The organism is Klebsiella sp. Sb-30, assembly GCF_057652795.1.
This window is the reverse complement of sequence record NZ_CM172749.1, coordinates 4,007,444-4,064,690: the sequence shown is the minus strand read 5'-3', so window position 1 is coordinate 4,064,690 and position 57,247 is coordinate 4,007,444. Positions and strand designations below refer to the sequence as shown.

54 protein-coding genes and 1 other annotated feature (1 of these 55 only partly in view) are annotated in these 57,247 nt (G+C 56.2%); of the genes, 25 read left to right on the top strand and 29 right to left on the bottom strand.

The genetic code is table 11. The annotated features are described in order from the left end of the window. On the top strand, nt 1–1,571 hold the 3' portion of the coding sequence (locus AC236I_RS19010; protein ID WP_015585017.1) for a beta-galactosidase. The gene continues 487 nt to the left of window position 1, outside the view; only the last 1,571 of its 2,058 coding nucleotides appear in the window; its start codon lies beyond the left edge, outside the window; it ends in the stop codon at nt 1,569–1,571. A 69-nt stretch (nt 1,572–1,640) separates the two neighbouring features. After that, nucleotides 1,641–1,955 (top strand): PTS sugar transporter subunit IIB, encoded by a 315-nt coding sequence (locus tag AC236I_RS19005; RefSeq protein WP_015585016.1) that lies wholly within the window; start codon nt 1,641–1,643, stop codon nt 1,953–1,955. Nucleotides 1,956–2,094: 139 nt separating this feature from the next. Here the strand turns inward: AC236I_RS19005 and AC236I_RS19000 are convergent, their stop codons facing one another. After that, on the bottom strand, nt 2,095–3,366 hold the full coding sequence (locus AC236I_RS19000; RefSeq protein ID WP_004858775.1) for a maltoporin: 1,272 nt from the start codon (nt 3,364–3,366) through the stop codon (nt 2,095–2,097). Nucleotides 3,367–3,634: 268 nt separating this feature from the next. Here AC236I_RS19000 and AC236I_RS18995 point away from each other — a divergent pair, with 268 nt between their 5' ends. The 3 genes from AC236I_RS18995 (at nt 3,635) to ykgO (ending at nt 5,229) form a co-directional block, all read left to right on the top strand. Then, the gene (locus tag AC236I_RS18995) at nt 3,635–4,708 is read left to right on the top strand and encodes a LacI family DNA-binding transcriptional regulator (protein WP_004858776.1); all 1,074 of its coding nucleotides are present in this window, start codon (nt 3,635–3,637) and stop codon (nt 4,706–4,708) included. 117 nt (nt 4,709–4,825) lie between these two features. Beyond that, entirely contained in the window at nt 4,826–5,086 is a 261-nt protein-coding gene (locus AC236I_RS18990; protein WP_004858777.1) for a type B 50S ribosomal protein L31, read from the top strand. Between the two features lie 2 nt (nt 5,087–5,088). Beyond that, complete coding sequence (ykgO, locus tag AC236I_RS18985; RefSeq protein ID WP_003859006.1) at nt 5,089–5,229, top strand: type B 50S ribosomal protein L36; 141 nt, start codon at nt 5,089–5,091, stop codon at nt 5,227–5,229. Here ykgO and AC236I_RS18980 read toward each other — a convergent pair. Continuing rightward, a complete protein-coding gene (locus tag AC236I_RS18980) occupies nt 5,226–5,936 on the bottom strand; it encodes a GNAT family N-acetyltransferase (RefSeq protein WP_104896508.1) in 711 nt (236 codons plus the stop codon). The two genes, ykgO and AC236I_RS18980, sit on opposite strands and share 4 nt — an antisense overlap. Before the next feature lie 102 nt (nt 5,937–6,038). Between AC236I_RS18980 and pdxR the strand changes: the two genes are divergently transcribed. Continuing rightward, nucleotides 6,039–7,490, top strand: coding sequence for a MocR-like pyridoxine biosynthesis transcription factor PdxR (gene pdxR / locus AC236I_RS18975; RefSeq protein ID WP_069476198.1), 1,452 nt, complete (start codon nt 6,039–6,041; stop codon nt 7,488–7,490). On the opposite strand, the gene AC236I_RS18970 is transcribed toward pdxR, so the two are convergent. Then, complete coding sequence (locus tag AC236I_RS18970) at nt 7,465–7,935, bottom strand: YlaC family protein (protein WP_004858780.1); 471 nt, start codon at nt 7,933–7,935, stop codon at nt 7,465–7,467. The two genes, pdxR and AC236I_RS18970, sit on opposite strands and share 26 nt — an antisense overlap. Between AC236I_RS18970 and AC236I_RS18965 the strand changes: the two genes are divergently transcribed. Next, complete coding sequence (locus tag AC236I_RS18965; RefSeq protein ID WP_223306663.1) at nt 7,929–8,063, top strand: hypothetical protein; 135 nt, start codon at nt 7,929–7,931, stop codon at nt 8,061–8,063. The two genes, AC236I_RS18970 and AC236I_RS18965, sit on opposite strands and share 7 nt — an antisense overlap. Here AC236I_RS18965 and maa read toward each other — a convergent pair. The 5 genes from maa to acrA all read right to left on the bottom strand — a co-directional run bounded on the left by maa (nt 8,035) and on the right by acrA (nt 14,262). Continuing rightward, complete coding sequence (maa, locus tag AC236I_RS18960; protein WP_004858781.1) at nt 8,035–8,601, bottom strand: maltose O-acetyltransferase; 567 nt, start codon at nt 8,599–8,601, stop codon at nt 8,035–8,037. The genes AC236I_RS18965 and maa overlap by 29 nt on opposite strands. Nucleotides 8,602–8,752: 151 nt before the next feature. Then, nucleotides 8,753–8,971 (bottom strand): HHA domain-containing protein, encoded by a 219-nt coding sequence (locus AC236I_RS18955; RefSeq protein WP_004858783.1) that lies wholly within the window; start codon nt 8,969–8,971, stop codon nt 8,753–8,755. A 26-nt stretch (nt 8,972–8,997) separates the two neighbouring features. Next, nucleotides 8,998–9,372, bottom strand: coding sequence for an Hha toxicity modulator TomB (gene tomB / locus AC236I_RS18950; protein ID WP_004858785.1), 375 nt, complete (start codon nt 9,370–9,372; stop codon nt 8,998–9,000). Between the two features lie 527 nt (nt 9,373–9,899). Next, nucleotides 9,900–13,046: a multidrug efflux RND transporter permease subunit AcrB gene (acrB, locus tag AC236I_RS18945; RefSeq protein WP_004858787.1), complete on the bottom strand. Its 3,147-nt coding sequence runs from the start codon at nt 13,044–13,046 to the stop codon at nt 9,900–9,902. Nucleotides 13,047–13,068: 22 nt separating this feature from the next. Then, the gene (gene acrA / locus AC236I_RS18940) at nt 13,069–14,262 is read right to left on the bottom strand and encodes a multidrug efflux RND transporter periplasmic adaptor subunit AcrA (protein ID WP_004858789.1); all 1,194 of its coding nucleotides are present in this window, start codon (nt 14,260–14,262) and stop codon (nt 13,069–13,071) included. A 142-nt stretch (nt 14,263–14,404) separates the two neighbouring features. On the opposite strand from acrA, the gene acrR reads away from it, so the two are divergent. Together acrR and mscK are read left to right on the top strand one after the other, a co-directional pair. Continuing rightward, nucleotides 14,405–15,055 (top strand): multidrug efflux transporter transcriptional repressor AcrR, encoded by a 651-nt coding sequence (gene acrR, locus AC236I_RS18935; RefSeq protein ID WP_004858790.1) that lies wholly within the window; start codon nt 14,405–14,407, stop codon nt 15,053–15,055. A 132-nt stretch (nt 15,056–15,187) separates the two neighbouring features. Beyond that, on the top strand, nt 15,188–18,535 hold the full coding sequence (gene mscK, locus AC236I_RS18930) for a mechanosensitive channel MscK (RefSeq protein ID WP_004858793.1): 3,348 nt from the start codon (nt 15,188–15,190) through the stop codon (nt 18,533–18,535). Nucleotides 18,536–18,585: 50 nt separating this feature from the next. Here the strand turns inward: mscK and rsmS are convergent, their stop codons facing one another. Together rsmS and priC are read right to left on the bottom strand one after the other, a co-directional pair. Beyond that, on the bottom strand, nt 18,586–18,762 hold the full coding sequence (gene rsmS / locus AC236I_RS18925) for a pleiotropic regulatory protein RsmS (protein ID WP_004858795.1): 177 nt from the start codon (nt 18,760–18,762) through the stop codon (nt 18,586–18,588). A 14-nt stretch (nt 18,763–18,776) separates the two neighbouring features. Then, nucleotides 18,777–19,304, bottom strand: coding sequence for a primosomal replication protein N'' (gene priC, locus AC236I_RS18920; RefSeq protein WP_015585012.1), 528 nt, complete (start codon nt 19,302–19,304; stop codon nt 18,777–18,779). 69 nt (nt 19,305–19,373) lie between these two features. Here priC and AC236I_RS18915 point away from each other — a divergent pair, with 69 nt between their 5' ends. From AC236I_RS18915 to AC236I_RS18875, 9 genes are all read left to right on the top strand, one after another. Next, nucleotides 19,374–19,751, top strand: a complete 378-nt coding sequence (locus tag AC236I_RS18915) for a DUF454 family protein (protein WP_004858799.1) — start codon at nt 19,374–19,376, stop codon at nt 19,749–19,751. 150 nt (nt 19,752–19,901) lie between these two features. Beyond that, complete coding sequence (gene apt / locus AC236I_RS18910) at nt 19,902–20,453, top strand: adenine phosphoribosyltransferase (protein WP_004858802.1); 552 nt, start codon at nt 19,902–19,904, stop codon at nt 20,451–20,453. Between the two features lie 92 nt (nt 20,454–20,545). Next, a complete protein-coding gene (gene dnaX, locus AC236I_RS18905) occupies nt 20,546–22,456 on the top strand; it encodes a DNA polymerase III subunit gamma/tau (protein WP_044346343.1) in 1,911 nt (636 codons plus the stop codon). Next, nucleotides 21,786–21,850: a sequence feature (DnaX frameshifting element), on the top strand. (Overlaps the previous gene by 65 nt.) Before the next feature lie 57 nt (nt 22,457–22,513). Further along, complete coding sequence (locus tag AC236I_RS18900) at nt 22,514–22,846, top strand: YbaB/EbfC family nucleoid-associated protein (protein WP_004858807.1); 333 nt, start codon at nt 22,514–22,516, stop codon at nt 22,844–22,846. Continuing rightward, nucleotides 22,846–23,451 carry a recombination mediator RecR gene (gene recR, locus AC236I_RS18895; RefSeq protein WP_004858810.1) on the top strand — a complete coding sequence of 202 codons (606 nt, stop codon included), beginning with the start codon at nt 22,846–22,848 and terminating at the stop codon, nt 23,449–23,451. Before AC236I_RS18900 ends, recR begins: the two co-directional genes overlap by 1 nt. Nucleotides 23,452–23,562: 111 nt before the next feature. After that, a complete protein-coding gene (gene htpG, locus AC236I_RS18890; protein WP_015585011.1) occupies nt 23,563–25,437 on the top strand; it encodes a molecular chaperone HtpG in 1,875 nt (624 codons plus the stop codon). Nucleotides 25,438–25,645: 208 nt separating this feature from the next. Next, nucleotides 25,646–26,290, top strand: coding sequence for an adenylate kinase (gene adk / locus AC236I_RS18885; RefSeq protein WP_004858815.1), 645 nt, complete (start codon nt 25,646–25,648; stop codon nt 26,288–26,290). A 127-nt stretch (nt 26,291–26,417) separates the two neighbouring features. Further along, complete coding sequence (gene hemH / locus AC236I_RS18880; protein WP_143722753.1) at nt 26,418–27,380, top strand: ferrochelatase; 963 nt, start codon at nt 26,418–26,420, stop codon at nt 27,378–27,380. A gap of 63 nt (nt 27,381–27,443) precedes the next feature. Beyond that, nucleotides 27,444–28,748, top strand: a complete 1,305-nt coding sequence (locus tag AC236I_RS18875) for an inosine/guanosine kinase (RefSeq protein WP_004858819.1) — start codon at nt 27,444–27,446, stop codon at nt 28,746–28,748. 95 nt (nt 28,749–28,843) lie between these two features. Here the strand turns inward: AC236I_RS18875 and ybaL are convergent, their stop codons facing one another. Continuing rightward, entirely contained in the window at nt 28,844–30,520 is a 1,677-nt protein-coding gene (ybaL, locus tag AC236I_RS18870) for a YbaL family putative K(+) efflux transporter (protein ID WP_004858820.1), read from the bottom strand. A 347-nt stretch (nt 30,521–30,867) separates the two neighbouring features. Further along, nucleotides 30,868–32,088: an MFS transporter gene (locus tag AC236I_RS18865; RefSeq protein ID WP_004858822.1), complete on the bottom strand. Its 1,221-nt coding sequence runs from the start codon at nt 32,086–32,088 to the stop codon at nt 30,868–30,870. Nucleotides 32,089–32,251: 163 nt separating this feature from the next. On the opposite strand from AC236I_RS18865, the gene ushA reads away from it, so the two are divergent. Further along, nucleotides 32,252–33,904: a bifunctional UDP-sugar hydrolase/5'-nucleotidase UshA gene (ushA, locus tag AC236I_RS18860; protein WP_004858825.1), complete on the top strand. Its 1,653-nt coding sequence runs from the start codon at nt 32,252–32,254 to the stop codon at nt 33,902–33,904. 140 nt (nt 33,905–34,044) lie between these two features. Here the strand turns inward: ushA and ybaK are convergent, their stop codons facing one another. From ybaK to AC236I_RS18825, 7 genes are all read right to left on the bottom strand, one after another. Further along, nucleotides 34,045–34,524, bottom strand: a complete 480-nt coding sequence (gene ybaK, locus AC236I_RS18855; protein WP_004858826.1) for a Cys-tRNA(Pro)/Cys-tRNA(Cys) deacylase YbaK — start codon at nt 34,522–34,524, stop codon at nt 34,045–34,047. Between the two features lie 201 nt (nt 34,525–34,725). Next, nucleotides 34,726–35,520, bottom strand: a complete 795-nt coding sequence (locus AC236I_RS18850) for a TraB/GumN family protein (RefSeq protein WP_004858828.1) — start codon at nt 35,518–35,520, stop codon at nt 34,726–34,728. 51 nt (nt 35,521–35,571) lie between these two features. Continuing rightward, nucleotides 35,572–38,073 carry a copper-exporting P-type ATPase CopA gene (gene copA, locus AC236I_RS18845; RefSeq protein WP_487608589.1) on the bottom strand — a complete coding sequence of 834 codons (2,502 nt, stop codon included), beginning with the start codon at nt 38,071–38,073 and terminating at the stop codon, nt 35,572–35,574. Nucleotides 38,074–38,166: 93 nt separating this feature from the next. Next, entirely contained in the window at nt 38,167–38,880 is a 714-nt protein-coding gene (locus tag AC236I_RS18840) for an MgtC/SapB family protein (protein ID WP_004858832.1), read from the bottom strand. A gap of 60 nt (nt 38,881–38,940) precedes the next feature. Then, nucleotides 38,941–39,960 (bottom strand): nucleoside hydrolase, encoded by a 1,020-nt coding sequence (locus tag AC236I_RS18835; RefSeq protein ID WP_032724204.1) that lies wholly within the window; start codon nt 39,958–39,960, stop codon nt 38,941–38,943. Then, nucleotides 39,935–40,966 carry a LacI family DNA-binding transcriptional regulator gene (locus tag AC236I_RS18830; RefSeq protein WP_004858836.1) on the bottom strand — a complete coding sequence of 344 codons (1,032 nt, stop codon included), beginning with the start codon at nt 40,964–40,966 and terminating at the stop codon, nt 39,935–39,937. Before AC236I_RS18830 ends, AC236I_RS18835 begins: the two co-directional genes overlap by 26 nt. A gap of 106 nt (nt 40,967–41,072) precedes the next feature. After that, entirely contained in the window at nt 41,073–42,467 is a 1,395-nt protein-coding gene (locus tag AC236I_RS18825) for an MFS transporter (protein ID WP_004858838.1), read from the bottom strand. A 292-nt stretch (nt 42,468–42,759) separates the two neighbouring features. Here AC236I_RS18825 and cueR point away from each other — a divergent pair, with 292 nt between their 5' ends. After that, nucleotides 42,760–43,170: a Cu(I)-responsive transcriptional regulator gene (cueR, locus tag AC236I_RS18820; RefSeq protein ID WP_004858840.1), complete on the top strand. Its 411-nt coding sequence runs from the start codon at nt 42,760–42,762 to the stop codon at nt 43,168–43,170. Here cueR and AC236I_RS18815 read toward each other — a convergent pair. Both AC236I_RS18815 and AC236I_RS18810 read right to left on the bottom strand, forming a co-directional pair. Next, entirely contained in the window at nt 43,167–43,631 is a 465-nt protein-coding gene (locus tag AC236I_RS18815) for an NfeD family protein (RefSeq protein ID WP_100663384.1), read from the bottom strand. The genes cueR and AC236I_RS18815 overlap by 4 nt on opposite strands. Continuing rightward, a complete protein-coding gene (locus AC236I_RS18810; RefSeq protein ID WP_004858844.1) occupies nt 43,628–44,545 on the bottom strand; it encodes an SPFH domain-containing protein in 918 nt (305 codons plus the stop codon). Before AC236I_RS18810 ends, AC236I_RS18815 begins: the two co-directional genes overlap by 4 nt. Before the next feature lie 139 nt (nt 44,546–44,684). On the opposite strand from AC236I_RS18810, the gene fetA reads away from it, so the two are divergent. Both fetA and fetB read left to right on the top strand, forming a co-directional pair. After that, entirely contained in the window at nt 44,685–45,362 is a 678-nt protein-coding gene (gene fetA, locus AC236I_RS18805) for an iron efflux ABC transporter ATP-binding subunit FetA (protein WP_487608588.1), read from the top strand. Further along, complete coding sequence (gene fetB, locus AC236I_RS18800) at nt 45,349–46,131, top strand: iron efflux ABC transporter permease subunit FetB (RefSeq protein WP_004858848.1); 783 nt, start codon at nt 45,349–45,351, stop codon at nt 46,129–46,131. The genes fetA and fetB overlap by 14 nt, the downstream gene beginning before the upstream one ends. Before the next feature lie 115 nt (nt 46,132–46,246). On the opposite strand, the gene AC236I_RS18795 is transcribed toward fetB, so the two are convergent. Genes AC236I_RS18795 through tesA form a run of 3 tightly spaced genes read right to left on the bottom strand, consistent with a single transcriptional unit; the run spans nt 46,247 to nt 48,582 of the window. After that, entirely contained in the window at nt 46,247–47,101 is an 855-nt protein-coding gene (locus AC236I_RS18795; RefSeq protein WP_054828910.1) for a thioredoxin family protein, read from the bottom strand. Nucleotides 47,102–47,159: 58 nt separating this feature from the next. Further along, a complete protein-coding gene (locus AC236I_RS18790) occupies nt 47,160–47,969 on the bottom strand; it encodes an SDR family oxidoreductase (RefSeq protein ID WP_160873212.1) in 810 nt (269 codons plus the stop codon). Beyond that, nucleotides 47,959–48,582, bottom strand: coding sequence for a multifunctional acyl-CoA thioesterase I/protease I/lysophospholipase L1 (tesA, locus tag AC236I_RS18785; RefSeq protein WP_032689237.1), 624 nt, complete (start codon nt 48,580–48,582; stop codon nt 47,959–47,961). Before tesA ends, AC236I_RS18790 begins: the two co-directional genes overlap by 11 nt. Here tesA and ybbA point away from each other — a divergent pair. Together ybbA and ybbP are read left to right on the top strand one after the other, a co-directional pair. Further along, complete coding sequence (gene ybbA, locus AC236I_RS18780) at nt 48,553–49,239, top strand: putative ABC transporter ATP-binding protein YbbA (protein WP_032716774.1); 687 nt, start codon at nt 48,553–48,555, stop codon at nt 49,237–49,239. The genes tesA and ybbA overlap by 30 nt on opposite strands. Beyond that, a complete protein-coding gene (gene ybbP, locus AC236I_RS18775) occupies nt 49,236–51,650 on the top strand; it encodes a putative ABC transporter permease subunit YbbP (RefSeq protein ID WP_044346320.1) in 2,415 nt (804 codons plus the stop codon). Before ybbA ends, ybbP begins: the two co-directional genes overlap by 4 nt. A 151-nt stretch (nt 51,651–51,801) precedes the next feature. Here ybbP and AC236I_RS18770 read toward each other — a convergent pair whose 3' ends face one another. Continuing rightward, nucleotides 51,802–52,110 carry a monooxygenase gene (locus AC236I_RS18770; RefSeq protein ID WP_487608587.1) on the bottom strand — a complete coding sequence of 103 codons (309 nt, stop codon included), beginning with the start codon at nt 52,108–52,110 and terminating at the stop codon, nt 51,802–51,804. Nucleotides 52,111–52,319: 209 nt separating this feature from the next. Here AC236I_RS18770 and AC236I_RS18765 point away from each other — a divergent pair, with 209 nt between their 5' ends. After that, nucleotides 52,320–53,465 carry a porin gene (locus AC236I_RS18765; RefSeq protein ID WP_044346317.1) on the top strand — a complete coding sequence of 382 codons (1,146 nt, stop codon included), beginning with the start codon at nt 52,320–52,322 and terminating at the stop codon, nt 53,463–53,465. Nucleotides 53,466–53,569: 104 nt separating this feature from the next. Here AC236I_RS18765 and mnmH read toward each other — a convergent pair whose 3' ends face one another. The 4 genes from mnmH to lpxH form a co-directional block, all read right to left on the bottom strand. Continuing rightward, a complete protein-coding gene (gene mnmH, locus AC236I_RS18760; RefSeq protein WP_004858865.1) occupies nt 53,570–54,646 on the bottom strand; it encodes a tRNA 2-selenouridine(34) synthase MnmH in 1,077 nt (358 codons plus the stop codon). 185 nt (nt 54,647–54,831) lie between these two features. Then, on the bottom strand, nt 54,832–55,899 hold the full coding sequence (gene purK, locus AC236I_RS18755) for a 5-(carboxyamino)imidazole ribonucleotide synthase (RefSeq protein WP_487608586.1): 1,068 nt from the start codon (nt 55,897–55,899) through the stop codon (nt 54,832–54,834). After that, a complete protein-coding gene (gene purE / locus AC236I_RS18750; RefSeq protein WP_004858870.1) occupies nt 55,896–56,405 on the bottom strand; it encodes a 5-(carboxyamino)imidazole ribonucleotide mutase in 510 nt (169 codons plus the stop codon). Before purE ends, purK begins: the two co-directional genes overlap by 4 nt. Nucleotides 56,406–56,524: 119 nt before the next feature. Next, entirely contained in the window at nt 56,525–57,247 is a 723-nt protein-coding gene (lpxH, locus tag AC236I_RS18745) for a UDP-2,3-diacylglucosamine diphosphatase (RefSeq protein ID WP_004858872.1), read from the bottom strand.

Sequence of the window (57,247 nt, the reverse complement as noted above, 5' to 3'; positions counted from 1 at the left end):
ATTGTGAACGCTGTCAGGCGCGGTTCCGCGACTGGCTGAAAGCGCGTTATCAAACGCTGGATAATCTCAATCACGCCTGGTGGAGCACTTTCTGGAGCCATACCTACAGCGACTGGTCGCAGATTGAGTCGCCGGCACCGCAGGGGGAAGTGTCCATTCACGGGCTGAACCTTGACTGGCGTCGCTTTAACACGGCGCAGGTCACGGACTTCTGCCGCCATGAGATTGCCCCGCTGAAGGCGGCGAATGCCGACCTGCCGGTGACCACCAACTTCATGGAGTACTTCTACGATTACGACTACTGGCAGCTGGCGCAGGCGCTGGATTTCATCTCCTGGGATAGCTATCCGATGTGGCATCGCGACAAAGATGAAACCACGCTGGCCTGCTATACCGCGATGTACCATGACATGATGCGCAGTCTGAAGGGCGGCAAGCCGTTCGTGCTGATGGAATCAACGCCGAGCGCCACCAACTGGCAGCCGACCAGTAAGTTGAAAAAACCGGGGATGCATATTCTCTCCTCCATGCAGGCTGTCGCCCACGGGGCAGACTCAGTTCAGTATTTCCAGTGGCGTAAGAGCCGTGGCTCGGTGGAGAAATTCCACGGCGCGGTCATTGACCACGTTGGTCATCTGGATACCCGCGTCGGCCGCGAAGTCAGCCGGCTGGGTGATATGCTCAGTCGTCTGCCTGGCGTGGTGGGCTGTCGCACCGATGCGAAAGTGGCGATTATCTTTGACCAGCAAAACCGCTGGGCGCTGGATGATGCGCAGGGCCCGCGTAATCTCGGGATGGAGTATGAAAATACCGTTAATGAACACTACCGGCCATTCTGGGAGCAGGGTATTGCGGTCGATATCATCGATGCCGATGGCGACCTGAGCGCCTACCAGCTGGTTATCGCCCCGATGCTGTATATGGTTCGCGATGGGTTTGCCGCGCGCGCCGAAGCGTTTGTCGCCGACGGAGGCCATCTGGTGACCACTTACTGGACGGGGATCGTTAATGAATCCGATCTTTGCCACCTTGGTGGTTTCCCGGGACCGCTGCGCAACCTGCTGGGGATTTGGGCGGAGGAGATTGATTGCCTGAATGACGGCGAGCGCAACCTGGTTCAGGGGCTGGCAGGCAACGAAGGCGGGTTACAGGGGCCGTATCAGGTGCGCCATCTGTGCGAGCTGATTCATGCCGAAAGCGCCCGGCCGCTGGCAACCTATCGTGATGATTTCTACGCCGGCCGCCCGGCGGTGACCGTGAATCATTTCGGCAAGGGGAAGGCCTGGCATGTCGCCTCACGCAACGACCTGGCTTTCCAGCGCGATTTCTTCGCGGTTATCAGCCGGGAGCTGGCCTTACCGCGGGCGATCGAGAGTGAGCTTCCGCCGGGCGTGGTCGCCACGGCCCGCACCGATGGCGAAACGACCTATGTTTTCTTGCAGAACTACAGCGCTCAGCAGCACAGCGTAAGCCTGCCGCAGGGCTATCAGGACAGTCTCTCCGGTGCGGCCATTAGCGCGCCGTTGACCTTAACCGCATGGGACTGCCGTATTCTCAGTCGTAAAGCGTAATCACTGCGTTATCCGAGCCTGCTCCTGCGAGCAGGCTTTTTTTTACCTTGATATTATCAGGAGTGCATGATGGTAAGTTTAAAATCCTTTCTGCATTATTTCGCCCAGCCTCGCCAACCGGTGCCGTTAAGTGATGTTGAAAAGCAACAGCTACAGGATTTAATTCAGGCGTTTGGTGGGGAGGGAAATATTGTTAATGTCGACGCCTGTATTACGCGTTTACGGGTCACGGTGAATAATCTGGCTATTGTCGATTCTCAGGCGCTACAGCAGCAAGGGGCGCTGGGTGTAATTATTATCGGGCAACAGGTGCACGCTATTTTTGGCAAGCAGTCTGATACCTTACGTCAACTATTAGATGAGCATTTTACCAGCCGTAAATAAAATTCATAAATAAAAAGGGATAACTCAATATAGAGTTATCCCCAAAACAAGACAAAGAAAACAATGGCAATAATCATTACCGGAGGGTAATTACGACCTTACAGCTGGAGATAAAAAGCTTCAGATAACAAAAATACGTTTACCACCAGGCTTCGACCTGGACGCCGAAGTTCCACGTATTGCTGGCGGTTTGATCTTCAAACGGTTTACCATTCTCGGAATCATTGAGATAGGAGGCAAAAATACGTAATTCAGGGCGTGACATAAAGTCCGGGCCATCGGCCAGACCCAGCGCAATGGTGTATTTCTCGCCGGCTTGTTTGTAGTCGGTATTGTTCTTATAGCTGTCTTTCTGGTAGAAACCGCCGACTTCGCCAATCAGACGGACATACTCGGTGAACTGATACTGTCCGCGTGCGACCAGAGAGAGTAAACGCGTTTTATTGGTGTAATCGGTGATGTCGTCGGCGGAGCCCCAGGTCAGCACATGGTTAATCGAGAATTTGTCGGTAATCGGAATCAGACCGGTGTTGATCACGCGATAGCCGGTGGCATCGTTGACATAGTTCCACATGTCGTACCAACCGCCGCCCTGGGAGACCATGTTCTGCGCCAGCCCTTTATTTGCATACTGCAGAACCAGCTTGTTGTAGCCGCCCAGCATATCCTGGCTGATTTCGCCGGTCAGCATCACGCCGTTATCGGCATCGTACAGCCCGCCGTAGCTATCCTGTTTTTTGGTGGTGTTGGGCATCGCGTAGTCGATACCAAATTCGGTCCAGGCGCCGGACCACGGTTTCCAGCCCGCATAGCGCAGATCGACATAGTTGATATTGACGTTGCTGTCGCCGTCGACGCGGTAATCGACGTCGTTTGCATCACCGCGGATCCAGGCAAGTGAAACGGCGCCTGGGCCTAAGGTATAGTTTTCGATCCCGGCACCGGAACCGGAGATGTTCCAGTATTTGGTATCGATGATGTGCAGATCGTGGCGCTGATAGTAGCGCTTGCCGCCCCAAATGACCGCGTTAGGATCGCCGGGGATCAGGCCTTTAATTTGCAGGTTCAGCTGACGCAGGCCAAACTGCGCATCGTCATTGAGGGTGGTTTCGTTATCGTTAGAACCGTCAGAGACCATGCTGACCATGCTATCGAGATAGAAGCTGACGTCATCCTTCTTATACACCTCAGAACCCAACTCCAACTCGCCATAGGTATCAGATTCGTTACCCAGACGACCAATTTTGTTTTTTTGCCATTCGGCCAGACTGCCATCCCCGGAGACCCCAACCCCGGCACGCATATAACCATGAAAATCAATTCCAGGAACAGAGGCGGAAGCCGCGAGCACGGATGGTGAAATCAGCGCGGCGGCCAACGCAACAGAGACTGTGCGCAGCGTAGTGTTCATGTCTATCCTCTTATTGTTTTGTATTACGTTCACATTACGGTGTCATGAAATGCCTAAACGTAACTTCAGGCAATTTAATGATCGTAATATTGTGATTAAGTGCAAATAAAATGGCGTAATTTGTTACGGTAAGTGAGTCCATTCACAATTTGATGTATTGTGAGCGTAATACTTTTATTGTCATTTTTTAGCATGAAAACGTTGCAGGGCGCGTTTTTTTAAATGGCCCCTGTTACAATCCAGGGATAACAACATAAGGAACCGGACCATGAAGTCGAAAAGCGCAACCTTAGAAGATGTCGCGCGTCATGCAGGCGTCTCCTATCAGACCGTGTCCAGGGTGCTCAATAAATCTGCTAATGTATCCGAGGCCACGCGTCGTAAGGTGGAGAAATCCATTGAGCTATTGCGGTATGTCCCTAACCGCCTGGCTCAACAGCTGGTGGGCAAGCAAAGTCGGACCGTCGGTCTGGTGACAATTTCACTGTCGTTGCACGCGCCTTCTCAGGTTGCCGCAGCGGTAAAACGCTATGCGAATGTGGAAGGTTATCAGGTGCTCATTTCTATGATTGATGAGAGCGTCAATCAAAGTATTCAGGAATCCATCAATGAGCTGAAGTCCCAGCTGGTTGATAAGGTGATCATCAACGTGCCTCTGGAGACCGAACAAGCCCAGAAAATCGCGGCTGACAATGATGATATCGTTTGTCTCTTCCTCGACGTCGATCCCTATAGCTCCGTGTTTAACGTTTCGTTTAACCCGGCTGACGGCACCCGCGCGAGCGTCAAATATCTGTATGAAATGGGTCATCGGGATATTGCGCTGCTGGCCGGGCCGGAAAGCTCCGTCTCGGCAAAATTGCGTCTGAAGAGCTGGATAGAGACGCTGGCTGGCTATGGGCTACAGCCGGTGACGGTGATTCGCGGGAACTGGGACGCGCAGAGCGGCTATGCGGGCGCGCTGCAGATGTTGCGTGAGACGCCGAAATTTACGGCGGTGCTGGTGGGGAATGACCAGATGGCGCTGGGGGTACTGAGCGCATTTCATCAGCATCAGGTGCCGATTCCCGGTGAGAAGTCGGTGATTGGCTATGATGATACGTATGAAAGCTCATTCTTCTATCCGGCGCTGACCACCGTGTCGCTGGATCTGGATTTGCAGGGTAAAGAGGCCGTACGCCGTATTCTTGCTAGCGGCGATGGCGAAACGTCGCATACCTCTTCAATCCTGCCTGCCCGGCTGGTCGTGCGTCATTCTACCGGGCCAAAAACGGAGCAGGGTAAAGACCTACAGGCCATTGCAGAACAGCTGCGTGCGCTTGCACATCAACTGAATCCTTAATCTCTCACGGGCGGTTCGCGCCGCTCGATTTTACATCCCTGAGCTTCTCATGGTTGATCTTTGTCTTTTTGCGGCGTAACCTTATTGTTATGTTATAACATATCTGTTGAGGTTATCATGAAAGACAATATCCATCCGCATTACCGTACCGTTGTGTTCCATGACACCAGCGTGAATGAATATTTTAAAGTGGGATCGACAATCAAGACCGAGCGCGTAATTGAACTGGATGGGGAGACCTATCCTTATGTCACCCTCGATGTGTCGTCCAAATCGCACCCGTATTACACCGGTAAGCAGAAAGCCCTCAACAGCGAAGGCAGCACTGCACGTTTCCGCCAGCGTTTCGGCGGCTTTATTGATGCTAAAAGGAACTAAGGATGCAGGTACTCAACTCGTTGCGCAGTGCGAAACAGCGCCACCCCGATTGTCAGATTGTGAAACGCAAAGGGCGGCTGTACGTTATTTGTAAAAGCAATCCTCGTTTTAAAGCCGTGCAGGGACGTAAGAAGAGACGCTAATCTCCTGATGTACGGAAGCTCTCCAGCGTGGCGCGCTGCTGACCATCGGGGCTAAAGTTTCCGCTGGCCAGCCATCGCTGCATCGCTTTATCTATCAGTGGCCACTCGCTGTCGATTATCGAAAACCAGTCGGTGTCGCGGTTGTGGCCCTTTATCACTAACGCCTGGCGAAAACGTCCCTCAAAGTGAAACCCCAATCGTTGCGCCGCCCGGCGCGAGGGTTCGTTCAGGCTATTACATTTCCACTCATAGCGGCGATAGCCGAGCGTATCGAAGACGTAGCACATCAGAAGCCACTGGGCTTCCGTCGCCATTGCGGTCCGACTGAGCAGCGGCGAGAAGTGCACGTGTCCGACTTCGATCACGCCATTTTGGGCATCAATACGCATCAGCGCCAGGGAGCCGACGGGCTGTCGGGTGCGTTCATCCACGACGGCGAAATGGAGAGGATCGCTGAGCTTTTCCACGCTGGTTATCCAGGCGCTGAACGTCTCTACGCAGTTGTCCGGTTCGCGCAATAACCACGTCCAGCTTCGGGTATCCGGGGCCAGCTGATGTGCGGCAAAGAGCGCGCTGGCGTGAGCGGCAGTCAGCGGCTCCAGGCGGCAATAACGTCCCTGTAGAATTTGACGTTGCGGAAACGGGCGCGGCTGCCAGTCGGGCAGGGCCTGGCCAACGGGTTGTCCGAACGAATTATGTTGCTGCATGGGGGCTCCTTATCTGCGGGGGAATAGCGTGAGACTAAAGTTTTACTGGTTCCATAAAAAGATCCATCAGAGTATGTTTTGATGGTGCCACGAGGAGCCGAGATGAATATTCCTGATGATGCCTTCTTCACCCTACTGGAACATACCTTGTCCCGGCGAGGTCATGAAACCCTTCAGCGCACGCTGTATCGTGCGCTGCGCGAGGCGATTTTACAGGGAGCGCTGGCAGGCGGTAGTCGGCTGCCGGGTTCACGTGCTATCGCGACGCGGCTCAATTTGTCGCGTAATACGATTAACGGGGCGCTGGAGCAGCTGACCATGGAAGGCTACCTGCAGCGCAGCCGCCAGGGGACGTATGTGGCGACGCTGACCGCCTCCGGTGAGCGGGAAGGGCTACCGCTGACCATTGCGTTGCCGGAGCGGCTGATCGCGCTACCTCCCGGCACCCGTCGCGATTCGCCGACGCTGACATTTACTCCCGGCACGCCGGCGATTAACTATTTTCCTTTACCGCTCTGGCGGCGGCTGCTCGACAAGGTGCTGCGTGATGAGGGCCGCGCGCTGCTGGGTTACGGAGAGGCGGCAGGGGAACCCGCGCTGCGGGAAGCGATTGTCCGTCATCTGGCGCTATCTCGCGGGATCCGCTGCGACGCCCGGCAAATCGTGATTACCGAAGGCGCGCTCGAAGGCGTCAACCTCTGTACCCATCTGCTGAGCGAAGCGGGCGACACCGCATGGGTTGAAGAGCCGGGATATCCCGGCGCGAAGAGCGTATTTATGAAGGCCGGGTTACAGGTAAAAGGGATGCCGGTAGACAGTGAAGGGATGTGTCCGGACATGGACGAGAACCTGCCGCCGCGGCTGATTTTTACCTCGCCTTCGCATCAATATCCCTGTGGCGCGGTGATGAGCGCAGGCAGGCGTCTGGCGCTGCTGGAATATGCCCGCCAGCATGATGCATGGATTGTTGAAGATGATTACGACAGCGAGTTTCGCTATAGCGGGGAACCTGTTCCGGCCATGTCAGGGATGATGAAACAGGCGCCGGTGGTCTATATCGGCACCTTCAGCAAGACGCTGTTTCCGGCGCTGCGCATTGGTTTCGTGGTGATGCCTCCCGCCCTGGCGCAAGCCGCTCAGGGATTCGTGGGATCGCTGCTGCGCGGTGGTCACCGGGCTGAGCAACGAGCGCTGGCGTTGTTTATCGAAGAGGGGCATTACGCGCGTCATCTGGCGGCGATGCGGCGCTTGTATCGCCGGCGACAGCTGCAGCTCCGTGAGGTGCTGGCAGCGGAGCTGACGCAACCTTTTGCTCTTCTCGGTGGCGAGGGCGGACTGCACCTGGCGGTAGCCATTGACGGGATAGACGATGGAGCGGTGGTGGAACAGGCGCGGCTGTATCAACAAGCACCGGCGGCATTAAGCCGGTTTTACCTTGATACACAACGCGCGCGAAGCGGGCTGGTGCTGGGATATGGCAATACGTCCGCCTCGCATTTTGGCCCTGCGGTGCGGACGTTGAATCGTCTTATTGAGCGGTATCGACGCGGGTGAGGCTGAAGATATCGTAGAACGAGAGTTCACCTTTCGTCGCCACCATTTTTTGTAGCTGGGTTTTCTGCTCGCCGGCCACCCGGGGTGACTGCATAATGCGTTCGATCAGCTGCTGAGGGACATATCGCGTGTTGTACCACTCCCCGTTGTAGCAAACGCGAAAATCCAGGACATCGATATCTTCGTAGCGGTAGCGCGGGTAGACGTCAAAAAAGAAGAAGCCGTTTAACAGGGCGAACAGAACCACCAGTAGCCAAACTGAATCGGCCAGCGTTTCCGATGTCAGCATGACCACGAACGTCGCGAGGAACGCGGCGTACATTGCGACGAACAGCCACGGATGATTGCGAATAAAACTGATACTAAAGCGCGGACGGTTGTCGCGCTTCTCTTTCACATTGAGCTCATCAATCGTGTTTGTCAGCAGTTGCTGTATTTCTGTCATCTTGGTCCCCGAATTCTGCTAAGGCTCAGCCTGAAGGCTATTTTATGTTGCGGGAATCTCTCGGGAAAGTAACAGATCAGTTGCAGAAAAGCATAACAGTTACGCTTTTTCCGCTGTCAGCATCTTAATGATTTGCGCCGGGTTGCCGCCGACCACGGCATTGGCCGGAACATCTTTCACGACCACGGCACCGGATGCAATAACGGCATTATCGCCGATAGTAATCCCGGGATTAATGACCGCCCGACCGCCAATCCACACATTATGGCCGATAGTAACGGGTTTACCGTACTCTTTACCGCTGTTGCGTTCGGCGGCATCTAAGGGATGCGTGGCGGTATAGATGTGGACGCCGGGCGCCAGCATGCAATTATCACCGATGTGAATCGGACAGACATCAAGCATCACGCAATCAAAGTTTGCGTAGAAATTGGTGCCGAGGAAAATATTGTAACCATAATCACAGCGGAAAGTGGGTTCAATATAAGCATCGCTTGCCCGGCCAAACAGTTCAGTCAGACATATTTTCCGCCATTCCCGCTCGTCCGGAGCCGAATGGTTGTAGCGATGCAGCAATTGCCTGGCGCGCAGGCGGTCTGCCCGTAGCGTGGCATCACCAGCCTGATACAGTTCACCGGCGATCATTTTACGTTTCTCTTCACTCATGATGCTTTCCTGATTAAGGTAGGTAGGCGTCACAGTATAAAAAAGAAACCGGTTTCATGAGCGCGCTTTAGTGACTTATGCGAGTAATATCACAATTATACCCAGAGTAGGGGAGGACCCGGTTAACCGTCTGACTGAGATGTGAAATGAATTAGCGAATGAACTTCCACACCGATGTCGGGATTTTGTCGTAGAGCTTATTCATGGTCAATTCAGCAAGACGGTGGTCGGCCGCTGAGTAAAATACAGCCAGTTCGTTATCTGAAAGTTCATATTTGTTTTTTTCAATTACGCGTTCCAGCGTATCAATTGTCTGACAGCGACGTAAGCGCATCAAATAGTCTGTTTTGGTTAATGGTTCACCAGACATAACTTCACCTTTTGATTGTAATAATACTAACAAGAAAGACTTGCCGGATTTTCCCGACTGGCGTTGACAAAACATCGGAATAACCGATTTCCCGATTTGCGCCATTTCTGTAGATCGGCCGTGTTAATGCCATAACTGCTGAACAACATAAAAGTGTCATCCAGGTATTCGTCCAGCTGAGCGATCAGTTTATTATCCTCAGCATACTTAATTTTATAATTAAGCGCGAACGTGGCTATGTGTTCGATCAATTCATTAAGTTGAAGATTGATAGCCGACGTTGGATCATTCACCCACCCGTGGTTACTCTCTTCCAGGTTTGCAAGGCAGTCATGATACAGGGTTTCGCAAAGAAATCGAAGCTGCGCGATATCATGTCTTTTTGGCGAGTATTCGTCCATAACGCATCCCCTTTTTAGTGGTTTAAACGACGACTAACAAGCACCGTTGTGGGATGAACACGACTAACAGACCTGACACATACATTGTAATCCTGTTGTTTTAACTATAATCCACTCTTAAAAAGATTTCACCGTGCTATTACGAAAAATTACAATTATCGCCGTTAATTTATCTTAAAAATATCTGAACTTATTATGCCACGGCAATCAATGTGGTGATTCTGCGAAAGCAAAGCTTATGGATCATTGATTTAGCAGGCACTTTTCTTTGGCACCAGTTCTCACCCCCCAGATAACACTGGGTTAAGAATATTCTTAGTTAAGATAAGGGTAAAGCGGCAAAAGAATAATCTGATAAAAACAAAGTAAAAGCTTATCGCCGGAAATTGTATATCAGGATACAAAGTAAACCGTAGCAATGCGTGCGTTTCAATATACGCTATCCGAAAAATTTCCTCAACGAATCCCGAAGCGAGCGGGGGCACAGGCGAAAAAAAGGGCCGCTGGTGCGGCCCTCAGTGGAGAGATTAATGATGCTCAGTCGGATGGCTGTGCTCAATGTCTTCCGATTTCTTGCTGAAGCGGCGGCGAACCACCACAAAGAAGACCGGAACAAAGAAGATAGCCAGAACCGTTGCCGTCACCATCCCGCCCATTACGCCGGTACCTACGGCGTTCTGTGCGCCGGAACCTGCGCCGGAGCTAATGACCAGCGGCATAACCCCGAGGATAAACGCCAGTGAGGTCATCAGGATTGGACGCAGACGCATACGTACCGCTTCCAGGGTCGCTTCAATCAGACCCTTGCCTTCTTTATCCATCAGATCTTTGGCGAATTCTACGATAAGTATCGCGTTCTTCGCCGACAGACCAATGGTGGTCAGCAGGCCTACCTGGAAGTAAACGTCGTTCGTCAGACCACGGAACGTTGCCGCCAGCAGTGCACCGATAACCCCCAGTGGGACAACCAGCATAACGGAGAACGGTATCGACCAGCTTTCATACAGCGCCGCCAGACACAGGAATACCACGATCAGCGAGATGGCATACAGCGCCGGCGCCTGGTTACCGGACAGACGTTCCTGATAGGACATACCGGTCCAGTCATAACCAATACCCGAAGGCAGTTTTTTGGCCAGCTCTTCCATCATCGTCATCGCTTCACCGGTACTTCTGCCCGGCGCCGCCTGACCGAGGATTTCCATCGACGGCAGACCGTTATAGCGTTCCAGACGCGGTGAACCATACTCCCAGTGTGAGGTGGAGAAGGCTGAGAACGGCACCATCTGTCCATCGCTACCGCGAACGTACCAGTTGCCAATATCTTCCGGCAGCATACGGTATTTCGCTTCGGACATGACGTACACTTTCTTCACGCGACCGCGGTCGATGAAGTCATTGACGTAGCTACCGCCCCAGGCTGCGCCCAGCGTGGTATTGATGTCGCTGATAGAAACGCCCAACGCCTGCGCTTTCTCCTGGTCAATATCCACCTTGAACTGCGGCGTATCTTCCAGGCCGTTAGGACGAACGCCGACCAGCAGGTCAGGGTGCTTCGCCACTTCACCAAACAGCTGGTTACGTGCCTGAGTCAGTTTTTCGTGACCTAAGCCGCCCTGGTCGATCAGCTGGAAGTCAAAGCCGGTTGCGGTACCCAGTTCGACGATAGCCGGCAGGTTAAAGGCGAAGACCATCGCGTCTTTAATCTGCGAGAAACGGGCCATCGCACGACCGGTAATCGCTTCAACCTTGTTCTCGCTGCCCGGACGTTCGCTCCAGTCTTTCAGTGAAACGAACGCAATACCGGTGTTCTGACCACGACCCGCGAAGCCAAAGCCGTTAACGGCGAACACAGATTCGACGTTGGCTTTCTCTTTCGTGAGGTAGTAGTCCGTCATCTCATCCAGCACTTTCTGCGTACGTTCCTGCGTAGCGCCGGCAGGAAGCTGCGCCATGCTCAGGAATACGCCCTGATCTTCATCTGGCAGGAACGAGCTCGGCAGACGGACGAACAGCCAGGCCATTCCGACGACGATAATCAGATACAGCACCAGGTAACGACCGGTACTGCGCAGAATGTTACCTACGCTATCGGTGTAATGGTGCGTGCTCTTATCGAACATGCGGTTAAACCAGCCAAAGAAGCCTTTGTGCTCGCCATGACCGCCTTTAGCGATAGGTTTCAGCATCGTGGCGCACAGCGCCGGGGTCAGGATTAATGCAACCAGCACCGACAGCGCCATCGCCGAAACGATGGTGATGGAGAACTGACGATAAATCGCACCCGTTGAACCACCGAAGAAGGCCATCGGGATAAATACCGCAGAAAGCACCATCGCGATACCGACCAGTGCGCCCTGAATCTGGCCCATGGATTTACGGGTTGCTTCCTTCGGCGGCAGGCCTTCTTCCGCCATGACACGCTCGACGTTTTCCACCACCACGATGGCGTCATCGACGAGCAGACCTATCGCAAGCACCATACCAAACATGGTCAGGGTGTTTATCGAGAAGCCAAAAATGGCCAGGATGGCGAAAGTACCCAGCAAGACGACCGGTACCGCGATGGTTGGAATCAACGTGGCGCGGAAGTTCTGCAGGAACAGATACATAACCAGGAAGACCAGGATGATCGCTTCGACCAGCGTTTTAACCACTTCATGAATCGAGATTTTCACGAACGGCGTGGTGTCATACGGGTAAACAATCTTCAGGCCTGACGGGAAGTAGGGCTCCATTTTCGCCAGTTCAGCGCGAATGGCGTTGGCGGTATCCAGGGCGTTGGCGCCGGTCGCCAGTTTGATACCCAGACCGGAAGCCGGCTGGTTATTAAACTTCGCGACGATGTCATAGTTTTCACCGCCAAGCTCAACTTTCGCTACGTCACGCAGACGAACCTGCGAACCGTCCTGGTTCACTTTCAGCAGAATATTGCTGAATTCGTCAGCGGATTTCAGACGGGTCTGCGCGATGATAGAGGCGTTCAGCTGCTGGCCTTTCACCGGCGGCGTACCGCCTAACTGACCGGCTGCTACCTGGGCGTTCTGGGCTTTAATCGCGCTGATCACATCGACCGGCGTCAGCTGGAAGTTGTTCAGTTTGTTCGGATCCATCCAGATACGCATCGCGTACTGGGAACCAAACAGCTGAACGTCACCCACGCCGGACGTACGGCTGATCGCATCTTTCATGTTGGCGCCAACGTAGTCGGAGATATCCTCCTGCGTCATGGTGCCGTTGGTGTTGATAACGCCGACAACCATCAGGAAGCTGCTGGAGGATTTCTCCACGCTCACGCCCTGTTGCTGTACTTCCTGCGGCAGCAGCGGCATGGCGAGCTGCAGTTTGTTCTGCACCTGTACCTGCGCGATGTCCGCATCCGTACCAGACTGGAAGGTCAGGGTGATCTGTACCGTACCGGTTGAGTCACTGTTGGAGGACATGTACATCAGGTTATCGATACCGTTCATGTTCTGTTCGATAACCTGCGTCACGGTATCCTGCACCGTTTTCGCATCAGCACCCGGGTAGGTTGCGGTGATCGAGACCGCCGGCGGCGCAATCGTTGGATATTGCGCAACAGGCAGCTTCAGGATCGCAAGTCCCCCGGCAAGCATGATGATTATGGCGATCACCCATGCGAATATGGGGCGATCGATAAAGAAATTAGGCATGTCTTAACGGCTCCTGTTTAAGTTAAGACTTGGTTTGTTCTGACTGAGCGTTGCTGGCAACTTGCTGTTGATCGTCAGAGGCTACTTCCTGCGCTTTAACCTGCACGCCTGGTTTGACTTTTTGCAGTCCGGTAACAATCACGCGATCGCCGGATTTCACTCCGCTGGTGACCAACCATTTATCGCCAATCGCCTGCGTTGCAGTAACCTGACGAACTTCGACCTTATCACCTTCACCGACAACCATAACGCTGGCATCACCACGCGGCGTGCGGGTTACGCCCTGCTGTGGAACCAGCAGTGCATCCGGGTTGGTCCCTTCCTGCAGACGAGCGCGGACGAACATCCCTGGTAACAGGGTGTGATCCGGGTTCGGGAAGATAGCGCGTAAAGTGATAGAACCGGTGGTCTGATCAACGGTGACATCAGAAAACTCCAGCGTACCGCCCTGCGGATACTTCAGCCCGTCGTTGGTAACCAGTTCGACTTTGGCTTTGCCGTTTTCTTGTTTCAGCGTTCCGTTTGCCAGCTCTTGTTTCAGACGCAGGAAATCGTTGCTCGACTGGGTCACATCAACATAGATAGGGTCCAGCTGCTGAACGGTGGCCAGCGCAGTAGCCTGACCATTCTGCACCAGTGCGCCTTCGGTCACGGCGGATTTACCAATTCGTCCGCTGATAGGCGAAGTCACTTTGGTATAAGCCAGGTTAATACGCGCCGTTTCCACAGCGGCTTTCGCGGCTACAACGGCGGCGTTGCTCTGCTGAGCGTCGGCGACGGCAGTATCATAATCCTGTTGACTGATGTATTTGGTGCCGAGCAGTTTCTGATAACGTTTAACCGTCAGCTGCGCGATATTGGCCGCGGCCTGTGCTTTGGCTAAATCGCCTTTTGCGCTTTCGTAGCTGGCCTGGTAAGTTGCCGGATCGATCTGATAAAGGGACACGCCAGCCTGGATGTCACTACCTTCCGTAAAGTTACGTTTCAGAATAATGCCACTTACCTGAGGACGGACTTCTGCAATACGGTAGGCGCTGGTGCGGCCCGGTAGCTCGGTGGTGATTTGCAGAGGAGCGGATTTGAGCGTCACAATACCGACTTCCGGCATATGCTGGGCTCCTTGCTGAGCCGGTTTGTCGTCACATCCTGTTAGCGCTAAGCTGCCTGAGAGCATCAGAACGACCGCCAGAGGCGTTAACCCTCTGTTTTTGTTCATATGTAAACCTCGAGTGTCCAATTTCAAATTGTTCAGTGGCTCAAACGACCACAAACCCACTACTGTGTTTCTATTATGGTCATGCTATGGTACATACATTCATAAATGTATGTAAACGTAACCTCTGTAAACTCATCGACCTATGGCACGAAAAACCAAACAACAGGCACTTGAAACCCGGCAACACATTCTGGATGTTGCTCTGCGTTTGTTTTCGCAGCAAGGCGTATCATCTACCTCGTTGGCAGCAATTGCAAAAGCTGCCGGGGTAACGAGGGGGGCTATCTACTGGCATTTCAAGAATAAATCAGATTTATTTAATGAAATATGGGTGTTGTCGGACGCAAGTATTAGCGATCTTGAAGTTGAGTATCGGGCAAAATTCCCCAACGATCCACTGTCAGTTGTCAGGGGGATCTTAGTCCATGTTCTTGAAGCCACCGTGACAGAAGAGCGGCGGCGGCTGATGATGGAAATTATCTTCCATAAATGTGAGTTTGTCGGTGAGATGGCGGTGGTGCAGAAAGCCCAGCGCAGCTTATGTCTTGAGAGCTATGAACGTATCGAACACACGCTAAAGGAGTGCATTGCGGCCAACATGCTGCCGGCCAATTTGTTAACCCGCCGGGCGGCGGTTTTAATGCGCAGCTACCTCTCCGGGCTGATGGAAAACTGGCTCTTTGCACCCGATTCCTTCGATCTTGAAAAAGAAGCGCGCGACTATGTTGCCATTCTTCTTGAAATGTATCAGTTTTGCCCTACGCTCCGGGCTCCCTCGGAAGCTAAGAATTAACGTACTGGCAAAATAAAAAAGGTGAGTATTTGCTGATGGTCGCGGCTATTCGTGCGATTGCAGAAGTGCTATTCTGCGGGCTGCGACGACCCCCGGTATTCTCCGGCTATTGCAACCACTCATGTTAACACTATGCTGCATACTATCCGTTGGCGAAATGCCACTTCCGCTTTTGTAATTGTACTGTTGTTATTTGTCGGCTGTCTTAGCATTAATCAGGCTCTGGCTGCCGATGTCCCTGACCGATCTGATATTCAGAATCAACTCAATACGCTAAATAAGCAAAAGGAACTGACGCCACAGGATAAGCTGGTTCAGCAAGACCTGGTGCAGACCCTGGAAGCACTCGATAAAATCGAGCGGATTAAGTCGGAAACGACTCAGCTGCGGCAACAGGTTGAGCAGGCGCCAGCGAAGATGCGTCAGGCGGTCGATAGCCTCAACGCCTTAAGCGAGGTGCCTGATGATGAGGCGACGCGGAAAACGCTCAGCACGCTCTCTTTGCGACAGCTGGAATCTCGTCTCTCCCAGACGCTGGACGATCTGCAAACCGCGCAAAACGATCTGGCGACCTACAACAGTCAGCTGGTCTCCCTGCAAACCCAGCCGGAACGCGTGCAAAATGCGATGTACGCGGCTTCCCAGCAGCTACAGCAGATACGCAACCGTCTGAACGGCACCACCACCACGGGCGACGAAGCCCTGCGCCCGAGCCAGCAGGGATTGCTGCTGGCGCAGCAGGCGCTGCTTAACGCGCAAATTGAGCAGCAGCGCAAGAGCCTCGAAGGTAACACCGTGTTGCAGGATACGCTGCAAAAGCAACGTGATTACGTCAGCGCCAACAGTAATCGTCTCGAACATCAGCTGCAGCTGCTGCAGGAAGCGGTTAACAGCAAACGCCTGACGCTAACGGAAAAAACCGCGCAGGAAGCGGTCACGCCGGATGAGACGGCGCGTATCCAGTCCAACCCGCTGGTCAAACAAGAGCTGGATATTAACCATCAGCTGAGTCAGAAGCTCATCGCGGCGACTGAGAACGGCAACCAGCTGGTGCAGCGCAACATTAAAGTGAAAAACTGGCTCGATCGGGCGCTGCAATCTGAACGTGATATCAAAGAGCAGATTTCAGTCCTCAAAGGGAGCCTGTTACTGTCGCGCATCCTATACCAGCAGCAGCAGACGCTCCCGTCGGCGGACGAGCTGGAAGATATGACCAACCGTATTGCCGATCTGCGTCTTGAACAGTTTGAGGTCAACCAGCAGCGTGATGCGCTGTTCCAGAGCGATGCGTTCGTCGCCAAACTGGAAGAAGGGCACAGCAATGAAGTGACCCCTGACGTACATAATGCTCTGCTGGACGTCGTGGATATGCGCCGCGAACTGCTCGATCAGTTTAACAAGCAGCTCGGCAATCAGCTGATGATGGCCATTAACCTGCAGATCAACCAGCAGCAGTTAATGAGCGTCTCAAGCAATCTGAAAGCCATCCTGACCCAGCAGATTTTCTGGGTGAATAGCAACAAACCGATGGACTGGGACTGGATTAAATCCTTCCCGGAAGCGTTGAAAGGGCAGTTTAAGGCGATGAAAATCACCGTAAACTGGGAGAAAGCGTGGCCGGCGGTGTTTGTTGCCTTCCTTGCCGGTCTGCCGCTGCTGCTGATTGCTGGCCTGATCCGCTGGCGCCTGCAGTGGTTGCGTAATTACCAGGCCCGGCTGGCCTCGCAGGTCGGTCAGCTGCGTAACGACACGCAGCTCCATACGCCCAAAGCGATTCTGATCGACCTGATCCGCGCACTGCCTGTCGTGCTGCTGATACTGGCGGTAGGTTTGATTCTGCTGACGATGCAGCTGAACATCAGCGAACTGCTGTGGGCATACAGTAAAAAACTGGCGCTGTTCTGGCTGGTGTTTGGCCTGTGCTGGAAGGTGCTGGAAAAAGACGGCGTGGCGGTAAGCCACTTTAATATGCCACCGCAGCTGACCAGCCACTGGCGTCGGCAAATTGTGCGCGTCAGTCTTGCGCTGCTGCCGCTGAATTTCTGGTCGGTGGTCTCTGAACTGTCGCCGCTGAATTTGATGGATGATGTGCTGGGGCAGTTCGTTATCTTCCTCAATCTGCTGCTGATCGCGGTACTGGTGTGGCCGATGTGTCGCGAGAGCTGGCGTGATAAAGAGTCGCACAGCCTGCGTCTTCTTACCGTCACCGTACTCTCGATTGTGCCTGTCGCGCTGATGGTGCTGACGGCTACCGGCTACTTCTATACCACCCTGCGTCTGGCCGGCCGCTGGATTGAAACCGTCTACCTGGTGATGCTGTGGAATCTGCTGTACCAGACCGTTTTGCGCGGCCTGAGCGTTGCCGCACGGCGTATCGCCTGGCGGCGTGCGCTGGCCCGTCGCCAGCATATGGTCAAAGAGGGGGCAGAAGGGGCTGAACCGCAGGAAGAGCCGACCATCGCCCTGGAGCAGGTCAACCAGCAAACGCTGCGCATTACCATGCTGGTGATGGTCGCCTTGTTTGGCGTTGTGTTCTGGGCGATTTGGTCCGATCTCATCACCGTCTTCGCCTATCTCGACAGTATCACCTTGTGGCACTACAACGGCACCGAAGCTGGAGCCAGCGTAGTAAGAAGCGTGACGATGGGAAGCCTGCTGTTTGCGATTGTCGCCTCCATGGTCGCCTGGGCGTTGATCCGCAACCTACCGGGGCTGCTGGAAGTGCTGATCCTCTCTCGGCTCAACATGCGCCAGGGGACGTCCTACGCCATTACCTCGATCCTCAACTACGCGATTATCGCGATCGGTGCGATGACGGTATTTGGCGCGCTGGGCGTCTCGTGGGACAAGCTGCAGTGGCTGGCGGCCGCATTGTCGGTGGGTCTGGGCTTTGGCCTGCAGGAGATTTTCGGGAACTTCGTTTCCGGCCTGATTATCCTCTTCGAACGCCCGGTGCGCATCGGCGATACGGTGACGATCGGGACCTTCTCCGGTACCGTCAGCAAGATCCGCATTCGTGCCACCACCATTACCGACTTTGACCGTAAAGAGGTGATCATCCCGAACAAAGCGTTTGTGACCGAGCGTTTGATCAACTGGTCGCTGTCCGACACCGTGACCCGCGTGGTGATCCGCATCGGCGTGGCGTACGGTTCCGATCTGGATAAGGTCAAGGAGGTTCTGCTGCAGGCGGCACATGAGCATCCGAAAGTGATGCAGGAGCCTGCGCCGTCGGTCTTCTTCACCACCTTCGGCGCCAGCACGCTGGATCATGAGCTGCGTTTATATGTGCGCGAACTGCGCGATCGCAGCTATACCGTCGATGAACTGAACCGGGCGATCGATCGCCTGTGCCGTGAAAACGACATCAACATCGCCTTCAACCAGCTGGAAGTCCATCTGCGTAACGAAAAAGGGGATGAAGTGACGGAGCTCAAACGTGAGGTCAAAGGAGACGATCCGTCTCCGGCTATTGGATAAGACTCAGCAGGGGCGGCCAGTGCGCCGCCCCGTTTCCGACGGGCCGTCGGTTAGCGTGTATCCGCTTCATCTGACGTCTGCCCGCTGCGGTTGAGTTTGTTTTCATAGTCACGTTTAATGATCTCCAGCGCCCCGAGGACGGTTTGCGCTGACACCTGGTTCTCTTCCAGCAGCATAATCAAATCAACGGCCAGTTTGACCTCATCCGGTGCGTTTTCCAGCGACATAGTGACTCCTTCTGTTAGCGCGTTAAGCGTGCCAGCACGCCCTCTATTTTTTCCAGCGCATCGCGACAGCGTGCTAAACGTCCGGCGCAGGCCTCGACCTCTTTCGCCAGCCGCTGCTGTTCCTCAAGCGTCGTCGCCAGCGCCAGCTGGCGCTGGCGATCGTTTCGCATCGCCAGCAGTCGTCGTTCGTACTCCTGATGCTGAAGTCGCCGCCGCTGCCAGCGGTTTATTGCGGGGGAGGCGCTGTCCCAACTACGCAGCGACCAGGTCGCCGCCTCCCGGCTGAGGGCGGCGATTTGCGCGACCAGCCGCTCCGCCAGCCAGGCGACCTGCGGAAGCTGCTGCTGTTCAACGGCCTGCCGCAGTTCAGTAAAGTGCTGCTGCGCCTCCTCGAGACAGTCCTGCATCAGGGTGCTACGAGTACGGAACAGCTGGCGATCGAAGCGGGCGCTGAGCGTGGCATGATGCGCCAGCGGCGCAATCTGCGCGGCCAGCTGGGCCAACTGATTTTCCAGCGTTTGTAAAAGCCGCGTTGTTTTCAAATAACTCCTCCCTGGTCTGATAGGCAACTGTGCTACAGTAGCCATATCTGCTTGATAACGATTCGCATTATGCCACGTATCATTTTAATCATCATAGGCTGGCTGGCGGTAGCGCTGGGGACGCTGGGCGTCTTTTTGCCTTTATTGCCGACCACCCCGTTTATTCTGCTGGCGGCCTGGTGTTTTGCCCGTTCTTCACCGCGTTTTCACCACTGGCTGCTGTATCGTTCCTGGTTCGGCGGCTATCTTCGTCACTGGCAGCAATATCGTGCGATGCCGCCCGGCGCCAAGCCGCGGGCGATTGTGATGATTCTGCTGACCTTCGCCGTGTCGCTGTGGCTGGTTAAGCTTACGTGGGTTCGCATCATGCTGCTGGTGATTCTGGCCTGTCTGTTGATATTTATGTGGCGTATTCCGGTTGTTGACGCGACGCAACAAAAGCACTGATGCGCCATAATGAGTGTTGCAATTGTCGCTTACAGACAGTAAATTCGAGCGTTTTCGAGCGCGGGTACGCCTGGTCAAAGGTTAATCAAATGTTTCTTTGACCCGTTTGGCCTGCCCGTGAGTAACACCGTTTTTATCAGGCATAAACTTATGACCGCAACTGCACAGCAGCTTGAATATCTAAAGAACAGCATCCAAAGCATTCAGGACTATCCGAAACCGGGTATTCTTTTCCGCGATGTCACCAGCATGCTCGAAGACCCGAAAGCCTATGCGTTGAGCATTGAGCTGCTGACCGAGCGTTATAAAAACGCCGGCATCACTAAAGTGGTGGGCACCGAGGCGCGTGGTTTTCTGTTTGGCGCACCGGTTGCGCTGGCGCTGGGCGTGGGTTTTGTGCCGGTACGTAAACCGCGCAAGCTCCCGCGTGAAACCATTGCCGAGAGCTACGAGCTGGAATACGGTACCGATCAGCTGGAAATTCATGTCGATGCGATCAAAGAAGGCGATAAAGTTCTCGTCGTTGACGATCTGCTGGCGACCGGCGGCACCATCGATGCAACCGTGAAGCTGATTCGCCGTCTGGGCGGCGAAGTGCACGATGCCGCCTTTGTGATCAATCTGTTTGATCTGGGCGGCGAGCAGCGTCTGGAAAAACTGGGAATCAACTGCTTTAGCCTGGTCCCTTTCCCGGGTCACTAAGCAAATCCCTCCACATAGCCTCGCTGATTGAGCGGGGCTGTGATAGCATGACCCCCTCGTGATTTCACCTTCCAGCGTTTCAGAGCCAGCCCATGAGTTATCAGGTCTTAGCCCGTAAATGGCGCCCACAAACCTTTGCTGACGTCGTCGGCCAGGAACATGTGCTGACCGCACTGGCGAACGGCTTATCGTTAGGGCGCATTCATCACGCTTATCTCTTTTCCGGCACCCGCGGCGTGGGGAAAACCTCCATCGCACGTTTGCTCGCAAAAGGGTTGAACTGTGAAACCGGTATTACCGCCACGCCGTGCGGCGTGTGTGATAACTGCCGCGAAATAGAGCAGGGGCGCTTTGTCGATCTGATTGAGATTGATGCCGCTTCCCGTACCAAAGTCGAAGACACCCGCGACCTGCTGGACAACGTCCAGTACGCGCCGGCCCGTGGCCGCTTTAAGGTCTATCTGATCGATGAAGTCCACATGCTGTCACGTCATAGCTTCAACGCGTTGTTAAAAACGCTGGAGGAGCCGCCTGCGCACGTCAAATTCCTGCTGGCGACCACCGATCCGCAGAAGCTGCCGGTGACGATCCTGTCGCGCTGTCTGCAGTTCCATCTCAAGGCGCTGGATGTCGAACAGATCCGCCATCAGCTTGAGCATATTCTCGGCGAAGAGCAGATTACCTTTGAATCCCGCGCGCTGCAGCTGCTGTCGCGCGCGGCGGACGGCAGTCTGCGCGATGCCTTAAGCCTGACCGATCAGGCGATTGCCAGCGGCGATGGTCGTTTGACGGCGGAGTCGGTCAGTACCATGCTCGGCACGCTCGACGACGATCAGGCGCTGTCATTGATTGAGGCGCTGGTGGCAGCCGATGGCGAACGCGTCATGGCGGGCGTTAACGAAGCGGCCTCCCGCGGCGTTGAGTGGGAAGCGCTGCTGGTTGAAATGCAGAGTCTGCTGCACCGGATTGCGATGGTCCAGCTCTCTCCTTCGGCGCTGGGCGCCGATATGGCCGCGGTAGAGCTGCGTATGCGTGAACTTGCGCGCACCGTGCCGCCCACCGATATACAATTGTACTATCAGACGCTCCTGATTGGCCGCAAAGAGCTGCCGTATGCGCCGGATCGGCGCATGGGTGTGGAAATGACGCTGCTGCGTGCGCTGGCATTCCATCCGCAAGCGCCGCTGCCGGAACCGGAGGTGAAGCCGCAACCGGCAACGCTGGCTGCGCCTGTACAGGCGGCGCCGGTATCCGCTTCGCCGGTGCCGCCGCCGCAGAATCTGCCGCAAACCACCAGTCAGGTACTGGCGGCACGCAGCCAGCTGCAGCGTAGCCAGGGAGCACCCACCCCAAAAAAGAGTGAACCGGCAGCCGCATCCCGCGCGCGGCCGGTGAATAACGCTGCGCTGGAGCGACTGAGTTCAATAACCGAGCGCGTGCAGGCTCGCCCGGCCGTCGCTGCGGTGCAGGAAAAGGTTCCGGCCAAAAAAGAAGCCTATCGCTGGAAAGCGACGACGATGGTCGAAACGGTGAAGGAAGAGGTCGCGACGCCGAAGGCGCTGAAGAAAGCGCTGGAGCATGAAAAAACGCCGGAGCTGGCGGCAAAACTGGCGCTGGAAGCGGTCGAACGCGACGGCTGGGCGGCAGAGGTTAATCAGCTGGCGGTGCCGAAGCTGGTAGAGCAGGTGGCGCTGAATGCGTGGAAAGAGCAGGACGGTAACCGTATCTGTCTGCATCTGCGCCCGAGCCAGCGGCATCTTAATTCCGCCGGCGCGCAGCAAAAGTTGGCCGAAGCGCTCGGCGTGTTGTACGGTTCACCGGTTGAATTGACCATCGTGGAAGACGATAATCCTGCGATGCGCACGCCGCTGGAGTGGCGGCAGGCAATTTATGAAGAGAAGCTCGCGCAAGCGCGCGAAGCGATTATTGCGGATAACAACATTCAGACGCTGCGCCGGTTCTTCGATGCGGATCTGGATGAAGAGAGTATTCGCCCCATTTGATTGCAAGTTTGACTTGCGGTCAGCATCCTTAACGATGACTTACTGAGAGAGAAGCCTATGTTTGGTGGAAAAGGCGGCCTGGGTAACCTGATGAAGCAGGCCCAGCAGATGCAAGACAAAATGCAGAAAATGCAGGAAGAGATCGCGCAGCTGGAAGTGACCGGCGAATCTGGCGCAGGTCTGGTTAAAGTGACCATCAACGGTGCGCATAACTGCCGTCGCGTGGAGATTGATCCGAGCCTTCTGGAAGACGACAAAGATATGCTGGAAGATCTCGTCGCTGCGGCGTTCAACGATGCGGCGCGCCGTATTGAAGAGACCCAGAAAGAGAAGATGGCTTCCGTCTCTTCCGGCATGCAGCTGCCGCCTGGCTTTAAGATGCCGTTCTGATGCAAACCAGCCCGCTGTTAACTCAGCTTATGGAAGCATTGCGCTGTCTGCCGGGCGTTGGCCCGAAGTCAGCGCAGCGCATGGCGTTTACGCTACTTCAGCGCGATCGTAGCGGCGGGATGCGTCTGGCGCAGTCATTGACGCGCGCGATGTCGGAAATCGGCCACTGCGCCGATTGCCGCACCTTCACCGAGCAGGAGGTGTGCAATATTTGCAGCAATCCGCGCCGTCGTGAAAATGGTCAGATTTGCGTGGTGGAAAGCCCCGCGGACATCTACGCCATTGAGCAAACCGGGCAGTTTTCCGGGCGCTACTTTGTCCTGATGGGCCACCTGTCGCCGCTTGATGGCATCGGGCCGGATGATATCGGGCTCGATCGTCTGGAGCAGCGTCTGCGCGACGAATCAATGCAGGAAGTGATCCTCGCCACCAACCCGACGGTGGAAGGCGAGGCGACCGCCAACTACATTGCCGAACTCTGCGCGCAGTATGGCGTAGAAGCCAGCCGTATCGCCCACGGCGTACCGGTAGGCGGCGAGCTGGAGATGGTTGACGGCACCACGCTGTCGCACTCCCTTGCCGGCCGGCACAAGATTCGTTTTTAATCAAACGGAGGCGCTTTTTGGCGCCTCCGCTTGAAAATTTCCCCTCCAGTCCCCATCTCCCCTTCAACGGTTTTTTTACCATTAACAATGGCATTGTTGAGGTTGATTTAGATGAAAGGACAAGAAACTCGTGGTTTTCAGTCAGAGGTTAAACAGCTTCTGCACCTGATGATCCATTCTCTTTATTCCAATAAAGAAATTTTCCTGCGTGAACTGATTTCCAACGCCTCCGATGCGGCCGACAAGCTGCGTTTCCGCGCGCTGTCCCAGCCGGACCTGTATGAAGGCGACGGCGAGCTGCGCGTGCGCGTCTCTTTTGACAAAGACAACCGCACGCTGACCATCGCCGATAATGGTATCGGGATGAACCGTGAGGAAGCGATCGACCATCTCGGCACGATTGCCAAATCCGGGACAAAATCTTTCCTCGAATCAATGGGTTCCGATCAGGCAAAAGACAGCCAGCTGATTGGTCAGTTTGGTGTCGGCTTCTACTCAGCGTTTATCGTGGCCGATAAAGTCACCGTGCGTACCCGCGCGGCGGGCGATAGCGCGGAAAACGGCGTGTTCTGGGAATCTGCCGGCGAAGGCGACTACACCATTGCCGATATCACCAAAGCCGATCGCGGTACTGAAATTACCCTGCACCTGCGCGAAGGTGAAGATGACTTCCTCAACGACTGGCGCGTGCGTTCGATTATCAGCAAATATTCCGATCATATCGCGCTGCCGGTAGAGATTGAAAAGCGCGAAGAGGTTGACGGTGAAACGGTGATCTCCTGGGAGAAAATCAACAAGGCCCAGGCGCTGTGGACCCGTAATAAGTCGGAAATCAAAGACGACGAATATAACGAATTCTATAAACACATTGCCCACGACTACAGCGACCCGCTGACCTGGAGCCACAACCGCGTGGAAGGCAAGCAGGAGTACACCAGCCTGCTGTATATCCCGTCGCAGGCGCCGTGGGATATGTGGAACCGCGATCACAAGCATGGCCTGAAGCTGTACGTGCAGCGCGTGTTTATCATGGATGAAGCCGAGCAGTTCATGCCGAACTATCTGCGCTTTGTCCGCGGCCTCGTCGACTCCAACGATCTGCCGCTGAACGTGTCGCGTGAAATTCTGCAGGACAGCAGCGTTACCCGCAACCTGCGCACCGCGCTGAGCAAACGCGCGCTGCAGATGCTGGAAAAACTGGCCAAAGACGATGCGGAAAAATATCAGACCTTCTGGCAGCAGTTTGGCCTGGTGCTGAAAGAAGGCCCGGCGGAGGACAGCGCGAATCAGCAGACGATTGCTAAGCTGCTGCGTTTCGCCTCTACCCATACCGATTCCGCCGCGCAGACCGTGTCGCTGGAAGAGTATGTCTCTCGTATGAAAGAAGGGCAGGAGAAGATCTACTACATCACTGCGGACAGCTATGCCGCGGCGAAGAGCAGTCCGCACCTCGAGCTGCTGCGTAAGAAAGGCATCGAAGTTCTGCTGCTCTCTGACCGCATCGACGAGTGGATGATGAGCTACCTGACCGAGTTCGACGGCAAGGCGTTCCAGTCGGTCGCGAAAGCCGACGAATCGCTGGATAAGCTGGCGGATGAAGTCGACGAAAGCACCAAAGAGGCCGAAAAGGCGCTGGAACCGTTCGTTGAGCGCGTGAAAACGCTGCTGGGCGAGCGGGTGAAGGAGGTTCGACTGACGCACCGCCTGACCGATACGCCGGCTATCGTCACCACCGACGCGGACGAAATGAGCACCCAGATGGCGAAACTGTTTGCCGCTGCGGGCCAGTCTGCACCGGAAGTGAAGTACATTTTCGAACTCAACCCGGCTCACCCGCTGGTGAAACGCACAGCGGACACGCAGGATGAGGCCCGGTTTAGCGAATGGGTCGAGCTGCTGCTCGATCAGGCCCTGCTGGCTGAACGCGGTACCCTGGAAGATCCTAACCAGTTTATTCGCCGCATGAACCAGCTGCTGGCTTCCTGATCGCTTCGCTGTTGGTCCACCCCGGCCTGCGCAGCTTACGCGCGGGCCGGGGTGGACGCCCCTCTGATGGCGTAAAATCCGCCTTTCAAGCAAAATAAACCTTCCATTAACCGTTTCAGCCGCTCCGCCTTCCTTGAGCCATCTGCGTTCTGGTGGTATGGTTTAGCGTTTTTGAAAAATTGAATCGACTTTTGAGGGGATTTTCGTAATGCGTATTATTCTGCTTGGCGCTCCGGGCGCGGGTAAAGGAACTCAGGCTCAGTTCATCATGGAGAAATACGGAATTCCGCAAATCTCTACCGGTGACATGCTGCGCGCTGCGGTGAAATCTGGCTCCGAGCTGGGCAAACAGGCAAAAGACATTATGGATGCCGGCAAGCTGGTGACCGACGAACTGGTGATTGCGCTGGTTAAAGAGCGTATCACCCAGGAAGATTGCCGTAACGGTTTCCTGCTCGACGGCTTCCCGCGCACCATTCCGCAGGCTGACGCCATGAAAGAAGCGGGCATCGCCGTTGATTACGTTCTGGAATTTGATGTACCGGACGAACTGATCGTTGACCGTATCATTGGTCGTCGCGTACACGCCGCTTCCGGTCGCGTGTACCATATCAAATTCAACCCGCCGAAGGTTGAAGGCAAAGATGACGTGACCGGCGAAGAGCTGACCACCCGTAAAGATGACCAGGAAGAGACCGTACGTAAGCGTCTGGTGGAATACCATCAGATGACGGCGCCGCTGATCGGTTACTATCAGAAAGAAGCTGAAGCGGGCAACACCCGCTACGCGAAGGTTGACGGTACGAAAGCCGTTTCCGACGTCCGCGCTGAACTGGAAAAAATCCTCGGTTAATCCCGTTGGTTCTCATCCTGCCGCGGCGGGATGAGAACATCTCTCATTCTACCTTTTTCTCTGATTGGTTCCGTTTAGCGCCATTTCAGCTACAATTGGCTGCGATTCAAATGGTTAAGAGGCGGTAATGCATCAGACGAAAACAGGTATCTTGTTAGCCAACTTAGGCACTCCCGATGCGCCCACGCCCGATGCGGTGAAGCGCTATCTGCGACAATTTCTCAGCGACAAGCGGGTGGTTGATACGCCCCGTCTGCTGTGGTGGCCGCTTCTGCGCGGCGTGATACTGCCCCTGCGCGCGCCGCGGGTCGCGAAACTTTATCAGTCCGTGTGGATGGAGGAAGGCTCGCCGCTGATGGTTTACAGCCGTCGACAGCAGCAGGCTCTGGCCGCGCGTCTCCCCGATACCCCGGTTGCCTTAGGCATGAGCTACGGCTCACCTGCGCTGGAAAGCGCGGTGGATGAACTGCTGGCTCAGGATGTTGACCATATCGTGGTGTTGCCGCTGTATCCGCAATACTCCTGTTCCACCGTGGCGGCAGTATGGGATGAGCTGGCGAGAATCCTGGCTAAAAAGCGGGCCATCCCCGGGATCTCTTTTATTCGTGATTATGCCGATGATGCCAGCTATATCGATGCGCTGGCCGCCAGCGTTCGCGCATCGTTTGCCGTGCACGGCGAACCGGATGTGCTGATGCTTTCTTATCACGGCATACCGCAACGCTTTGCCCACGAAGGCGATGATTACCCGCAGCGCTGCCGCGATACCACCCGCGAACTGGTCTCTGCGCTGGGACTTTCGCCGGATCGCGCCATGATGACCTTCCAGTCGCGCTTTGGCCGCGAGCCGTGGCTGACGCCTTACACCGACGAAACATTGAAAATGTTGGGCGAGAAGGGGGTGAAGCATATTCAGGTCATCTGCCCGGGCTTTGCTGCAGATTGTCTGGAAACGCTGGAGGAGATTGCGGTGCAGAACCGGGAAGTCTTCCTCGAAGCCGGCGGGCAGAAATATGAATATATCCCGGCGCTTAATGCGGACAGGGCGCATATCGAAATGATGGTGAACCTGACGGCGCCGTATCGCTAATCGCGTGTGGCAGGGGGAATATGCTATTATTCCCCGCTTGTTCACTGCCATTAAATCGCCACTATGAAATTTCCCGGTAAACGCAAATCCAAACACTACTTTCCCGTTAATGCCCGCGATCCGCTGCTGCAGCAAACGCAGCCGGAAAATGAAGCCAACGTCGCGTGGGTGGTCGGTATCGATCAGACGCTGGTTGATATCGAAGCCAAAGTAGATGAGGCGTTTATCGTGCGCTACGGCCTCAGCGCCGGCCATTCGCTGGTCATCGAAGATGATGTCGCCGAAACGCTCTACCAGGAGCTGGTACGGAATCATTTAATTACCCACCAGTTTGCCGGCGGAACGATCGGCAATACCATGCACAATTATTCGGTGCTGGCAGATGACCGCTCGGTATTGCTGGGGGTCATGTGCAGCAATATCGAAATCGGCGGCTACGCCTATCGCTATCTGTGCAACACCTCCAGCCGGACTGACCTGAACTATCTGCAAGGAGTGGACGGAGCCATCGGTCGCTGCTTTACCCTGATTAGCGACGCGGGCGAACGAACCTTTGCCATCAGTCCGGGCCACATGAATAAGCTGCGTCCGGAAAGCATTCCGGAAGAGGTGATTGCCGGTGCCTCTGCGCTGGTGCTGACCTCGTATCTGGTGCGCTGCAAGCCCGGCGAGCCGATGCCGGATGCGACGATGAAAGCCATCGAGTATGCCAAAAAGCATGATGTGCCGGTGGTGCTGACGCTGGGAACGAAGTATGTCATTGCCGATAACCCGGAATGGTGGCAGCAGTTCCTCAAGGAGAACGTCTCTATTCTGGCGATGAATGAAGAAGAAGCCGAAGCGCTGACCGGGCTATCCGATCCGCTGCTGGCTTCGGATAAGGCGCTGGAGTGGGTGGACCTGGTACTGTGTACCGCCGGACCTGCGGGGCTGTATATGGCCAGCTTTACGGAAGACGAAGCCAAACGTAAAACTCAGCATCCGCTGCTGCCGGGGGCGATTGCCGAATTCAACCAGTATGAGTTTAGCCGCGCAATGCGTCATCAGGATTGCGTGAACCCCTTACGGATTTACTCGCATATTGCGCCGTACATGGGTGGGCCTGAGAAAATCATGAATACCAACGGTGCCGGTGACGGGGCGCTGGCGGCGCTGCTGCATGATATCACCGCCAATAACTACCACCGCAATAACGTTCCGAACTCCAGCAAACACAAGTGCAAGTGGCTGACCTACTCGTCACTGGCGCAGGTGTGCAAATATGCCAACCGCGTCAGCTATCAGGTATTGAACCAGCACTCCCCGCGTTTAACCCGCGGCCTGCCGGAGCGAGAAGATAGTCTGGAAGAGGCATACTGGGAGCGTTAAGCCCGTTTCTCCTCTTGCGCTGCGGGGGGAGAACGCAACAGTAGCAAAGGCTGGCTGAGCGCCTCTCGCTGTCCGGGAGGCGCCATGGTAGGGGATTATCCGGTAACGACTTCACCCGCCGGCGGCGTCTCCAGCAGGAGCAACATAGCGCGTGCGATTTCTCGCTCGCCCATCACCACCTGATTCGCGCCGCGTTCGGTAATGTAATCCACTTCATCGTCATAATGCGCCCGGGCGATAATCTCGATATTCGGGCATTTCTCGCGGGCGGCAGCGACGATTTCCCCAGCCTCATAGCCGTTAGGAATGGTCAGCAGCAGCCAGCGGGCGCAGTCCAGATGCGCCAGATTCATGATCTCTTCATTCGCCGCATTGCCCAGCACCGCGCGAATACCGCGCGCACGCAGCTCATCGACGCGGGTACGCGACGTCTCAATAACCACCAGTGGAATACCCTGGGCCATCAGCTTTTCGCCCAGCAGGCTGCCGACGCGGCCAAAGCCCACCAGCAGCGCGTGGTTGCAAATATCGACCGGAATCTGCTTCTCTTCTTCGAGCACTTCTTCGAAGGTCTGTTCATCCAGCGTTTCGGTTTTATCGAGGTATTTTTCCAGCACTGCGAAGAGCACCGGGTTAAGCATGATAGAGATAATCGCCCCGGCCAGTACCAGATTTTGTCCTGCCTGCGGCAGCAGATTCAGCGCCATGCCAAGCCCGGCAAGAATAAAGGCGAACTCACCGATTTGCGCGAGGCTGGCGGCGATGGTCAGCGCGGTGCGCGGCGAGTGGCCGAACATCCGCACGAGGAAAAAGGCGACCACCGACTTGCCGAAGATAATGATCGCCAGCGTAGCCAGCACCGCCAGCGGTTGCTCCAGCAGGATCATCGGATCAAACAGCATTCCCACGGAGACAAAGAACAGCACCGCGAACGCATCGCGCAGCGGCAGCGTGTCGTGCGCGGCGCGGTGGCTGAGTTCGGATTCATTCAGTACCATTCCGGCGAAAAATGCGCCAAGCGCAAAGGAGACGTCGAACAGCTCAACCGCACCGAAGGCGATCCCGAGAGCGAGGGCCAGAACCGACAGGGTAAACAGTTCGCGGGAGCCGGTTGCGGCGCTGCGGGACATAATCCACGGTACCAGACGACGACCCACCAGCATCATAATGGCGATAAAGGCGATCACTTTGCCGATGGTGATCCCCATATCGACGGCCAGCGACGCCAGGCCAACATCGCCTTTCTCCGCCATACCGGCGACGGCCGGCAGCAGAACCAGCGTCAGAACCATCACTAAATCTTCGACGATGAGCCAGCCGATGGCAATCTGCCCTCGCTGGCTATCAATAAGCTGCCGTTCCTCCAACGCGCGCAGCAGCACCACGGTACTGGCGGTAGAGAGACACAGGCCAAATACGATGCCGGTCATCAGCGACCAGCCCAACACGGCAGAAAGCGCCATACCCAGCAGCGTTGCCACGGCTATCTGGGCAATCGCGCCGGGAATGGCGATCGACTTTACCGCCATCAAATCCTTTAAGGAGAAGTGCAGCCCGACGCCAAACATCAGCAATATGACGCCCAGCTCAGCCAGCTCCGGCGCCAGTTTGGTATCGGCAACGAAGCCAGGGGTAAAGGGGCCGGATAACACGCCTGCTAATAGATAGCCCACCAGTGGCGAAATGCGCAGCTTATTGGCAATCATGCCGAAGATAAAAGCGAGTACGAGCCCACCGACAATGGTGGTGATAAGCGGTGTTGCGTGGTGCATTCCGTCTCCTTGTATGTGGTGAGCCAATCCATTTTCAGTATTAAACACGCCATCCTTCAGGCTGCTTCTGCGTTAGCTTCGCGCATTCACCGAATCATCCCTGCTCCAGGCAGTCACTCGCGCTACTTTGCGGCAACCCGGAGGAGGCTGTGTCTAAACCTAAAAAACCGAGTAATAGTTTATGACAGTTTTCGCTGTTTTGTTTATGAATAATTGTTGAATTATGCAGAAAAATGGAATTAACCCGCAAAAAGGCACAGATCGGAAAACTACGGCAGCTAATGAGCGGGAGTGCTGTCAGCATAAGGGATTACGGCGGCCAAAGTTTCACTTTAGCCGCCAGATAATCAGGGTTTTTGGCGGTTGTCAGGAAGGAATATCGTCAATATGCCGAGAAGTGGCAGGAAAGCACAGATTTTATAAACCAGCTCGATACTGGTGTGGTCCGCTAACAGCCCCAGAACGGCGGCTCCGAGGCCACCCATACCAAATGCGAAGCCGAAAAACAGACCGGAAACCATGCCGATACGCCCCGGTAACAGCTCCTGGGCGTAGACCAGGATAGCCGAAAATGCCGATGCGAGGATAAATCCAATAATCATGGTCAAAATTCCCGTCCACTCCAGCGTCGCGTAGGGTAAAACAAGGGTAAAGGGAGCCACGCCGAGGATCGAGCCCCAAATTACATATTTACGCCCAATTTTATCGCCAACTGGCCCGCCAATCACCGTTCCTGCGGCAACGGCAAACAGGAAAATAAACAGATGAACCTGCGCATTCTGGATCGATAATCCGAATTTATGCATCAAATAAAAGGTGTAATAGCTGCTGATGCTCGCCATATAGAAATATTTCGAGAAAATCAGCATCAACAGGATGCCGACCGCAAGAATAACTTTGTTTTTCGGCAGCGGACTGGCGACGACGGCCTTCGGTTTACCTTTATTCATTCGATGCTGTGCGGCATACCAGCGGCTGATTTGCGACAGCACGACGATGGCCAACAGCGCGGCCAGGACGAACCATGCGACGTTACCTTTGCCATATGGCGCGATAATTACCGCCGCCAGCAGCGGGCCCAGAGAACTGCCAAAGTTACCGCCAACCTGGAATAGCGACTGCGCCAGTCCGTGACGGCCGCCGGAGGCCATCCGCGCCACGCGCGACGATTCCGGATGGAATACCGAAGAACCGGTACCCACCAGCGCGGCGGCAAGCAGGACCGTGCCAAAGCTCCCCGCCAGCGCCAGTAAAACCAGGCCGCAGAGCGTAAAACACATGCCGATCGGCAGCGACCATGGCATCGAGTGTTTATCGGTCCAGTAGCCGACCACCGGCTGAAGCAGCGAGGAGGCCAGCTGGAAGGTCAGAGTGATCATCCCGATTTGCACGAAGGTCAGGGAGAACTCCGACTGAAGCAGCGGGTAAATCGCCAGAATCAGCGACTGGATCATATCGTTCAGTAAATGGGAAAGGCTGATTGCGCCCAGAATACCAAACGAGGTGCGTGCTTTTTGCGGCGCAGCAGCGGGGCCGGATAAGGGTTGAACGGTCTGATTCGTCGCCATAGGTTCACTTTGAGCGTGTTATTGTGGATGCAGGTGGAATTATTATCTGACTAACATACCTGCCACTAAGGTTTGAAGGAAGTCTCAATTCGGAAAACATATTTGTCTGTCGACGTAACTCGCTATACTTTCGGCACTTGTTTATTAAGTCAGGGAGAGAAATATGCATTTTTTAAAACGGGCGGTGGCGCTGGGGCTATTTACCGCGCTGTCTCTGGGAAGCTTATCCGCACAGGCATATGAGCAGGATAAAACCTATAAAATCACCATCCTGCATACCAACGATCACCACGGTCACTTCTGGCGTAATGATTACGGTGAATATGGTCTGGCGGCGCAAAAGACGTTGGTCGACGGGATCCGCAAAGAGGTCGCCGCTGAGGGCGGCAGCGTTCTGCTGTTGTCCGGCGGCGATATTAATACCGGTGTGCCGGAGTCGGATTTACAGGATGCAGAGCCAGATTTTCGCGGTATGAACCTGATTGGCTATGATGCGATGGCAGTGGGCAACCACGAGTTTGATAATCCGCTCAGCGTGCTACGCCAGCAGGAAAAGTGGTCAAAGTTTCCGTTCCTCTCCGCCAATATCTACCAAAAAAGCACCGGCGAGCGTCTGTTTAAACCCTGGGCGCTGTTTAAACGCGGGGGATTAAAAATCGCGGTCATTGGCCTGACTACCGATGACACGGCGAAGATAGGTAACCCGGAATATTTCACCGACATTGAATTCCGCAAACCGGCGGACGAGGCCAAACTGGTTATCCAGGAACTGCAGCTGAATGAAAAACCGGATGTGATTCTGGCGACCACCCATATGGGCCATTATGACAACGGAAATCATGGTTCTAACGCCCCTGGCGATGTCGAAATGGCGCGCAGCCTGCCGGCAGGATCGCTGGCGATGATCGTCGGCGGTCATTCGCAGGATCCGGTCTGTATGGCCTCGGAGAATAAAAAACAGGTCGATTATGTACCGGGCACGCCCTGTGCGCCGGACAGACAGAACGGTATCTGGATCGTTCAGGCGCACGAGTGGGGTAAATATGTCGGTCGCGCGGATTTTGAGTTCCGCAACGGCGAGATGAAGCTGGTGCATTATCAGCTGATCCCGGTCAATCTGAAGAAGAAGGTGACCTATGATAACGGTCAGAGCGAACGCGTGCTCTATACGCCGCAAATCCCGGAAAACCCGCAGATGCTGTCGCTGCTGACGCCATTCCAGAATAAAGGCAAAGCGCAGCTTCAGGTCAAAATTGGCAGCGTGAATGGGCATCTTGAAGGCGATCGCAGCAAGGTACGTTTTGTGCAGACTAATATGGGACGCCTGCTGCTGGCGGCACAAATGGCGCGTAGCAATGCCGATTTTGCCGTGATGAGCGGCGGCGGTATTCGTGACTCCATCGAAGCCGGGGATATTACCTATAAAGATGTCATGAAAGTGCAGCCGTTCGGTAACGTGCTGGTGTATGTCGATATGAGCGGTAAGGAAGTGACGGAATATCTGACCGCCGTGGCGCAGATGAAACCTGACTCCGGCGCCTATCCGCAGTTCGCCAACGTCAGCTTCGTGGCGAAAGACGGCAAGCTGAACGATCTGAAAATCAAAGGCGAACCGGTCGATCCGACGAAGACCTACCGGATGGCGACGTTGAGCTTTAACGGGACCGGCGGTGACGGCTATCCGCATATCGACACTAAGCCGGGTTATGTGAATACCGGTTTTATCGATGCCGAAGTGCTGAAAGAGTATATCCAGAAAAACTCACCGCTGGACGCGGCCGCCTATGAGCCGAAAGGCGAGGTGAGCTGGCAGTAACGCGTGAGGATGAGCCCGGTGGCGCTGCGCTGACCGGGCTACCGGTTCGCCACGATCTGGTGGATGAGTAGCCTGGTCAGGCGCGACGCGCCGCCTTCGGGATAGTTCCGGTTTACAGGTCCCTGTGCGCCGAGGCGCAATTAATCGCGGCGAGCGATATCGGCGAATTTGGCGTCGAGAATCTTCGCTAAATCGCTGGCCGCCAGTTCGATATCCAGCCCGCGCTTGCCGCCAGAAATATAAATGGCGTTAAACGCCTGGGCCGGGGCATCAATCAGCGTCGGTAGCCGTTTCTTCTGCCCGAGCGGGCTGATGCCGCCGACCAGATAGCCCGTCGTACGCTGGGCGACCATGGGATCTGCCATGTCCACCTTCTTCGCGCCCAGGGCTTTGGCCACTTTTTTCAAATCCAGCTGCCCGGCCACCGGCGTCACCGCCACGGCCAGATGTTTCATATCGCCGTTGACCGCGACCAGCAGCGTCTTATAAACCTGGTCTGCGTTCAGCCCCAGTTTGCGTACCACTTCGTCGCCGAAGTTGGTTTCATTGGGGTCGTGATCGTAGCTGTGGATCTTAAAAGCAATTTTGTTTTTTTCGAGTAACTTAACGGCGGGAGTCATACTTATCCTTCTTACCAACCGATCTCATGTGCTGTCAGCATACGCCTGTTGAATGTGTAAAAAATAGTACCATCTTGCGCAATAGTATTGGCAGTGATGGTCACTTTGAGCGACAATCGAACGATCCGGAATGCAAATTCCGGGATAATAATAATGATGAAATTCCTCTTTGACGGGCCAATAGAAATATTGGCCATTTTTTTACGTCAGCATATCGGGCAGATTCCCTTCACCATATAAATGCAGCGCACCGACGGCGACAACATAGCGCCCCGGCGGCAGCGCCAGCAGCGTCTCGCGCCACGCCTGATTGCGCTGATGCATCAATACATCGTACAGCGACTGGCTAAAGGTTGTCGGCAGCGTGGTGACGCCTTTGGCGGGCGGCTGCTCCAGCCACCAGCCGATCATCACCTGCAAAAGACGGGCGTTTGTGCGCCAGTGGGTCAACGTATCCTCCAGCAGCGCCAGCCCGCCGTCCGGCAGATTGCGCAGCAGCGCTATCTGGCTGTCGGTGCCTTCCAGCTCCATTACCCGCACGTTGCTCTCGCGCGCCGCCATCAGCAGCTGGTAGTCAATACCGTAATCCGCACGCAGACCCAGCTTCTGGGCCTGCGTCGCCTGTAACACCATGGCGACCTGCCAGAGCGGCTGACTGTCAAACAACGCCGTCGACAGCCCGAGTTCCGCGGCCCGGCTCTCCAGCTCGACGAGCTGCTGCGGGTTTAAACGCTCGGCCAGCGGCGGACAGGGGGGGAGGTCTGCAAAGGGCGTTTCGTTCCCGGTGATATCCGCCTCAACGATGAGGGCGTCGGCCTGACGAATTTTTTTCAGCAGCCTGGCGGGAGGAGGGGACATGTCGCGGGTGCCCATATGAATACTGCCGACCAGATGCAAATAGCGCTCTCCGGGAAGGGTAATATCCAGTGCGGGCCAGGAATAAGACGCGCCGACGGCGGCACGCCACAGCATTTTTATTCGGTTTAACAGGCCCATACGCGCTCCGTAGTGTGAAGCCTTCATGCTAGCGCGTATGGGTCATAACATCTAGTCTTTCGGTTTAAAGCGCAGCAGCCGGTTTGCGTTGCTGACCACGGTAATGGAAGAGAGCGCCATAGCGGCCCCGGCTACCACCGGGTTAAGCAACGTTCCGGTCAGCGGCCATAAGATCCCGGCGGCGATAGGGATCCCCAGCGAGTTGTACACAAAGGCCCCCAGCAGGTTCTGTTTCATGTTGCGCAGCGTGGCTTTTGAAATTGCCAGCGCATCCGCCACGCCGTTCAGACTATGACGCATCAGGGTGATGGCTGCCGTCTCAATGGCTACATCGCTCCCACCGCCCATCGCAATCCCGACGTCGGCCTGGGCCAGCGCCGGCGCGTCGTTGATGCCGTCACCGACCATCGCCACCTGATGCCCCTGGCTTTGCAGGCGCTTGATAGCGTCAGCTTTACCGTCCGGCAGCACGCCGGCGATCACTTCGTCGATGCCTGCTTCTTTGGCAATCGCGTTGGCGGTCGTGGGGTTATCCCCGGTCAGCATCACCAGACGATAACCCTGGCGGTGCAGGCGAGCCAGCGCCGCGACGCTATCGCTACGCAGCGGGTCGCGAATAGCGAACAGTGCCGCGACCTGGCCATCGATCGCCAGCAGCACCGGCGTTGTCCCTTGTGATGCCTGGGCGGCGATCTCGTTTTCGACGGCGGCGGTGGCAATCTTTTGCTCATTGAGCAGCGCCTGGTTACCGAGCAGCAGAGTATGGCCTTCGGCCTCGCCGCTGACGCCGAGTCCGCGCAGGGTGCGGAAGTTGTTGACTACCGGCAGCTGGCTATCGGCGGCTTTCTCGATGATCGCCCGCGCCAGCGGGTGACTGGAGCCTTGCTCCAGTGCCGCCGCAAGACGTAGCGCGGTGGACTCATCAACATCGGCAAAGGTTTTTACCGCTACAACCTGCGGTTTACCTTCGGTCAGGGTGCCCGTTTTATCAAAGACGATGGTATCGAGCTGGCTGGCGCGCTGCAGCGCATCCGCATCGCGAACCAGCACGCCATATTCCGCCGCGCGACCCACGCCGGAGATAATCGACATCGGCGTCGCCAGACCCAGCGCACAGGGACAGGCGATAATCAGCATCGTGGTGGCGATCACCAGGGTATAGACAATTTGCGGCGCCGGCCCGAAGAAGTACCAGATTGCCGCACTGAACAGGGCGATAACCACCACGGCCGGCACGAATACGGCGGAGATTTTATCCGCCAGCTGGCCGATTTCCGGTTTGCTGCTTTGCGCCTGGCGCACCATGCGGATGATACGAGCAAGCGTCGTCTGGCTGCCGACGGCGCTGGCGGTAAACAGAACGCTGCCGTCCTGGACCACGGTGCCGGCATGCAGCGTGTCGCCATCCGTTTTTTGTTGGGGAATAGGTTCGCCGGTCAGCATCGCCTCATCCAGCCAGGCTTCGCCCTGGCTTATTACGCCGTCAACCGGAACCCGGTCGCCGGTAGTCAGGCGCAGGGTCATCCCCGGCTGAACGTCGGCCAGCGGCACGCTTTTTTCCCCCTCTTCGCTGACCACTCGCGCCGAGGGCGGCGTCAGATCGAGCAGTTTTTCCAGTGCTTTTGAGGAGCGCTGACGGGCGCGGGCTTCCAGCATATGGCCGAGGTTAATTAAGCCGATAATCATTGCGCTGGCTTCATAGTAGAGATGGCGAGCCTCCATCGGGAACCACTGCGGCCACAGGTTGACGCTCATGGAATAGAGCCATGCTACGCCGGTTCCCAGCGCCACCAGCGTATCCATGGTGGCGGTACCGTTTTTCAGGCTTTTCCATGCGCTGCGATAGAAATGGCCGCCGGCGAAGACCATCACCGCGAGAGTGACAAGCCCGATAACCAGCCACAGGGAACGGTTATCATCGCTGACCATCATATTGTCACCGATCATTCCCCAGACCATGACCGGCACCCCCACCAGCAGGGCAACAATCGCCTGCCAGCGGAAGCGTTTCATGGTGGCGATAGCGGTTTCCTGCTGGCGTTCGCGGCGTTGCAGATCATCTTCGATCGCTTCGGCACCGTAGCCTGCCTTCTCCACCGCCTGAACTAATTCTGCGGCGGACGCGCTGCCCATAACCAGCGCAGTGCGTTCCGCAAGATTTACCCGTGCCTGCGTGACGCCCGGTACGCTTTGCAGCGCGTTTTGTACCCGGGAAACACAGCTGGCGCAGCTCATGCCGCTTAACAGCAGCTGTTGGCTTTCATCATCAGCCGTCGCTGCCGGAAGCTCAGAAGAGACCGCTGTCAGCGCTTCCGACGGGATTGATGACTCCGCCAGCGGTTTAGCCTTTGGGTGGCTTAACTCTGCGCCGTAACCGGCCTGCTTGATCGTTTCGATAAGCGCTTCTGCACTGGCGCTACCGGTCACGTGTGCTTCGGTGACGGTGACTTCAGCCAGATCAACGTCCGGGCGCTGTTCGAGGCTTTCTTTTACGCGTTTGACGCAGTGACCGCAGGACAAACCGTCCAGGGCCAGGTCGATGGTTTGAGACATAACACACTCCTTTATGACAGGGATGACTGACTGTGATAAAGGTTAAACCTTCCAGCAAGGGGAAGGTCAAGGTGTTTATTTGCGACGGCGTGTTTAGTGTTCCAGCGCAATCGCGCAGACATGTTCCAGAGAGGAAAGGCTGCTGTACAGTTCGGGTAGGGTCATTTTTTTTCTCACCACCATCTTGAGGTTGACCTCTATTTTTCCCTTTTTTAAATCACGAATGGTGATGGTTTCGATAATATTTTTTTGCTGCGTAATACTCGCTATTAGCGTTTCTAAGCCGGATTTTTCATCAAGAATAATGCGGATTTTTACTTTACCGGGTGACTGATTTTTAGTTTGTAAAAAAATGACGCAATAGCTGAGCTTGATCGCCAGCAGAAATAATCCGGTGGCGAGAAGAGCATGCAGATAAAAACCGGCGCCGCTGGTAATGCCTACCCCTGCGGAAGCCCATACGATTGCCGCTGTCGTCAGCCCGGAAATCGCATCGTCATGGCGGTGGAGGATCACGCCCGCACCGAGAAACCCGACGCCGCTGATGATCTGCGCCGCCAGGCGCATCGGATCGCTACGGATATTGGCGGAGATCTCAGCGTAATACTCCGCTGACTGGATCGAGACAATCGTCAGGACGCAGCTGGCTACGGAAATAATCACGCAGGTTTTAAAGCCAACCGGTTTACCTTTTGATTCTCTCTCCAGACCGATGATGCCGCCGAGAATAAAAGCCACGCCAATTTTGCATAGCGTAATGAAAACAGATTCTCCCTCGCCAGATAAGATAACCGCCAACGTATTCATTTTTCCTCCGCAAAACCCTGCCCGCGAAGCCATGGTATTCCTCTTGCCTGTGCCGGAATGCTAGGTGCGGTAACGGTGAATATAGTGTTCGAGCAGCGCCAGAAGATGGGTGTTATCGATACTTTCGAGGATGCGTACTGTCGCGCCTTGCGGCTCGGGAACCCCTACGTCCAGGCGCAGGCCGTCGCGGCCGTAGCGGCAGGTCATACCGCGAGTGATGCCTTCCAGAGAGACGTCGAGGTAATCTTCTGTCGTCGTCGCCATCGTCGGATCGAGCAACCAGGCAACGGTTACAACATCATGGATCCAGCATCCGGGCAGGTTGCGGGTCTGCATCGAGTAGGCGATCCACGGGCGAACAGTCTGGGCCAGGTAACGGCTAAGCCCGTTTTTTACCGAAGTCAGACGATCCAGATCGCGATGAAGCATTTGCGTTTTCGTGGTGACATCCATCGGCACCAGCGTGACAGGCGCGCCGCTGGTGAGTACGGCGTGTGCCGCTTCAGGATCCAAACCAAAATTGGTGTCTTTGATATAGCCAGCAACGTTGAACACCCCGCCCATGATCACGATGTTTTTAACCGTATGAACGATTTCGGGATAGAGTTGCAGCGCTATCGCCACGTTGGTGAGTGGCCCGGTGGCAATCAGCGTTATCTCGCCGGGATGGCTGCAGATCAGCTCACCGATGGCCTGCGGTGCCAAAGGCTGCGCGGCCTGACACGTTGGCGGCGCAGGGACGTCCGACCATAGCTGACGTAAGCCAGCGCGATCGACGCCACGATCGAGTTTTTCGCGCCAGGGCTGCGGGTCTTCTCTGAGGGCGCGGGCGGCGCCGCGGTAGACCGGAACGGGGATATCCAACTGTCGGACGAGGGCTTTGGCGACGGCATAGCCGGTTTCTACCGGCGTATTGCCTGCCACGGTGGTGATCATTTCCAGGGTGATTTGCGGGGCGGCAATCGCCAGCGCCAGCGCCAGGCCGTCATCGATATTGGCGCCCGGAACGCCGTTCCCCGGGTCGCAGTCGATAATCACGCGCATGGATTCATTTTCATCTTGTCTCAGGTTGTACTTCATGTCCCTGGCAGCCACACGACTCTCCCACTCGTAAATAAAACTCAAATTCAACGCGGCGAACCTTGCCGTCCCAGTTTTTCAGCATGTCGATCGCCGCCCGGGCCATTTTGTCGACGGGCTGGCGGACGGCCGTTAAGGAAGGGACGTTGTAAGCCGATTCTTGTGTAGCGTTAAAGCAGACCAGCGCCACATCCTGGGGCACACGCAGCCCGTGCTCTGCCAATGCGCGTAAGCAGCCCAGCGCCTGCTGTTCATTGGTGGCAAACAGCGCGCGCGGCGGCTTACCCTGCAGCATACGTTTTGTCGCCTCATAGCCTCCTGCCCGCGTGTAATTGGTCGAAAAAATCCAGCCAGGGGTGACCGCAAGCGACGCTTCTTCCAGCGCTAACTGCCATCCCCGAATACGATCCTGGGTGTTGAGCATTTCACGCGGACCACAGATGATGCCGATATCGCGGTAGCCGTGATCGATAAGATGTTTCGTCACCTGCCAGGCCGCCAGCTGTTCATCCACCTGAATAACGCTGACGTTTAATCCGGCATCGACGCGATCCAACATCACGCAGGGCGTGCCGCTCTCTGCAATCAACTCAATATACGGATGCCGGTCAACGCTGGTATAAATCAGGCCGTCGACCTGGCGATTGAGCATGTTGTTGATCAGTTCACGCTCTCGTCCGCTGTTATCTCCCGCATCCCCCAGCAGGAGCACCTTACCGTCAGCAAACGCTTCGCGCTGCAGGGCGTGCGCCATGGAGGCAATAAACGGGTTTGAGATATCCGGGGCCACAAGCCCGTATGTTTGCGTGCTCCCCGAGGCCAGCGCGCGGGCGATACCATTGGGTCGGTAACCGGTTTTCTTAATCGCCTGCAGCACGCGCTGTCGGGTCGCTTCAGCAACGGGGCGTGGACCGTTATTAATAACGTAACTCACGACCGCGACAGATGTTCCCGCCTCCTTGGCGACATCGGAACGTGTTACGCGCTGTGAATGTGATTGGGTCACGGGGCACCTACCTGGTTGAGTTCAGAGCATTCTCTTTTCCGCACAGCATAAGGTGTTGTCAGCCAAAAATCTTTGGTAACGCACGCGCACTCGCCGTTCTCCGTACTCAAATCGCGTCCTCAGGTAAATTGAGATCGCGCCCGCGCGTCTCCGGAGCGAAAAAGGTGGTCACCAGACCGATGGCGGCCATCAGCGAGAAATAGACGGCGATAGGCCACCAGTGCCCGTAGAACGAGAGCAGCGCTGAGGCCACCAGCGGCGCGGTACCGCCCGACATAATCGAGCCCAGCTCTTTGGCGAAGGCCATTTTGGTATAGCGGTTAGTCACGCCAAACAGCTCAACGCCCCAGGCCGCCTGGACACCGAAAATACCCAGCGAAGCGAGTCCCATGCCGGTAATAATGGTGGGGATAACAATCCACGGCTCACGGGAGTCGAGCAGCATAAAAGCCGGAAATGCGTACAGGATCAGTAACAGGCAGAACCAACGATAGATGATGCGTCGACCGAAGCGATCGGAAAGCCAGCCCGCCAGCGGAATAATGGCGAATCCCAGTATCGAGGCGATAAACACCGCCACCGTCGGGACCGATTTATCAACCATCAGAACCTTGGCGACATAGCCAATGATAAAGCCCTGGGCGAGGTAGGAAGGGCCATTTTCGCCGATGCGTAAGCCGACCATCGTCCAGAACGCACGGGTGCGTCGCCAGAAGCTACGGGTGTCGTGTTGTTTCATTACCTGGCCGCGGCGCAGCGATTTTTCACGTTCGGCCTTGAGCAGCGCTTTTTGCCGTTCAAAGACCGGCGTTTCACGGATATGGCGGCGAATGAACAGCGCCGTCGCGGCGATGAGAATGCTGCTGAGGAAAGGGATGCGCCATCCCCAACTGAGCAACGCATCTTTGTCCATTTGTAAGACGACGAGCCACACCAGAGAGGCGAGTAAAGTGCCGCTGTTGGAGCCGAGAGCGATAATGGAAGAGACCAGCCCGCGGCGCTTCACGGGGGCGTATTCTCCGAGCATCACGGTGCCGCCTGAGAGTTCTGCTCCGGCCCCCAGCCCTTGAGAGAATCGCAGAATAACCAGGCACACCGGCGCCCATACGCCAATCTGGGCGTAGCTGGGAATTAAGCCGATTAGCATGGTTGAGAATCCCATCAGGCCGATGGTGATCACCATGACAATTTTCCGCCCGTGCCGGTCGCCTATCCAGCCAAACAACAGCGCGCCGATGGGGCGCGCAATAAAACCAACGGAATAGGCGGCAAAGCTGGAGAGAAGCGCCATGACAGGGGTAGCCTGCGGAAAAAAGACATCGCCAAAGATAATGCCGGCGGCAAGCCCGTAGAGGGCAAAATCGGCATATTCCATCGTGGTGCCTAACCAGCAGGAAAACGTCGCTCGCCAGAATTCGCGGCGCCCTTCGGGGGTTTCCATGCGCTCCTGGGCAGCCTGCTGGCCGTCAGTCAGGGGAACAGAGGATGAATGCGTGTTCATAAGAACTCCTTGAAGTAAGCTGTCGACAAAAGCCGCAGGTTTTAACGCTTCATGTTCTACTCGCGTAGATATTATATTTCTTCGGTAAATTAATAGATCTACCCGCGTAGAATTAAAAGATGAAAGAGTCAGGATTGCGAAAGCGATCACTTATAACAGGCAATTGTTACAGAAAATGATTCCCCGGACGCGCTACGCTGCAAGGAAGAGAGTTTCCTGAGGCGTCGCCGGTAGGCGATGAAGGGAAGTGGGTTATAATGATGCTCTGTAGGCGCCAATCGACGGAGGACTCGTGAATATCAGCGATGTGGCAAAAAAAACCGGCTTAACCAGTAAAGCGATTCGCTTTTATGAAGAGAAGGGACTGGTCACGCCGCCGCTGCGTAGTGAGAACGGCTATCGCAGCTACAGTCAACGACACCTGGATGAACTGACCTTACTGCGCCAGGCGCGGCAGGTCGGCTTTAATCTTGAGGAGTGCCGCGAATTGATCTTTCTGTTTAACGATCCGTCGCGGCACAGTGCGGACGTTAAGCGCAGAACGCTGGATAAAGTTGCGGATATTGAGCGCCATATCAGCGAATTGCAAAATATGCGCAGGCATCTGCTGGCGCTGGCGGAATCCTGTCCCGGCGATGACGGCGCCGATTGCCCAATTATCGACAACCTTTCCGGCTGCTGTCACCGCAAGACGCAGGCTTAGCGGCGTGGCGCGGTGGCCTGCACGCGCAGCGTAATACCTTCGACTGCCAGTACCTCTACGTGGCTGCCTGCGGCAAGGTCCTCATCGGCCACCACCGGCCACGAGCTGTCGCCGACGCGCACATGACCATGGCCGTTGATCAGCGGGCTTTCCAGCATGAAGACGCGGCCGACCAGCTGCTTGCCGCGCTGGTTGAGCTGCGCGTCGGCCGGTTTCTGGCGCGCGACCTGTCTGCGCAGCCAGTGTGACCACAGCCAGGCGGCCAGCAAAGTCAGCGCGGCGAACAGCGTGCCCTGCCACTCCCAGCCGAAGGGCAGAGCCCAGGAGAGGAGTCCGGTGACCACGCCAGCGATGCCGCTCCACAGCAGATAGCCGTTGCCGCCCAGCATTTCAGCGGCCAGCAGTAGCCCGCCGAGGCTCAGCCAGAAAATATGCGGATGGGCGAGAATGAGCGCGATCATGATTTTTTCCGTTCGCCAGAACCTTCTTTAATAAGCTCGCTGATACCGGCGATGGAGCCCATCAGGCTGCTGGCATCGAGCGGCATCATCACCACTTTGCTGTTATTGGCGGAACCAATTTTCTGCAGCGCATCGGTGTATTTCTGGGCGACAAAGTAGTTAATCGCCTGAATATCGCCGGAGGCGATAGCGGACGAGACCATCTGCGTTGCGCGAGCTTCCGCTTCCGCAGAACGTTCGCGGGCCTCAGCCTGTAAGAATGCCGACTGGCGTTCCCCTTCCGCTTTCAGGATCTGCGACTGCTTTTCCCCTTCGGCTTTGAGAATTTCGGCCTGGCGTATCCCTTCGGCTTCAAGAATATAGGCGCGTTTGGTTCGTTCGGCTTTCATCTGGGCGTTCATCGAGGCAATAAGTTCAGCCGGCGGGCGCACGTCGCGAATTTCAACGCGGGTAATTTTGACGCCCCACGGGTTCGTTGCTTCGTCGACAATATGCAGCAGGCGGGTGTTAATGCTGTCGCGCTGAGAGAGCATTTCGTCAAGTTCCATCGAGCCAAGAACGGTACGAATGTTGGTCATCGTCAGGTTAACGATCGCCTGCTGTAAATTGCTGACCTCATAAGCCGCTTTTGGCGCATCAATGACCTGAATAAAGCACACTGCATCAATCGTCACGTTGGCGTTATCGCGTGAAATAACCTCCTGGGAGGGAATATCAAGCACCTGCTCCATCATATTAATCTTACGGCCAATGCGATCCATAAATGGTACCACCAGGCTTAAACCCGGCTGCAGCGTCATGGTGTAGCGGCCGAAACGCTCAACGGTCCACTGGAAGCCCTGGGGGACGATTTTAACGCCCGCCATAACGACAACCAGCGCGACGAAAATGAGTACGGGGATAAAGATCAGCATCAAAAAACCTCCTGTTTTATTGCCTGATGAGGCGCCAGAAAAAATGACGCAGGTTTAAATTGAGTATATCTTTCTCCTCATCCAGGCGAAAGGAAACTGGAGTAAACTAGCTGGGTTGTGGGAAAAAAGTGGAACAATAATGAAGGAAAATAACGCTATTTTGCGTCTTGAGCATGTTGGCTTTCAGGTCGACGAGACGGTCATACTTAATAATATAAACCTCCAGCTGCGGGCCGGAGAATTTAAGCTGATTACCGGGCCTTCCGGCTGCGGAAAAAGCACCTTGCTGAAAATTATCGCCTCGCTGCTGAGCCCCACCTCCGGGCAGATTTTTTTTGCCGAACGCGATATTACGACGCTGTCGCCGGAAACCTACCGCCAGCAGGTCTCCTACTGCGCGCAGACCCCGTCGCTGTTTGGTGACTCGGTCTATGACAATCTGATTTTTCCCTGGCAGATTCGCCGTCAGCAGCCGGATCCTAAAGCGCTGATTGCTGATTTACAACGCTTTGGTCTTGCGGAAAATACGCTGGAAAAATCAATCAATGAGCTTTCTGGGGGAGAAAAACAGCGGGTTTCGCTGATCCGTAATTTGCAATTTTTGCCCCAGGTATTGTTGCTCGATGAAATTACCAGCGCGCTGGACGAAAGTAATAAACACAACGTCAACGATATTATTCATCGTTATGTGACGGAAAAAAAAATTGCGGTGCTGTGGGTCACCCACGATCGCAATGAAATTGCCCATGCTGATGAGGTGATTACGTTGCAGCCCGCCGGCGGCAACGCTCAGGAGGTGTCTCATGAACGGGCATAATATTACTAACGAATCGCTGGCGCTTTCGATGGTGCTGGTACTGGTGGCGATTATTGTAAGCTACCGGGAAAAACTGGCGCTGGAAAAAGATATCGTCTGGAGTATCTGCCGGGCGGTGGTGCAGCTGATTATTGTCGGCTACGTCCTGAAATATATCTTCAACGTTAACCACGCGCTGCTGACGCTGCTTATGGTGCTGTTTATTTGCTTTAACGCGGCGTGGAACGCGCAAAAGCGCAGCAAATATATCGATAAGGCCTTCATCTCATCGTTTATCGCCATTACCACCGGCGCAGGGCTGACCCTGGCGGTGCTGGTCTTCTCCGGCTCCATTGCTTTTGTGCCGATGCAGGTGATTCCGATCGCCGGGATGGTGGCCGGAAACGCGATGGTGGCGGTCGGGCTGTGCTACAACAATATGGGACAGCGCTTTAACAGCGAGCAGCAGCAAATTCAGGAGAAGCTCAGTCTGGGCGCCACGCCGAAAATGGCGGCTGCCGGGCTAATTCGCGACAGTATTCGCGCGTCTCTGATCCCGACCATTGATTCGGCTAAAACGGTGGGGCTGGTGAGTTTGCCCGGCATGATGTCAGGGCTGATTTTTGCCGGGATTGATCCGGTGAAGGCCATTAAGTATCAGATAATGGTGACGTTTATGCTGCTCTCCACCGCCAGTCTGTCGACGATTATCGCCGGCTATCTGACCTACCGGAAGTTCTTTAACGCCCGCCATCAGCTGGTGGTGACGCAGTTGAAAAAGCACGTATAAACGAGATAGTTCCCCGGATGGCGGCGCGTGCGCCTTCTCCGGGCTACCCGACAGTACCGCCCTCGGCCCCGGTCAGAGCGCTGCGCGACCGGGGGGACTGAGACGGATAAGGGGATTAGTACAGCAGCGAATAGAGCTGGCGACGGTACTTCGCCGCTAAGGCATCGCCGGTACCCAGTGCGGCAAGGATCTCCTGCAACATCTTGCGGACCTGGCCATCTCCGGCGCCTAAATCCTTCTGCAAATGGCTGAACAGCAGCGCCAGCGCTTCTTCGTTACGGCCAACCTGATGCAGCTGCAGCGAGAGCTGAGCGGCCAGCGCGGCGTCTTCTGGATGCTGTTCAACCTGCTGCTGCAGCTGTTGAATTTCCGGCGTATCGGCCGCCTGTTTCAGCAGCTCAATCTGCGCGACCAGCCCCTGATAGCGGGTATCCTGATCCTGCAGCGGAACGGTTTTCAGCACCGCTTCGGCTTCGTCGGAACGCTGCAGCGCGATCAGCGTTTCCGCCAGCAGCAGGCCAATCTGGCTGTCCTGGTTCGACATCTGCCACGCGTCTTTCAGCAGCGGCAGAGCCTCAAGATATTTTTCTTCCTGCATCAGCGCCAGCGCCTGCTGAGCTTTCAGCTCCTCTTCGCGGGGCAGGACTTTATCCAGCAGCGCGCGGATGGCTGATTCCGGCTGCGGGCCTTCGAAACCGTCTACCGGCTGGCCGTTCTGGAACAGATAAACCGTCGGGATTGAGCGCAGGCCAAACTGTGAGGCAAGCATCTGCTCAGCGTCGCAGTCCACTTTCGCCAGCGTGAACTGCCCGTTGTATTGCGCAGCCAGCCCTTCCAGAACCGGCGTCAGCTGCTCGCAGTGCTGGCTGCGCGCTGACCAGAAATAAAACAGCACCGGCGCAGTAACGGATTGCTCCAGCGTCTGGTGCAGGTTAGCTTCGGTAATATTGATAACATTCTGTACTGACATGAGCGCATCTCTTTAGTCGATTTTGGGTATACATGGGGGCGACAGCCGGAGCTTCAACTCAGCCCTGGATAATTTTGTCCATCAGTCGCGTCGGCAGCAGGCGTTTGAGCAGCGCCACGGCGTGGGTGACAAGGGTCACCGGATAGCGCAATTGCGGTTTGTCGCTGGTAAAAGCATGGCGCACTTTTTCCACCACCGCTTCCGGGCCGAGGGTAAAGCGTGCGGCGATACCCGGATTCTCCACCGGCTTATCGCGCTGGGTTTGGTTGACGTTGGTGGTAAAACGGGTGGTGATAGGACCGGGCTCAATCAGGCTGACCTTAATGCCGCTATAGCGCAGCTCCATACGCAGCGCATCGGACCAGGCTTCCAGCGCATATTTGCTGGCCGCGTAGGCGCCGCGACCGGGGCTGGAGATGATCCCCATGACCGAGGAGGTCATGACGATACGCCCTTCGCCGTGCGGCTCCATTGCCGGCAGAAGTAACATCGTCAGCTGGTGTGCGCCAAAAAAGTTGGCGGAAAACTGCGCCTCCATCTGTTGACGGCTAATGGTGGCGAGCGGCCCATAGACGCCGTATCCGGCATTATTAAACAGCCCGTACAGGCGATTATTGGTCAAGGCGATGACCTCCGCAGCGGCGCGTTCAACGCTTTGCGGGTCGTCGAGGTCCAGCAAAATACCGGTCAGCCCGAGCTCCTGCATCCGCGCCACGTCATCCGCTTTACGGCAGGCGGCCAGGACGTTAAAGCCCTGGCGTTTTAAATCGAGGGCGCTTTCAAGACCAATACCGCTGGAACAGCCTGTAACTAAAACCGATTTTTGCATAACTTTACCTGCAAGCGACGCCTGAAGATCAGGAGTCATGATTAACTAAGGGTGCCAGCCGGGTTGCCATCCAGTCGGCAATAAAAGGCTGGGCATCGCGATTGGGATGGATGCCATCATCCTGCATCCACTGGGGTTTCAGATAGACCTCTTCCATAAAAAAGGGCAGCAGAGGAATATCAAACTCTTTGGCCAGGGCCGGGTACAGGGCGCTGAAGGCTTCATTATAACGACGGCCATAGTTCGCGGGCAGGCGAATTTGCATCAACAACGGCTGAGCGTTGGCGGCTTTGATATCCTGAATCACCGTCCGCAGAGTCTGCTCGGTTTGCTGGGGCGGGAAGCCGCGCAGCCCGTCGTTGCCCCCCAGCTCGACCAGCACCCAGCGCGGCTGATGCTGTTTGAGCAGCGCCGGGAGTCTTGCCAGTCCTTGCTGCGAGGTGTCGCCGCTGATGCTGGCGTTGATGACCGGCGTTGTGGTCTGCCACTTATCGTTGAGTAGCGCAGGCCAGGCGGCGCTGGCGGCCATGCGATAACCGGCGCTCAGGCTATCGCCAAGAACCAATAGCTTGTCTGCGGCCATGGCGCGGCAGGCAAAAAAAATCAGAAACAGGAAAGGCAAATGCCAGCGGAAAACATACTTGAAGTTCATCATCTTAAGAAGTCCGTCGGTCAGGGAGAGCATCAGCTTTCCATCCTTACCGGAGTTGAGCTGGTTGTCAAACCGGCGCAGACCATCGCCCTGATTGGCGAGTCGGGTTCGGGGAAATCGACCCTGCTGGCGATCCTTGCCGGGCTGGATGACGGCAGCAGCGGCGAGGTCTCCTTACTCGGCCAGCCGCTGCATACGATGGATGAAGAGGCGAGGGCGCGGCTGCGTGCTAAACATGTCGGCTTTGTCTTTCAGTCATTTATGCTGATTCCAACCCTTAATGCTCTGGAAAACGTCGAGCTTCCGGCGCTGCTTCGCGGTGAGACCGATAACCAAAGCCGTGGCAGCGCCCGGGCCTTGCTGGAGCAGCTGGGGCTGGGGAAACGTCTCCATCATCTGCCGGCGCAGCTTTCCGGCGGCGAACAGCAGCGGGTGGCGCTCGCCCGCGCATTTAACGGCCGGCCTGAGCTGCTGTTTGCCGATGAGCCTACCGGCAATCTTGACCGCCATACCGGCGACAAAATTGCCGATCTGCTGTTCTCCCTTAATCGAGAGCATGGTACCACGCTGATTCTGGTGACCCACGATCCGCTGCTGGCGGCGCGCTGCGATCGGCGGCTGCGTCTGGTGGACGGCCAGCTGCGGGAGGAAGCATGATTGCCCGTTGGTTCTGGCGCGAATGGCGCTCGCCCTCGCTGCTGATAGTCTGGCTGGCGCTGAGCCTGGCGGTGGCCTGCGTACTGGCGCTGGGGTCGATCGGCGACCGAATGGAAAAGGGGCTCAGCCAGCAGAGCCGCGAATTTATGGCCGGGGACCGGACGCTGCGCAGCTCGCGCGAGGTGCCTGCGGAGTGGATTGACGAGGCGCGCAGGCTCGGGCTCACCGTCGGAGAGCAGCTGAGCTTCGCCACCATGACCTTTGCCGGCGATACGCCGCAGCTGGCGGACGTGAAGGCGGTCGACGATACCTATCCGCTCTATGGTCAGCTGGAGACGCAGCCGCCGGGCCTGAAACCCCAGGCCGGAAGCGTGCTGCTGGCTCCGCGCCTGATGGCGCTGCTGAACTTAAAAATCGGCGATACACTCGATGTCGGCGATGCCACGCTGCGCATTGCTGGCGAGGTGATACAAGAGCCGGATGCCGGCTTCAACCCTTTCCAGATGGCGCCGCGGCTGATGATGAACACCGCCGATGTGGCGAAAACCGGCGCGGTACAGCCCGGCAGCCGCGTCTCCTGGCGCTATAAGTACGCCGGAACCCCGCAGCAATTGGCGGACTATGAAAAGTGGCTCCTGCCGAAGCTGGGGCCTGAACATCGCTGGATCGGCCTGCAGCAGGACGACAGCGCCTTAGGCAAATCGCTGGAACGCTCGCAGCAGTTTTTGCTGCTGTCCGCGCTGCTGACTCTGTTACTGGCGGTGGCCGCGGTGGCAGTGGCAATGAGCCATTACTGCCGCAGCCGCTATGATCTGGTGGCGATCCTGAAAACCCTGGGCGCCGGACGCGCGCAGCTGCGTAAGCTTATTGTCGGCCAGTGGCTGATGCTACTGGCGCTGGCGGCGGTGGCCGGCGGCGCGATGGGGGCGGGGCTAGAGCAGATTCTGCTGCTGATGCTAAAACCGGTGCTACCGGCGGCCTTACCGCCGGCCAGCGGCTGGCCGTGGCTGTGGGCGATCGGCGCGATGGTGGTGATTTCGCTGCTGGTGGGGTTACGACCTTATCGCCTGCTGCTGGCAACGCTGCCGCTGCGGGTTCTGCGTCAGGATATCGTTGCCAACGTCTGGCCGCTGAAATTCTATATTCCGCTGGTGTGTGCGGTGGTGGTGCTTCTGCTGGCCTGGCTGATGGGCGGAAGCCCGCTGCTATGGGCGGTACTGGCCGGGGCCGTGGTGCTGGCGCTGCTGTGCGGCGCGTTGGGCTGGGGGCTGCTGTGGATGCTGAAGCGGTTGACGCTGAAAGCGCTGCCGCTGCGTCTGGCGGTGAACCGTCTGCTGCGCCAGCCATGGTCAACCCTGAGTCAGCTGGCGGCATTCTCGCTGTCGTTTATGTTACTGGCGCTGCTGCTGGTGCTGCGCGGCGATCTGCTGGATCGCTGGCAGCAGCAGCTGCCGCCGGAAAGCCCCAATTACTTCTTGATCAATATTGCGCCGGAGCAGGTCGCTGCGGTGAAAACGTTCCTCGCCGGACACCATGTTACGGCGACCGAATTTTACCCGATCGTGCGCGCCCGCCTGACGCAAATTAACGGCCAGGCGGCGGAGAGCAATAAAGACGAAGCGTTGAACCGTGAGCTGAATTTGACCTGGCGCAGCGAGCGGCCGGATCATAATCCGCTGGTGGCCGGCAGCTGGCCGCCCAAAGCAGGAGAGGTGTCAATCGAGGAAGGACTGGCGCAGCGGCTGGCGATCAAACCTGGCGATAGCGTGACCTTTACCGGCGATACTCAGGAGTTCAGCGCGACGGTCACCAGCGTACGCAAAGTTGACTGGGAAAGTCTGCGGCCAAACTTCTTCTTTATCTTCCCGCCGAATGCGCTTGACGAGCAGCCGCAGAGCTGGCTGACCAGCTTCCGCTGGGATAACGGCAATACGCTGTTGACGCAGCTTAACCGCGAATTCCCCACCGTCAGCCTGCTGGATATTGGCGCGATTCTCCGTCAGGTGGGTCAGGTGTTGACGCAGGTCAGTCGGGCGCTGGAGGTGATGGTGGTGCTGGTGACCGCGTGCGGCATTTTGCTGCTGCTGGCGCAGGTCCAGGTCGGTATGCGCCAGCGCTATCAGGAGCTGGTGGTCTGGCGCACGCTGGGGGCCGGAAAGTCGCTGTTGCGTACCACGCTGTGGGCGGAGTTTGCGCTGCTGGGGGTGGTTTCCGGAATAGTGGCGGCCATCGGCGCGGAGGTGGCTTTGGCGATGCTGCAAACCAAAGTGTTTGATTTTCCGTGGTCGCCGGACTGGCGACTGTGGGTGATGTTACCGCTGTGCGGCGCGCTCCTGCTGTCGTTATGCGGCGGCTGGCTGGGGTTGCGTCTGTTAAAAGGCAAAGCCTTGTTTCGCCAGTTCAGCCAGTGACTGGAGGGAGACCTCATCGGGCAAGCGCCTGGCGACGCTGCGCTTGCCCGAACCGACGGGAAAATAGAGCCTGTTGATATATTGGAACCGTAGACCGGGTCAGGCGTCAGCCGCCGCCCGGCAAAATACGCGCGCTATCGCGAAATAAACGCTATTGCAGATGACCGTGGTTCAGCGCGGTGAGCGGTTCATTGACGTCGAAAACTTTGCCGATAACCTCATCAACGCCGAGTGATTTCAGGCGCGCGGTATGCTTATTGAGATAAGCGAGGGCGGTATCTTCATCCTCGAAAAGATAGATCCCGCCCGCTTCGTGGTTCTTTTCGCTTTCAGTCCAGACCTTCCAGATAAACCCCGGCTCCTGATTGATGGACTCGGCCAGCTCCACGAGCTGGCGGGACATCTCGCTGCCGAAGGGGCCGTTAAAGGCAAAGTGCAGCTGCAGTAGTTTTTTCGACATGCTTCCTCCATGGATAATGTTTGAGCGGCAGTACTTCATTTTAATGACAGAACGATGAAATGATAATCGCTGACTTTTTAAACGCACAAAATGATAACTCACTGATTTTTAACAGCACTAAACATTAAAAACCCAACAACACGTCATGCCAAATCACGGTTAATATTCAGCTGGAAACTATAAGGTTGCTTATTACTCAAGGAAAAAGCATGGCACATAAAATAAAAGCGCTGGCGGTGACGATCGGCGCAGCACTGGCGTTAACCTCTTTCGCATCCCAGGCTGAGATTACGCTACTGAAACAGGACCCGCAGGCCGGAGATCCGCTGAGCCGCCTCAACTTTACCGTCGGCGGGAGTATTCGTCCGCAGTTCAACATGATGTCCGGCGACGGCGATAAAGGGTCTTATAAACGTAATGGTTTTGATGGCGGGACCCGTTTCCGCTTCGCCGCTGATTATTATCTGTTTGATGATATTAGCTGGATCAGCTATTACGAGCTGGGGGTCAATATTCCGGCGTTGTTTGACTGGGATAACCACTATGCGGAAGGCGCCAATAATACGAGCCGCCGTATGTTGTACACCGGGCTGAAGAGCGACACCTGGGGGACACTAACCTACGGTCAGCAAAACAGTATTTACTATGATGTGGTTGGGGCGAAAACCGATATCTGGGATTACGACATGATCGCCCAGGCGCCGGGTAACGGCATCAACGGCGACTACGATGGTTCGTATCGTTCCCGTAATATGCTGAAATATAAGAAAACGGCGGGTGACGTTGACCTCTATGCCTCCTATTTGTTTGAAGATAATGAATATCTGCCGGGCAATGGCCTGCGCTATAAACGTAAAGGCGGCGGTTCCGTGGGCGTGGATTATCACATCACTAAGGACCTGACCTGGGGGACCGCGTGGAACTACACCCGTGCCGAGATGCGCGACCCGTCAACAGCAGACAACAAAACCTATGATCAGAATATCCTCGGTACGGCGCTGAGCTGGAAACCGGATAACTGGACCTTCTCCTTCGGTGGCGGCTGGTATCAGAACTTTATGACCACGAAGAAAACCGATGTTTACGACTATTTCGCCGGGGATGCCTGGGGGATTGAGTACTTCGCCGGTTATACCTTCCCGATTGGTCAGTACGCGGTGAAAACGATTCAGCCGTACTTTATGGGCGATCGCCTGGAGTACGTCAACGGCCGTAACTATCAGCGAATTGATAACGGGCTGGGGATCAGCTTCCAGCTGGATTACGGTTTCCGCGTTGATTATGAGCACGTCTTTACGTCCAGCACCGACAACCTGGGCGATATGAACCTGGTGCGTCTGCGCTACGACTTCTAAGCGGCTGCGACTCCCCGGTGGCGCTGCGCTTACCGGGGTTACAGGCTCACCCGTAGCCCCGGCTAAGGCGTCGACGCCGCAAGCCGGGGCTGTAGGGAATTTGATTACTTCGTCAGCCAGGAGGCGACGTCATTCCAGCTGCCGCGAAAGATAATTTTTTCCGCTTTTTTGCTCAGCTGATAGCGATACATCGGGTCGTAGTACTCTTTCAACAGCGGCACCAGCCAGGCAAAATGGGCATCGGTCGTAGCATCTCGCTGCTGCGAAGCCAGCGCCTCGTCAAGCAGGGCGGTGAGCTGGGCAAAACGCTGTAGTCCCAGGCGACGGCGAATGGCAAACAGACCGTGATGCAGGTATTCGCTGTACTCCTGCCAGCCTTTCTCTTCACCGTAAGCATCAATAAAATCACGGTGCATACGGTCAAAATACTCTTCCCGCAGGCGCTCCAGGCGGATCTCAAACGGGTCTTCCACTACCGCCAGCGGCGATTGCGCCATGCGCTCACGCATGCATTCCGGCAGGTGGTTCGCGCCGATCATATGTCCTTCATCTTCCAGCACCCAGCGACGATGCTGCCCGGCTTTTTTCAACATCGCCACCGCCAGATGGTTTTCAAATGTTGCCTGGGCGTGCTGGTCACGCAACGTGCGGCCGAACGATGAGCCGCGATGGTGGGCGAGCCCCTCCAGATCGATACCGTCGGGTCGGGAGCAGACCAGCTGGGTCTTGCCGTTGCCGGTACAGCCGCCGATCAGCACTATCGGGCGTTGGACCAGCTCTTCGGTGAACTGGATAGCGGCCTGGCGCAGCGCCTTATAGCCGCCGACGATCAGCGGGTACTCGATGCCGGCCTCATGTAGCCACTGTTGCACGATGTGCGAACGCTGGCCACCGCGGGCGCAGCACAGATAGCCCTGCGGATAACGTAAACAGGCATCACGCCATGCGGCGAGACGCTTTTCCCGCACCTCGCCGTTGACTAACTGATGGCCCAGCGCTAATGCCGCGTCCGCGCCGTGTCGTTTATAGCAGGTGCCGACGGCGGCGCGTTCGGCGTCGTCCATCAGCGGCAGATTCAGTGCCGCAGGAAGTGCGCTTTGGCGGAATTCGATCGGGGCGCGGACGTCAATGATTGGCGTGTCCGCCGTGAGAATGGTGCGGTAATCCGTCCCATTTTTCATGGGTCATCCTTCTGAAGTCAAACTGAAAGCGTCTTTAAAATAAGAAAATCTTTAAAGCAAGGAGGGGATTCTACGCGCCTGAATGTCTGCCGGGGAAGGGCGAAGATCAATTCCCCGGCAAATAGCCGTTTTCATTCGGGCGCACAGGCGGCGGATGCGCCGGGCGCCAGAATGTGTCAGGAGGGTTAAGCCAGCTGGGATTGCGCCCAGAAGATACCGCTGGCGTACTCCGGCGGCAGAATAGGTTTTAAGGCTTCCAGCGTGGCGCTCAGGCGGTCGGTATCGCTGTCGGTCAGGTTAAGGTGACCCACTTTGCGCCCCGGACGCACTTCTTTGTCGTACCAGTGCAGATGCACCAGCGGCAGCTTCAGCCAGTCGTAGTTCAGATCGCTACCGATCAGGTTGATCATCACCGAAGGGCTGTTCACTACCGGCGGCGGCAGCGGCAGGCCGGTAATCGCCCGCAGATGCAGTTCGAACTGGCTGATCGAGGCCCCGTTCTGGGTCCAGTGACCGCTGTTGTGCACGCGTGGCGCCAGCTCGTTAATCAGCAGGCCGTCAGCGGTGACAAAACACTCCATCGCCATCACGCCCACGTAGTTCAGCTCGTTCATAATGGCGGTAAGCATGCTTTCCGCCTGGTCCTGCTGGCGGGCATTGGCCTGCGGGAAGGCGACGCTGGTACGCAGAATGCCCTCCTGGTGCAGGTTGCGGGTAAGCGGGTAGAACACCGTGCTGCCATCCTGCGCGCGGGCGCCAACCAGCGACACTTCGGCGGAAAAGTTGATGCCTTGCTCAACAATACATTGGCCATAGTTTTCATCCGGCAGCTGCGCAATGTCGTTTTCGCGCAGTCGCCATTGGCCGCGACCATCGTAACCGCCCACGCGACGCTTAACGATAGCCAGTTCGCCCAGACGTGCGAATACCGCCGGCCACTCGCTTTTATCTGCCAGCAGCTGCCACGGCGCGGTGGCGAGCTCCAGCTTATCAAACAGCTGTTTTTGCGTCAGACGGTCGGCAATGATCGGGAACACATCGCGGTTAACAAACGCCGGGTGGCGCGCCAGTTCACGCGTGAGCGCCGTTTCCGGCCAACGTTCGATTTCGGCAGTGATCACGCTTTGCTGAAACGGCACCGCTTCAGGATCGGCTTCCAGACCGACTGGCCAGACGGCGATACCCAGCGGTTCACCGGCCTGGCGCAGCATCCGGCCTAGCTGGCCGTTGCCAAGGATGCAAACCTGCTTCATGCCGCACCCCGCGGATCCGGATTCTCCAGCACCTCATCGGTCTGGGCCTGGCGCCAGGCGCTCAGGCGCTGATGCAGTTCGGCATCGTGCACCGCCAGAATCTGCGCCGCCAGCAGGGCCGCATTGGCGGCACCGGCTTTGCCGATGGCCAGCGTGCCGACGGGAATTCCGCGCGGCATCTGAACAATAGAGTAGAGACTGTCTACGCCGCTTAACGCCGCGCTTTGCACCGGCACACCTAATACCGGCACCAGAGTTTTCGCCGCAATCATGCCCGGCAGATGCGCCGCGCCGCCCGCGCCGGCAATAATCACCTGATAACCGTTGCTTTCCGCGTCTTCGGCAAAGCTAAACAGCTTATCGGGCGTCCGGTGTGCGGAGACCACTTCAACATGGTACGGAACGTTCAGGGCATCAAGGATTTCTGCGGTAAACTGCATGGTAGCCCAGTCGCTTTTGGACCCCATCACGATGGCGATACGCGCCGAATTATTGCGGGAAGACATGCGTCTTAAAACTCCTGTGGGTGTGCTTCACACTGCTTTAGAGGCCACAGAGAATAACATGATCTTTCGGCAAGGAAAACGGTTGCGTCACCGGTGATGGGGTGAAAATGCGCTGGAAATTAAAACGGGAATGCGATCAGCTCAACGTCGTCTTTGCTGACTTTGACCATCGACCCTTCGCTGTGCCAGGCGCCGAGGACGACGCGAAATGCCGGTTTGCCGTTGGCCTCTAGCGGGTGGACGGCAGGGCGATGCGTGTGACCGTGAATCAGCCACTGCACCTGATGTCTTTCCAGCGCGTCGACCACGGCCTGCGGATTGACATCCATGATTTCCAGCGACTTGCTGCTGTTGGCCGCTTTGCTGTCGGCGCGCATTCTGGCGGCGATACGGCGGCGAATAAACAGCGGCAGGGCAAGGAACAGACGCTGAATCCACGGTGTATGGACTTTGGCACGAAAAGCCAGATAGCCCGGATCGTCGGTGCACAGCGTATCGCCGTGCATGATCAGGACCCGACGGCCATACAGATCGAGCACGTTTTCTTCCGCCAGCAGCCGCATCCCGCAGGCGCGTGCGAAGCGCTGGCCCACGAGAAAGTCGCGGTTGCCGTGAACAAAATAGCAGGGCACGCCGGATTGAGTTAATGCGTTGATTGCCGAGGCGATTTGCTGATGCAGCGGGTTCGGATCGTCATCGCCAATCCAGGCTTCAAACAGATCGCCAAGGATATACAGCGCGTCCGCCTCGCGGGCTTCGCCGGCTAAAAAGCGTAGAAAACCGGCGGTGATCGCCGGTTCTTCTGTTTGCAGATGCAAATCCGCAATAAAAAGTGTCGCCAC

Bases quoted from the DNA above. Each gene is read 5' to 3' on its own strand.
- AC236I_RS19005 (WP_015585016.1), top strand. From the start codon at position 1,641: ATGGTAAGTTTAAAATCCTTTCTGCATTATTTCGCCCAGCCTCGCCAA.
- AC236I_RS19000 (WP_004858775.1), bottom strand. From the start codon at position 3,366: ATGAACACTACGCTGCGCACAGTCTCTGTTGCGTTGGCCGCCGCGCTG.
- AC236I_RS18995 (WP_004858776.1), top strand. From the start codon at position 3,635: ATGAAGTCGAAAAGCGCAACCTTAGAAGATGTCGCGCGTCATGCAGGC.
- AC236I_RS18990 (WP_004858777.1), top strand. From the start codon at position 4,826: ATGAAAGACAATATCCATCCGCATTACCGTACCGTTGTGTTCCATGAC.
- ykgO (WP_003859006.1), top strand. From the start codon at position 5,089: ATGCAGGTACTCAACTCGTTGCGCAGTGCGAAACAGCGCCACCCCGAT.
- AC236I_RS18980 (WP_104896508.1), bottom strand. From the start codon at position 5,936: ATGCAGCAACATAATTCGTTCGGACAACCCGTTGGCCAGGCCCTGCCC.
- pdxR (WP_069476198.1), top strand. From the start codon at position 6,039: ATGAATATTCCTGATGATGCCTTCTTCACCCTACTGGAACATACCTTG.
- AC236I_RS18970 (WP_004858780.1), bottom strand. From the start codon at position 7,935: ATGACAGAAATACAGCAACTGCTGACAAACACGATTGATGAGCTCAAT.
- maa (WP_004858781.1), bottom strand. From the start codon at position 8,601: ATGAGTGAAGAGAAACGTAAAATGATCGCCGGTGAACTGTATCAGGCT.
- AC236I_RS18955 (WP_004858783.1), bottom strand. From the start codon at position 8,971: ATGTCTGGTGAACCATTAACCAAAACAGACTATTTGATGCGCTTACGT.
- tomB (WP_004858785.1), bottom strand. From the start codon at position 9,372: ATGGACGAATACTCGCCAAAAAGACATGATATCGCGCAGCTTCGATTT.
- acrB (WP_004858787.1), bottom strand. From the start codon at position 13,046: ATGCCTAATTTCTTTATCGATCGCCCCATATTCGCATGGGTGATCGCC.
- acrA (WP_004858789.1), bottom strand. From the start codon at position 14,262: ATGAACAAAAACAGAGGGTTAACGCCTCTGGCGGTCGTTCTGATGCTC.
- acrR (WP_004858790.1), top strand. From the start codon at position 14,405: ATGGCACGAAAAACCAAACAACAGGCACTTGAAACCCGGCAACACATT.
- mscK (WP_004858793.1), top strand. From the start codon at position 15,188: ATGCTGCATACTATCCGTTGGCGAAATGCCACTTCCGCTTTTGTAATT.
- rsmS (WP_004858795.1), bottom strand. From the start codon at position 18,762: ATGTCGCTGGAAAACGCACCGGATGAGGTCAAACTGGCCGTTGATTTG.
- AC236I_RS18915 (WP_004858799.1), top strand. From the start codon at position 19,374: ATGCCACGTATCATTTTAATCATCATAGGCTGGCTGGCGGTAGCGCTG.
- apt (WP_004858802.1), top strand. From the start codon at position 19,902: ATGACCGCAACTGCACAGCAGCTTGAATATCTAAAGAACAGCATCCAA.
- dnaX (WP_044346343.1), top strand. From the start codon at position 20,546: ATGAGTTATCAGGTCTTAGCCCGTAAATGGCGCCCACAAACCTTTGCT.
- AC236I_RS18900 (WP_004858807.1), top strand. From the start codon at position 22,514: ATGTTTGGTGGAAAAGGCGGCCTGGGTAACCTGATGAAGCAGGCCCAG.
- recR (WP_004858810.1), top strand. From the start codon at position 22,846: ATGCAAACCAGCCCGCTGTTAACTCAGCTTATGGAAGCATTGCGCTGT.
- htpG (WP_015585011.1), top strand. From the start codon at position 23,563: ATGAAAGGACAAGAAACTCGTGGTTTTCAGTCAGAGGTTAAACAGCTT.
- adk (WP_004858815.1), top strand. From the start codon at position 25,646: ATGCGTATTATTCTGCTTGGCGCTCCGGGCGCGGGTAAAGGAACTCAG.
- hemH (WP_143722753.1), top strand. From the start codon at position 26,418: ATGCATCAGACGAAAACAGGTATCTTGTTAGCCAACTTAGGCACTCCC.
- AC236I_RS18875 (WP_004858819.1), top strand. From the start codon at position 27,444: ATGAAATTTCCCGGTAAACGCAAATCCAAACACTACTTTCCCGTTAAT.
- ybaL (WP_004858820.1), bottom strand. From the start codon at position 30,520: ATGCACCACGCAACACCGCTTATCACCACCATTGTCGGTGGGCTCGTA.
- AC236I_RS18865 (WP_004858822.1), bottom strand. From the start codon at position 32,088: ATGGCGACGAATCAGACCGTTCAACCCTTATCCGGCCCCGCTGCTGCG.
- ushA (WP_004858825.1), top strand. From the start codon at position 32,252: ATGCATTTTTTAAAACGGGCGGTGGCGCTGGGGCTATTTACCGCGCTG.
- ybaK (WP_004858826.1), bottom strand. From the start codon at position 34,524: ATGACTCCCGCCGTTAAGTTACTCGAAAAAAACAAAATTGCTTTTAAG.
- AC236I_RS18850 (WP_004858828.1), bottom strand. From the start codon at position 35,520: ATGGGCCTGTTAAACCGAATAAAAATGCTGTGGCGTGCCGCCGTCGGC.
- copA (WP_487608589.1), bottom strand. From the start codon at position 38,073: ATGTCTCAAACCATCGACCTGGCCCTGGACGGTTTGTCCTGCGGTCAC.
- AC236I_RS18840 (WP_004858832.1), bottom strand. From the start codon at position 38,880: ATGAATACGTTGGCGGTTATCTTATCTGGCGAGGGAGAATCTGTTTTC.
- AC236I_RS18835 (WP_032724204.1), bottom strand. From the start codon at position 39,960: ATGAAGTACAACCTGAGACAAGATGAAAATGAATCCATGCGCGTGATT.
- AC236I_RS18825 (WP_004858838.1), bottom strand. From the start codon at position 42,467: ATGAACACGCATTCATCCTCTGTTCCCCTGACTGACGGCCAGCAGGCT.
- AC236I_RS18815 (WP_100663384.1), bottom strand. From the start codon at position 43,631: ATGATCGCGCTCATTCTCGCCCATCCGCATATTTTCTGGCTGAGCCTC.
- AC236I_RS18810 (WP_004858844.1), bottom strand. From the start codon at position 44,545: ATGCTGATCTTTATCCCCGTACTCATTTTCGTCGCGCTGGTTGTCGTT.
- fetA (WP_487608588.1), top strand. From the start codon at position 44,685: ATGAAGGAAAATAACGCTATTTTGCGTCTTGAGCATGTTGGCTTTCAG.
- fetB (WP_004858848.1), top strand. From the start codon at position 45,349: ATGAACGGGCATAATATTACTAACGAATCGCTGGCGCTTTCGATGGTG.
- AC236I_RS18795 (WP_054828910.1), bottom strand. From the start codon at position 47,101: ATGTCAGTACAGAATGTTATCAATATTACCGAAGCTAACCTGCACCAG.
- AC236I_RS18790 (WP_160873212.1), bottom strand. From the start codon at position 47,969: ATGACTCCTGATCTTCAGGCGTCGCTTGCAGGTAAAGTTATGCAAAAA.
- ybbA (WP_032716774.1), top strand. From the start codon at position 48,553: ATGCCAGCGGAAAACATACTTGAAGTTCATCATCTTAAGAAGTCCGTC.
- tesA (WP_032689237.1), bottom strand. From the start codon at position 48,582: ATGAACTTCAAGTATGTTTTCCGCTGGCATTTGCCTTTCCTGTTTCTG.
- ybbP (WP_044346320.1), top strand. From the start codon at position 49,236: ATGATTGCCCGTTGGTTCTGGCGCGAATGGCGCTCGCCCTCGCTGCTG.
- AC236I_RS18770 (WP_487608587.1), bottom strand. From the start codon at position 52,110: ATGTCGAAAAAACTACTGCAGCTGCACTTTGCCTTTAACGGCCCCTTC.
- AC236I_RS18765 (WP_044346317.1), top strand. From the start codon at position 52,320: ATGGCACATAAAATAAAAGCGCTGGCGGTGACGATCGGCGCAGCACTG.
- mnmH (WP_004858865.1), bottom strand. From the start codon at position 54,646: ATGAAAAATGGGACGGATTACCGCACCATTCTCACGGCGGACACGCCA.
- purK (WP_487608586.1), bottom strand. From the start codon at position 55,899: ATGAAGCAGGTTTGCATCCTTGGCAACGGCCAGCTAGGCCGGATGCTG.
- purE (WP_004858870.1), bottom strand. From the start codon at position 56,405: ATGTCTTCCCGCAATAATTCGGCGCGTATCGCCATCGTGATGGGGTCC.